The organism is Epilithonimonas hispanica (assembly GCF_003385395.1).
GTDB lineage: Bacteria > Bacteroidota > Bacteroidia > Flavobacteriales > Weeksellaceae > Epilithonimonas > Epilithonimonas hispanica.
This window is the reverse complement of sequence record NZ_QNUG01000026.1, coordinates 1-52083: the sequence shown is the minus strand read 5'-3', so window position 1 is coordinate 52083 and position 52083 is coordinate 1. Positions and strand designations below refer to the sequence as shown.

48 protein-coding genes are annotated in these 52083 nt (G+C 32.6%); 33 read left to right on the top strand and 15 right to left on the bottom strand.

Translation table 11 applies throughout. The annotated features are described in order from the left end of the window. Window positions 1-185: 185 nt before the first annotated feature. The 4 genes from DRF58_RS12265 to aroC all read right to left on the bottom strand — a co-directional run bounded on the left by DRF58_RS12265 (window position 186) and on the right by aroC (window position 2723). On the bottom strand, window positions 186-743 hold the full coding sequence (locus tag DRF58_RS12265) for a TlpA family protein disulfide reductase (protein WP_116035834.1): 558 nt from the start codon (window positions 741-743) through the stop codon (window positions 186-188). 61 nt (window positions 744-804) lie between these two features. Next, window positions 805-1371 carry a thioredoxin family protein gene (locus DRF58_RS12260; RefSeq protein ID WP_116035831.1) on the bottom strand — a complete coding sequence of 189 codons (567 nt, stop codon included), beginning with the start codon at window positions 1369-1371 and terminating at the stop codon, window positions 805-807. 8 nt (window positions 1372-1379) lie between these two features. After that, the gene (locus DRF58_RS12255) at window positions 1380-1655 is read right to left on the bottom strand and encodes a hypothetical protein (RefSeq protein WP_116035829.1); all 276 of its coding nucleotides are present in this window, start codon (window positions 1653-1655) and stop codon (window positions 1380-1382) included. A 6-nt stretch (window positions 1656-1661) separates the two neighbouring features. Next, the gene (aroC, locus tag DRF58_RS12250; RefSeq protein ID WP_116035828.1) at window positions 1662-2723 is read right to left on the bottom strand and encodes a chorismate synthase; all 1062 of its coding nucleotides are present in this window, start codon (window positions 2721-2723) and stop codon (window positions 1662-1664) included. Window positions 2724-2870: 147 nt separating this feature from the next. Here aroC and DRF58_RS12245 point away from each other — a divergent pair, with 147 nt between their 5' ends. Beyond that, window positions 2871-3599, top strand: a complete 729-nt coding sequence (locus tag DRF58_RS12245) for an SDR family NAD(P)-dependent oxidoreductase (protein ID WP_116035826.1) — start codon at window positions 2871-2873, stop codon at window positions 3597-3599. A 26-nt stretch (window positions 3600-3625) separates the two neighbouring features. Here DRF58_RS12245 and DRF58_RS12240 read toward each other — a convergent pair whose 3' ends face one another. Continuing rightward, window positions 3626-4585 carry a Fic family protein gene (locus tag DRF58_RS12240; RefSeq protein ID WP_116035825.1) on the bottom strand — a complete coding sequence of 320 codons (960 nt, stop codon included), beginning with the start codon at window positions 4583-4585 and terminating at the stop codon, window positions 3626-3628. Between the two features lie 78 nt (window positions 4586-4663). Beyond that, complete coding sequence (recQ, locus tag DRF58_RS12235) at window positions 4664-6838, bottom strand: DNA helicase RecQ (RefSeq protein WP_116035823.1); 2175 nt, start codon at window positions 6836-6838, stop codon at window positions 4664-4666. A 380-nt stretch (window positions 6839-7218) separates the two neighbouring features. On the opposite strand from recQ, the gene DRF58_RS12225 reads away from it, so the two are divergent. Genes DRF58_RS12225 through DRF58_RS12215 form a run of 3 tightly spaced genes read left to right on the top strand, consistent with a single transcriptional unit; the run spans window position 7219 to window position 9701 of the window. Continuing rightward, complete coding sequence (locus DRF58_RS12225; RefSeq protein WP_116035820.1) at window positions 7219-7884, top strand: hypothetical protein; 666 nt, start codon at window positions 7219-7221, stop codon at window positions 7882-7884. Next, window positions 7881-8720, top strand: a complete 840-nt coding sequence (locus DRF58_RS12220) for a WG repeat-containing protein (protein WP_116035818.1) — start codon at window positions 7881-7883, stop codon at window positions 8718-8720. The genes DRF58_RS12225 and DRF58_RS12220 overlap by 4 nt, the downstream gene beginning before the upstream one ends. 18 nt (window positions 8721-8738) lie before the next feature. Next, window positions 8739-9701 carry a helix-turn-helix transcriptional regulator gene (locus DRF58_RS12215; RefSeq protein ID WP_116035817.1) on the top strand — a complete coding sequence of 321 codons (963 nt, stop codon included), beginning with the start codon at window positions 8739-8741 and terminating at the stop codon, window positions 9699-9701. A 63-nt stretch (window positions 9702-9764) separates the two neighbouring features. Here the strand turns inward: DRF58_RS12215 and aspS are convergent, their stop codons facing one another. Next, entirely contained in the window at window positions 9765-11519 is a 1755-nt protein-coding gene (aspS, locus tag DRF58_RS12210) for an aspartate--tRNA ligase (RefSeq protein ID WP_116035815.1), read from the bottom strand. A 320-nt stretch (window positions 11520-11839) separates the two neighbouring features. On the opposite strand from aspS, the gene DRF58_RS12205 reads away from it, so the two are divergent. Beyond that, a complete protein-coding gene (locus tag DRF58_RS12205; protein WP_089770839.1) occupies window positions 11840-12025 on the top strand; it encodes a 30S ribosomal protein THX in 186 nt (61 codons plus the stop codon). 50 nt (window positions 12026-12075) lie between these two features. Here DRF58_RS12205 and DRF58_RS12200 read toward each other — a convergent pair whose 3' ends face one another. Together DRF58_RS12200 and DRF58_RS12195 are read right to left on the bottom strand one after the other, a co-directional pair. After that, window positions 12076-12729: a DUF937 domain-containing protein gene (locus DRF58_RS12200; protein ID WP_116035813.1), complete on the bottom strand. Its 654-nt coding sequence runs from the start codon at window positions 12727-12729 to the stop codon at window positions 12076-12078. Window positions 12730-12793: 64 nt separating this feature from the next. Continuing rightward, window positions 12794-13303, bottom strand: coding sequence for a DUF2480 family protein (locus DRF58_RS12195; RefSeq protein ID WP_116035812.1), 510 nt, complete (start codon window positions 13301-13303; stop codon window positions 12794-12796). A gap of 54 nt (window positions 13304-13357) precedes the next feature. Here DRF58_RS12195 and DRF58_RS12190 point away from each other — a divergent pair, with 54 nt between their 5' ends. The 5 genes from DRF58_RS12190 to DRF58_RS12170 all read left to right on the top strand — a co-directional run bounded on the left by DRF58_RS12190 (window position 13358) and on the right by DRF58_RS12170 (window position 17522). Beyond that, window positions 13358-13585, top strand: coding sequence for a hypothetical protein (locus DRF58_RS12190; protein WP_116035810.1), 228 nt, complete (start codon window positions 13358-13360; stop codon window positions 13583-13585). A gap of 259 nt (window positions 13586-13844) precedes the next feature. Then, on the top strand, window positions 13845-14039 hold the full coding sequence (locus DRF58_RS19140; protein ID WP_116035808.1) for a type II toxin-antitoxin system RelE/ParE family toxin: 195 nt from the start codon (window positions 13845-13847) through the stop codon (window positions 14037-14039). An 8-nt stretch (window positions 14040-14047) separates the two neighbouring features. Further along, window positions 14048-15163 carry a lipid-A-disaccharide synthase gene (gene lpxB / locus DRF58_RS12180; protein ID WP_116035806.1) on the top strand — a complete coding sequence of 372 codons (1116 nt, stop codon included), beginning with the start codon at window positions 14048-14050 and terminating at the stop codon, window positions 15161-15163. After that, window positions 15154-15609, top strand: a complete 456-nt coding sequence (locus tag DRF58_RS12175) for a DUF1569 domain-containing protein (protein ID WP_116035805.1) — start codon at window positions 15154-15156, stop codon at window positions 15607-15609. Before lpxB ends, DRF58_RS12175 begins: the two co-directional genes overlap by 10 nt. A gap of 116 nt (window positions 15610-15725) precedes the next feature. Continuing rightward, window positions 15726-17522, top strand: coding sequence for a ComEC/Rec2 family competence protein (locus tag DRF58_RS12170; protein ID WP_116035803.1), 1797 nt, complete (start codon window positions 15726-15728; stop codon window positions 17520-17522). A gap of 138 nt (window positions 17523-17660) precedes the next feature. Here the strand turns inward: DRF58_RS12170 and DRF58_RS12165 are convergent, their stop codons facing one another. The 3 genes from DRF58_RS12165 to ppk1 form a co-directional block, all read right to left on the bottom strand. Beyond that, the gene (locus DRF58_RS12165; protein WP_116035801.1) at window positions 17661-18680 is read right to left on the bottom strand and encodes an LLM class flavin-dependent oxidoreductase; all 1020 of its coding nucleotides are present in this window, start codon (window positions 18678-18680) and stop codon (window positions 17661-17663) included. 155 nt (window positions 18681-18835) lie between these two features. Further along, window positions 18836-19720, bottom strand: coding sequence for a Ppx/GppA phosphatase family protein (locus DRF58_RS12160; RefSeq protein ID WP_116035800.1), 885 nt, complete (start codon window positions 19718-19720; stop codon window positions 18836-18838). A gap of 84 nt (window positions 19721-19804) precedes the next feature. Then, window positions 19805-21874 carry a polyphosphate kinase 1 gene (ppk1, locus tag DRF58_RS12155; protein ID WP_116035838.1) on the bottom strand — a complete coding sequence of 690 codons (2070 nt, stop codon included), beginning with the start codon at window positions 21872-21874 and terminating at the stop codon, window positions 19805-19807. 213 nt (window positions 21875-22087) lie between these two features. On the opposite strand from ppk1, the gene dnaK reads away from it, so the two are divergent. The 13 genes from dnaK (at window position 22088) to DRF58_RS12090 (ending at window position 34557) form a co-directional block, all read left to right on the top strand. Next, a complete protein-coding gene (gene dnaK / locus DRF58_RS12150; RefSeq protein ID WP_116035798.1) occupies window positions 22088-23980 on the top strand; it encodes a molecular chaperone DnaK in 1893 nt (630 codons plus the stop codon). Between the two features lie 229 nt (window positions 23981-24209). Then, the gene (locus DRF58_RS12145) at window positions 24210-24779 is read left to right on the top strand and encodes a helix-turn-helix transcriptional regulator (protein WP_116035796.1); all 570 of its coding nucleotides are present in this window, start codon (window positions 24210-24212) and stop codon (window positions 24777-24779) included. Further along, window positions 24776-26017 carry a site-specific integrase gene (locus DRF58_RS12140; protein WP_116035795.1) on the top strand — a complete coding sequence of 414 codons (1242 nt, stop codon included), beginning with the start codon at window positions 24776-24778 and terminating at the stop codon, window positions 26015-26017. The genes DRF58_RS12145 and DRF58_RS12140 overlap by 4 nt, the downstream gene beginning before the upstream one ends. 1 nt (window position 26018) lies before the next feature. Beyond that, window positions 26019-26810 carry a DUF2214 family protein gene (locus DRF58_RS12135; RefSeq protein WP_116035793.1) on the top strand — a complete coding sequence of 264 codons (792 nt, stop codon included), beginning with the start codon at window positions 26019-26021 and terminating at the stop codon, window positions 26808-26810. 112 nt (window positions 26811-26922) lie between these two features. Next, window positions 26923-27300 carry a helix-turn-helix domain-containing protein gene (locus DRF58_RS12130; protein WP_116035791.1) on the top strand — a complete coding sequence of 126 codons (378 nt, stop codon included), beginning with the start codon at window positions 26923-26925 and terminating at the stop codon, window positions 27298-27300. Next, window positions 27297-28526 (top strand): primase-helicase family protein, encoded by a 1230-nt coding sequence (locus tag DRF58_RS12125; protein WP_116035790.1) that lies wholly within the window; start codon window positions 27297-27299, stop codon window positions 28524-28526. Before DRF58_RS12130 ends, DRF58_RS12125 begins: the two co-directional genes overlap by 4 nt. Before the next feature lie 221 nt (window positions 28527-28747). Further along, window positions 28748-29626: a toprim domain-containing protein gene (locus DRF58_RS12120; RefSeq protein ID WP_116035788.1), complete on the top strand. Its 879-nt coding sequence runs from the start codon at window positions 28748-28750 to the stop codon at window positions 29624-29626. A 147-nt stretch (window positions 29627-29773) separates the two neighbouring features. Then, a complete protein-coding gene (locus DRF58_RS12115; protein ID WP_116035786.1) occupies window positions 29774-30223 on the top strand; it encodes a plasmid mobilization protein in 450 nt (149 codons plus the stop codon). Further along, the gene (locus DRF58_RS12110; RefSeq protein WP_116035785.1) at window positions 30216-31367 is read left to right on the top strand and encodes a relaxase/mobilization nuclease domain-containing protein; all 1152 of its coding nucleotides are present in this window, start codon (window positions 30216-30218) and stop codon (window positions 31365-31367) included. The genes DRF58_RS12115 and DRF58_RS12110 overlap by 8 nt, the downstream gene beginning before the upstream one ends. Window positions 31368-31389: 22 nt before the next feature. Next, window positions 31390-32004 carry a hypothetical protein gene (locus tag DRF58_RS12105; RefSeq protein ID WP_116035783.1) on the top strand — a complete coding sequence of 205 codons (615 nt, stop codon included), beginning with the start codon at window positions 31390-31392 and terminating at the stop codon, window positions 32002-32004. A gap of 166 nt (window positions 32005-32170) precedes the next feature. Further along, window positions 32171-33010 (top strand): phosphoribosyltransferase-like protein, encoded by an 840-nt coding sequence (locus DRF58_RS12100; RefSeq protein ID WP_123902407.1) that lies wholly within the window; start codon window positions 32171-32173, stop codon window positions 33008-33010. A 5-nt stretch (window positions 33011-33015) separates the two neighbouring features. Beyond that, complete coding sequence (locus DRF58_RS12095; RefSeq protein ID WP_116035780.1) at window positions 33016-33342, top strand: hypothetical protein; 327 nt, start codon at window positions 33016-33018, stop codon at window positions 33340-33342. Between the two features lie 177 nt (window positions 33343-33519). Further along, window positions 33520-34557 carry a reverse transcriptase domain-containing protein gene (locus tag DRF58_RS12090; protein ID WP_116035778.1) on the top strand — a complete coding sequence of 346 codons (1038 nt, stop codon included), beginning with the start codon at window positions 33520-33522 and terminating at the stop codon, window positions 34555-34557. Between the two features lie 79 nt (window positions 34558-34636). Here DRF58_RS12090 and DRF58_RS12085 read toward each other — a convergent pair whose 3' ends face one another. Further along, window positions 34637-35041: a helix-turn-helix domain-containing protein gene (locus tag DRF58_RS12085; protein WP_116035777.1), complete on the bottom strand. Its 405-nt coding sequence runs from the start codon at window positions 35039-35041 to the stop codon at window positions 34637-34639. Window positions 35042-35309: 268 nt separating this feature from the next. Between DRF58_RS12085 and DRF58_RS12080 the strand changes: the two genes are divergently transcribed. From DRF58_RS12080 to DRF58_RS12050, 7 genes are all read left to right on the top strand, one after another. Next, window positions 35310-35774: a hypothetical protein gene (locus DRF58_RS12080; protein ID WP_116035775.1), complete on the top strand. Its 465-nt coding sequence runs from the start codon at window positions 35310-35312 to the stop codon at window positions 35772-35774. 66 nt (window positions 35775-35840) lie between these two features. Continuing rightward, on the top strand, window positions 35841-36485 hold the full coding sequence (locus DRF58_RS12075; protein ID WP_116035773.1) for a hypothetical protein: 645 nt from the start codon (window positions 35841-35843) through the stop codon (window positions 36483-36485). Window position 36486: 1 nt separating this feature from the next. Continuing rightward, window positions 36487-38100, top strand: a complete 1614-nt coding sequence (locus DRF58_RS12070; RefSeq protein WP_116035772.1) for a hypothetical protein — start codon at window positions 36487-36489, stop codon at window positions 38098-38100. A 246-nt stretch (window positions 38101-38346) separates the two neighbouring features. After that, on the top strand, window positions 38347-41421 hold the full coding sequence (locus DRF58_RS12065; RefSeq protein WP_116035770.1) for a type I restriction endonuclease: 3075 nt from the start codon (window positions 38347-38349) through the stop codon (window positions 41419-41421). Between the two features lie 6 nt (window positions 41422-41427). Further along, window positions 41428-43044: an HsdM family class I SAM-dependent methyltransferase gene (locus tag DRF58_RS12060; RefSeq protein WP_116035769.1), complete on the top strand. Its 1617-nt coding sequence runs from the start codon at window positions 41428-41430 to the stop codon at window positions 43042-43044. Next, entirely contained in the window at window positions 43037-44050 is a 1014-nt protein-coding gene (locus DRF58_RS12055) for a PDDEXK nuclease domain-containing protein (protein ID WP_116035767.1), read from the top strand. Before DRF58_RS12060 ends, DRF58_RS12055 begins: the two co-directional genes overlap by 8 nt. A gap of 31 nt (window positions 44051-44081) precedes the next feature. Then, window positions 44082-44708, top strand: a complete 627-nt coding sequence (locus DRF58_RS12050) for a restriction endonuclease subunit S (RefSeq protein WP_116035765.1) — start codon at window positions 44082-44084, stop codon at window positions 44706-44708. Here the strand turns inward: DRF58_RS12050 and DRF58_RS12045 are convergent. Next, window positions 44647-45348, bottom strand: coding sequence for a restriction endonuclease subunit S (locus tag DRF58_RS12045; RefSeq protein ID WP_116035764.1), 702 nt, complete (start codon window positions 45346-45348; stop codon window positions 44647-44649). The genes DRF58_RS12050 and DRF58_RS12045 overlap by 62 nt on opposite strands. A gap of 133 nt (window positions 45349-45481) precedes the next feature. Between DRF58_RS12045 and DRF58_RS12040 the strand changes: the two genes are divergently transcribed. Both DRF58_RS12040 and DRF58_RS12035 read left to right on the top strand, forming a co-directional pair. Then, a complete protein-coding gene (locus DRF58_RS12040) occupies window positions 45482-48019 on the top strand; it encodes an AAA family ATPase (protein ID WP_245955427.1) in 2538 nt (845 codons plus the stop codon). 12 nt (window positions 48020-48031) lie between these two features. Further along, on the top strand, window positions 48032-49399 hold the full coding sequence (locus DRF58_RS12035; protein ID WP_116035762.1) for a 5-methylcytosine restriction system specificity protein McrC: 1368 nt from the start codon (window positions 48032-48034) through the stop codon (window positions 49397-49399). Between the two features lie 16 nt (window positions 49400-49415). Here DRF58_RS12035 and DRF58_RS12030 read toward each other — a convergent pair whose 3' ends face one another. Further along, window positions 49416-50606 carry a hypothetical protein gene (locus DRF58_RS12030; RefSeq protein WP_116035760.1) on the bottom strand — a complete coding sequence of 397 codons (1191 nt, stop codon included), beginning with the start codon at window positions 50604-50606 and terminating at the stop codon, window positions 49416-49418. A gap of 386 nt (window positions 50607-50992) precedes the next feature. Here DRF58_RS12030 and DRF58_RS12025 point away from each other — a divergent pair, with 386 nt between their 5' ends. Then, on the top strand, window positions 50993-52003 hold the full coding sequence (locus DRF58_RS12025) for an RNA-dependent RNA polymerase family protein (protein ID WP_123902405.1): 1011 nt from the start codon (window positions 50993-50995) through the stop codon (window positions 52001-52003). The last annotated feature ends 80 nt before the right edge of the window (window positions 52004-52083 follow it).

Below are 52083 nucleotides of genomic sequence, written 5' to 3'. Positions count from 1 at the left end.
TCTTCTGTCCCAAAATGAGCCGTAAAACTAAATATATCCATATAATTACCTAAATTACAGTCAAATATAGTGAATTATTCCTAATTACGGATATTCATAATTTAATTTATTCTTAAACATAAAAAATCCCTGAATCAATTAATTCAGGGATTTTTATTTTTATTATCGAGTCAACAATTACTATTTTATTTCGTCACATTATCAATAAATTCCAAAACTGAATCCTTGCTCCAATCCATTGAGCTATCTTCTTTCTTCAGGATTCTTCCATCTTTTCCAATCAGATACGTTGTAGGAAAAGCAACCGGCAAAACTTTTGGGTCAAGTGGACTTTCTGCGATGTAAACCGGAGCTGTGTAATTATTTTCTTTCAAGAATTTTTTCACGTCTTCCTCTTGGTCTTGCATTGCAATCAATGCAAATTCCATTTTATCTTTTTTCAATTGATACAGTTTCTCAATCGTAGGCCATTCAGTTCTGCAAGGCGGACACCAAGTTCCCCAAAAATTAAGGAAAAGAACTTTTCCGCGTAGGTTTTTTAGGTTTGTGCTACTTGTGTTGATTCCTTTCAAATCGATGTTCAAAACTTCGTCAGAAAGTGTTGTTTCATCATTGATTTTTGCAACAGTCGGACTCATTGCAATCTGTTCCGAAACAAAATCACGAAGCGGTTTTATCAAAGCAAAAGCTGAAACAATCACAATGATAATAATGTAAATGATGTTTTTTTTAATGAAGTTCATACTTTTTATTTTTTTAGCGCTGTTAGAGCTTCAAGATCTAACAGCGCTTCTGGAATTAATTTTAAAGTAATTCTAAAAGTTCCTCTATCGTATCAAAACCTCTGTTTTTAGCATAATAAGTCTGCAATTCTACATAAAATTTTTCTTTAGGAAATTCTTCAGGATTGGCTTTATGTTTATTAAGAAGTTCGTTTCCGTGTTTTGGTCTTGGTCCCCAATGCGCAATTTCATTAAAATCCTCATCCAAGAAAATAACAATCGGAATAGATTTTCCGCCGTTGGTCAGATAATTTTCAATCAAACTTGGCTCCTGGTCACGATAAGAAATTTTAACTTCGAATTGCTCAAAAAACTTCACAACAACAGGAATTACCTGACTGGCGTCGCCACACCAAGCTTCCGAAATAATCAAAATTTTTCCATTGAATTTTTTCTTAGCCAAAGTTTCAACTTGTTCAGAATTCGGAAGATATTTTTCCCACATTCTGTTCATTCTTTGGATTCCCAGTCGGTAATATTCTGCATAATCAGCTTCTTGTGTATCTTTTGGATTTCCTAATCTTTCTCCGGCATCACGTAGATATTCTGTGTAAGAAACAGCGTTGTCCCAATATTGTTTGATGTCCATTCTTTATTTTATTTTATTGAATTATTGTAATACATTTCTTGCAATTCATCTGTGTCCCTATGATATTCGCTTAGTTTGTTATCGATCAAATGTTTGATAAAGCTTTTTAAATCCTGATGCTGAGAATCTTGGCTGAAGTAATAATGTTTTTCATAATGCCAAAATAATGCTTTAGGATTCAAAAAATTGAGTGGATTTTCATCTTTACCACAAAAAGGATTTTCCGATTCTCCATTGTAATATTTATAATGCTGAAAATCATCATAAACATCAAGTTCGCTCATTTGATATTATATTTTTCTAGTTTTATTAATTAAATACATATCTGCCAAAACAAATGCAGCTAAACTTTCCACGATAGGTACAGCTCTTGGAACTACGCAAGGGTCGTGTCTTCCTTTACCTTCTACAGTTACAGATTCTCCATCTTTGTTGATGCTTACCTGCGGACGAAGAATCGTTGCAACCGGTTTGAAAGCTGCTCGGAAATAGATATCCATTCCGTTCGAGATTCCGCCTTGGATTCCACCGGAAAGATTGGTTTTGGTTGTCCCATCTTGATTGAAAAGGTCGTTATGTTCTTTTCCGGTCATTTTTGCGCCACAGAAACCACTTCCATATTCAAAACCTTTGCAGGCATTGATATTCAACATTGCTTTTCCTAATTCCGCGTGCAGTTTGTTGAAAATAGGTTCGCCCAATCCAGTTGGGACATTTTGAATCACACAAGTCACCGTTCCACCAATTGTGTTGCCTTCTTTTTTGATTTCTTTGATTCTTTCAATCATCTTTCCGGCAGTTTCCTCATCTGGACAACGAACGATATTGCTTTCGGTCTTAGAAAAATCTAAATCTTGGTAAGGCTTCTCACAAAATATTTCGCCGACAGAAGAAACATAAGCATTGATTTCAATCTTGGGCAGAAATTGTTTTGCTAAAGCGCCTGCAACAACCCAGTTCAAAGTTTCACGAGCAGACGATTTTCCGCCTCCGCGATAATCTCGTATTCCGAATTTTTGGTCGTAAGTATAATCGGCGTGACTTGGGCGATAGGCTTGGGCAATATGATCGTAATCTTTGGAACGTTGGTTTTCATTTTCTACAATGAAGCCAATTGGAGTTCCTGTCGTTTTTCCATCAAAAATCCCTGATAAAAATCGAACTTTATCGCCTTCTTTTCTTTGTGTAACAATAGCAGATTGTCCTGGTTTTCTACGGTCAAGTTCCTGTTGAACTTTCTCAATATCGATTTCCAGACCCGCCGGAAAATTGGTAATGATTCCGCCGTAAGCTTCTCCGTGACTTTCGCCAAAGGAAGAAAGCGTCAAAAAGTTTCCTAAAACATTAAACATAGACAGAAGTTAGATGTTAGAAATCAGAAGTTAGACTTTAAACTAAAGATTTTTCTGAATTCAATAATTTCTTTAATACTTACAAATTTACGGATTTTAGAATGGACTAATATCTAAAATCTAACTTCTAATATCTATTTTTACAAAATGAATTCTAGTAAAACTGTTCTGATTCTTGGCGCCAATTCGGATGTTGCAAAACAATGCATAAAACTTTACATTAAAAAAGGGTCTTATGTGATTTCGGCTTCCAGAAATTTAAAATCTCTGGAGAATTTTGCTGATGAAAATCATCTGGATAAATCCAAAATGGAGATTAAATATTTTGATGCAACAGACTTTGCATCTCATCAAAAATTCTATGATGAATTATCTGTAAAACCTAATATTGTAGTTTACTCAGCAGGATTTTTGGTGGAAAATCAAAACGCTTTGAGAAATTTTAATGGAACTTTCGAAATGATGAAGACGAATTATATCGGCGCAGTTTCTATTCTGAATATTATTGCGATGGATCCATCGAATAAAAATCTGGAAAGAATTATCGGTTTGTCTTCACTTTCTGGAGTTCGTGGTCGGAAAAGTAATTTTGTTTATGGCAGTACAAAATCTGCTTTCACACAATATTTGGCTGGACTTCGACAAGAATTAGCTTCGAGAAAAATCATAGTAAATGTTCTAGTGATTGGTTACATTAATACAAAAATCAACGCCGGATTAGAACTTAATAAAAATCTGATTATGGAACCGGATTATGTTGCTAAATTTATCACCAATGCGGGAAAATCATTCGAGATTGTTCCCAACTGGAAATGGAAAATCATCTATTGGATTCTGAAATTATCACCAGAATTTTTGGTGGCTAAGTTGCCATAAAAAAGCAGAAAAATCAATTTCTGCTCCTATTTTAAAATCCGTTTTCTTTCTCGATTTTCGATATAATCCAAAATAGCTTCTTTCGTTGTAAGCCAATTTCTACCTTCTTTGAAAGCGTCAATTTTTCCTTTCCTAGCAAGTAAACTTACATATTCTTGTCCATAAGGTAGTTTTTCTTCTTCTACAATATCAGAAATCGGGCGGTAGTTATCATAAGTATTATTTAGCGAACTTAGATAGATGTCCAAACTCCTTTCTGAAGCTTGTAAAATGAGCAGAAGCAACTTAGAATAATCTCCATTATTGGCAGAGTTCAGAGCATCGTAATATTTTTTTCTATCGTTTTTCAAAATGATTGCAGGTGGAAAACCCTCTTTCATTAATAATAAATTAAATAACAATCGCACAGTTCTTCCATTGCCATCAAAAAACGGATGTATCCAAACAAAACGATGATGAAAAATAGCCGATTTTATTAGAAAATTTTCGTTGGAACTATTTACCCACTCAATTAATTCTGTTATGTAATCATCTATTTTCAGCGCATTTGGCGGAACAAAATTCGCTCCAGAAATTCTGACACCCGATGTTCTGAATCTTCCTGCAAAATCCTTTTCTATTTTATTTAAAACCAAATTATGAACATTCAAAATATCTTTTTCGTTCAAAATATAGCTATCCGATACTAAGCTTTCAATAAACTCAATGGCTTCCTGATGGTTAACAGCTTCAAAATGCTCCCGCAAAGATTTTCCTTTGATGGTAAAGCCTTCTTCGATCACCATTTTGGTTTCCTGCAAAGTCAAAGTATTACCCTCGATACTGTTAGAATTGTAGGTCCATTCGATAGTCATACTTTCTTTGATACTTTTTAAAGCGTACGTTGGAATGGGGCGCAACTTATCTAATTCAGCTTTTTTCTGCAAAATTCTTTCAAGTTGTTTTTCTAGCCCTTCAAAGTAATAAGGGTATTCTTGCCATTTCATCCCACAAATTTACAATTAATTTTTTAATATCGGATTATTTATAAATTACTTTATCCGATATTAAAGATATGTCTTGTTTTAATGTTGAGACTTGTAATAAGCAATGGCAATATTAATTTCAAAATAAGAATAATCTTCTCCCAATTCTTCCTTTATGGCTTTCAAAGATATGATGGGTTGACTTTTGGCAATTTCTAAAATAGGTTCGATTTTATTTGTATTCATCAATTCGCTGGGTTTAATTGTTCCAACAGTAACAAAGTTGACTAAATGATTTTGGATGGTATTAATCGCCAGATTTCTAATATTGGCAATTTCCTCGATGCTATTGCCAGCTTTAAACATTTGATAACTTGTGGTAAATGTTCCTGCTGGACTTTTATTGACTGTTTTTGGCTCTCGTTTTTTCTTCGGTTTTTTATTAAATATTAAACTGCTCAAATTATTCTGTTCACAAAATTCGACAATCACCGAAAGAAATAGTTCTCCATATTTTTCAATTTTAAAAGTTCCAAAACCACTTATTTCATTCAGTTCTTCTTTTGTTTGAGGAAGATAAGTGGCGAGTTCCATTAAGGTTGCATCAGAAAAAATAACGTAAGGTGGCACATTTTCCTTTTCGGCTTGTTCCCGTCTTATATTTCTAAGTTTATCAAATAATTCTGAATTATGACTCAGTTCAGTTTCTGGATATTGGGTTTCTATTTCTTTGACTGTGACGGCTTTTGCCAATTCTTTTACCTTTTGAAGTTCTACTTTTTTGTTTTTAAATAAAATAAGTTTACTCTCTTCGGTCAATTTTAAAACAGGAAATTCGTCTTTTGATTCCGCTAAATAATTATTGATAAATAATTGCTTTATCAAGTTTTGCCAATAATTTTTATCATTGTTGATTCCAATTCCGTAGGTTGGCAAACTTCGCATATCATCTGTGATTTTCACACTTTTTGAACCTCGTAGAAAATCGATAATTAAATTTTTTCCATACCGTTCTTTCAGCCGGAAAACTGCGCTCAGTAATTTTTGAGAATCCAAAGTGGCATCCCAAGTTTCGAAATTACTAAGACAATAATCGCAGGAATTGCAATTGCCATCGTGCTTTTCTCCAAAATATTCCATCAGATATTGTCGTCTGCATTTTTGCATCTCGGCAAAATCGGTCATTTGTTGCAATTTTTTCAGCATAAGGTCAGATTGTTCTTCATTGCCTTCTATCAAAGCAAATCTCTTCAACTTTATCACATCTGCATTGGAGTAAAATAAAATCGCTTCACTTGGCAAACCATCTCTTCCGGCTCTTCCTGTTTCCTGGTAATAACTTTCGATATTTTTTGGTAAATCTGCGTGCATCACAAAACGAACATTACTCTTGTCGATTCCCATTCCAAAAGCGATAGTAGCGACCATTACTCTTATTTTATCTTTAATGAAATCGTCCTGAACTTTTGCTCTTTCTATAGAAGAAAGTCCGGCGTGATAATAGGCGGAATTGATACCATTTTCTTTCAAATTATTCGCCATTTCTTCCGTTCCTTTTCTCGATAAACAGTAGATAATACCAGAATCATCGGGATGTTCATTAATGTATTGAATTATATTCTGAAGGACAGATTTTTTCGGCTGAACAAAATATTTGATATTCGCTCTGTCGAAAGATGAAACTAAGACAAGCGGTTCTTTAAGGTTCAGTTGTTTGATGATATCTTTCCTCGTAATTTCGTCTGCACTTGCTGTCAATGCAATAATTGGAGTTTTCGGAAACTGATTTTTTAATCCATTCAGAAACAAATATTCCGGACGGAAGTCGTGCCCCCAATGCGAAACACAATGCGCTTCATCTACCGCAAAAAGAGAAATATTAATAACATTAAGGAATTTCAAAAATGAACCATTATCGGCACTTAGTTTTTCCGGCGCAACATATAAAAGTTTGAGTTCTCCTTTTTTTAATTGATTTAAAGTTTCATTTTGTTCAAAACTAGACATCGAAGAATTGATATACGACGCAGAAATTCCGTTGACGCGCAAAGCATCAACTTGGTCTTTCATCAAGGCAATCAATGGAGAAATGACAATGGCAGTTCCTTCCAAAACCAATGCTGGAACCTGATAGCAAAGCGATTTTCCACCTCCAGTTGGCATCAAAACAAAGGTGTCTTTTTTGGAAATTACGTTTTCTACTGCGTTCGCTTGCTTGAGACGAAAGTTGTCGTAGCCAAAATATTGTTGTAAGATTTGGAGAGGAGATTTCATCGTTTTGGATTTGTGTTTTAGTAAAAATAATAAATTTTGGTTGAGTTTTAAAATTTCTTAATCTAATTAGTAAAAGGACGTATCTTGTCTATTGTGCATTTTATATTTGCATTATTATAAATGAAATATTGCTGTAAAATAAAATCAGTTGCAATATTCTCATTTTTTAATCGAAAAATATAGTTTAAATTGCGTTACAGATTCAGACAATTACACTTTTCTGTTGATGAAAACAGTAAGAAAATCACTACAAAAAATGCTCAAAATGATGTACTAGTTTATACAATTTCAAGTTTGTCAGATAAAGAGCTAATTTTGTTAAATACAGAAGGTGGTGATACAACGAAATATACGTTAACTAAAAGATTAAAAAAAATATTATGAATGATTTTGAATTAAAAAAAGATAAATGGCTAAAGGAAGTTGCAGAGCAATGTCACGAATTTGCTTTAAAGACAGACTTGGATTTTTATTGTTTTCAAACTCCAATTTTCTATAATCCAGATTTATTAATAATCGGAATAAATCCGGGAAATTCCGGAAAATACAGTAACTATTTACTAGAAAATAATATAGATAGGAGAAAGCCGGAAAGTTTGCATTATTCTCAAAATCTATTAATTGAAGAAGCGAAAGAATGGAGTGACGGAATGACGCAAGTAAGACGTAAATTTAGAGAGATATTTTTTACGGATTTACTTTTCTCTAAATTACAAAATTCGGTTATGACAAATATGATTTACTTTAACACTCAGTCAACAAAAGAATTAAAAAATCTAAATATCGAAATTGAAGAGTACTGCATAGGAAAAACTTTAGAATTAATTGAAATTTTGCAGCCTAAAAACATTATTATATTTTCTTCAGATACTTCTTTATTGAAAAAAATAGGAATAGAAAATATTCAACAGAAAGGAGAATATACCAAAGTAGGTTTTTTGAACAAGAGAAATGTTGTTGCAATACCACATTTTTCTGCACGAGGATACAATACCGAAAAAATTAGAAATAAGATTGGAGAAGAAATGATAAAATTTTTAAAATGAAAAATCTACAACCAAAAGACATAGACGAAGTTTTCACTTTTTACCGAGACGAAAACAATGGCGAAGAACCTACTGAATGGGAACAAGTAACGATTTTCAACAATCAAGGTTGTGGAATTATTTCTGTTGATGGATGTTTTGGTGCAATCAACAAAATCGGAGAAATTATTATTCCTGTGAAATATTCCAATCTGATTGATTTTGATGATGAATTAATTTTAGCTTGTAATGAAGAGGATTTTTGGGGATTTATCAATTGGAAAAATGAAATCGTAATTCCTTTTGAATATTCTTATGCTTCCATTTTTTTAGAGAAATATAATGTCTCAAAAGTTTGCAAAGATGGAAAACACGGATATATCGATAGAAAAAATCAAGAAATAATTGCGTTGGATTATGATTCGATTACAAATATTAATTTTAGCGAAATCGGGGTTTTAAGAAATGGAAAATGGGGAATTGTTAACATTCAGAATCAACAAATTATAGATTTCAAATACGATTTTGCAATTTGCATTGCAGAAAACATTTATTATGTGGGTAAAGAAGTTGAGGAGAAAATTGAAAATTACGATTTAGACCTAGATTTGCTGACTTTCAAAAATGGTAATTTGATTAAATTTGGTTTGATTGATAAGAATGAAAATCTTTTAATGGACTATGAAAGTTACACAATAACAGGTTTTTTTGGAAATAACAAAGTTCTAGCTTTCGATTATCATAAGAATGAAAATTATTTGTTTGATATTATTTCAAAAGAAAAAATATATGCGCCAACAGAAATTATTGAAGATGAAAAAACTGATTATCTGAAAAACATTTTGTTAACGAAATAATCTTTATCCAAAACAAATATGGCAAAACTAGAACAAATTCAACGTTTATTATACATTGCGGAACAATTAAAAAGTAAACCCAATGGAATTACCTACGAAGAAACCAAAAAATTTCTTGAAAAAAAGTTCGAAGAGAAAGGTTTTGAACTCAAATTCAGTGAAAAAACTTTTAATCGAGACCGAAATCTGATTGCTGAAATTTTGGGATTAGAAAGTAAATACCAAAAAACTTTAGGCACTTTTGCTTTAAACAAGGAAGAACTGAATCCCGAATCTACAAGTACTTTAGATGATATTTTAGTGATAGAAGCTTATCGAAAGTCAAAGAAAAACTCAAAAATTGTTTTATTTGAGAAAAGAGAGCCAAAAGGTTTACATCATTTTCACGACTTTATTGATGCTATTAAAAGTCATCGAGTGGTATCGTTTACCTATCAAAAATATATTGAAAATCAGCCTGAGAAAAGAGTTGTAGTTCCTTATGCTTTGAAAAAGTCACAAAACCGCTGGTATCTTTTGGCAACAGATTTTTCCCCTGAAAATAAAAAACCGCTTCGGATATTTCTCTCATCAGATGAAAAACCAGATTTTGAGAAACCAAAAATTAAAAGTTTTGGATTAGACCGAATCTCGGATGCAGAAGTTCATCATACAAGACAATTACGATTTGAAAAAGTTTTAGAAGATTCATTTAAACATTCATTTGGAGTTTCGTCTACATTAAACGAAACTCCGCAAGAAATAATTTTATCTTTTACTCCACGTCAGGGAAAATACGTCAAATCTTTGCCACTTCATCATTCTCAAGAAATTTTAAAAGAGGATGAAAGAGAATTGAGAATAAAATTAAAGCTTTTCCCAACTTTTGATTTTACTCAGGAAATTCTATCTCACGGAGCAAACGTTACAGTAATTTCTCCCGAATCTTTTCGAGATGAAATAGCAAAAGCAATTTCAGAAATGTACAAAAAATACAATTAAATTCTTGAATCTCACTTTTTTTGAATAAATAAAAAAAAGCGAGAAATAATTCTCGCTTCTAATTTATGATTTTAAATCTAATTTCAGTTCCAGCTCATTCATTTGCTCATCCGCAATCGGCGCCGGCGCATCAATCATAACATCACGTCCGGAATTATTTTTCGGGAATGCGATGTAATCTCTAATCACTTCGTTCCCGTCCAAGATGGCAACCAATCTATCGAATCCGAAAGCCAAGCCACCGTGAGGCGGAGCGCCATATTTAAAGGCGTTCATCAGGAATCCGAACTGCGCTTCTGCTTCTTCTTTTGAGAAACCAAGCAAGTCAAACATTTTGGATTGCAAATCTTTATCAAAAATTCTAATAGAACCACCACCAATTTCGTTTCCATTCAGAACTAAATCGTAAGCGTTGGCTCTGGTTTTTCCTGGGTCAGATTCCAATAGATGGAAATCTTCGGTTTTCGGAGAAGTGAATGGGTGGTGCATTGCGTGGTATCTTCCAGATTCTTCATCAAATTCTAATAATGGGAAATCTACAACCCAAAGTGGCGCAAATTCGTTGCCCTTTCTTAAACCAAGACGGTTTCCTAATTCCATTCTCAAAGCTGAAAGCTGCGTTCTCACTTTATCCGCATTTCCACTCATTAAGAACATCAAATCTCCCGCTTTAGCTCCGAATTTCTCAGCGATTTTCTTTAAATCTTCTTCAGAATAAAATTTGTTAACCGATGAAGTTACAACACCATCGTTCTGGAATTTAATCCAAACCATTCCTGTTGCACCGATTTGGGGTCTCTTGACCCATTCTATTAATTCGTCAATCTGCTTACGTGTATATTCAGCACAACCTTCAACATTAATTCCGACAACTAATTCCGACTCATCAAATATTTTAAAATCTTTTCCTTTTACTAAATCATTCAGTTCCACGAATTCCATTCCGAAACGGATGTCCGGTTTATCGTTCCCATATTTCTGCATTGCATCAGCAAACGTCATTCTTGGGAAAGTTTCGAAATCTTGTCCTGTAATATCTTTCAACAAAGTTTTGGTCATTCCTTCGAAAACATTCATAATATCTTCTTGTTCTACGAAAGCCATTTCACAATCGATTTGAGTGAATTCCGGTTGTCTGTCAGCACGTAAATCCTCGTCACGGAAACACTTCACAATTTGGAAATATCTATCCATTCCGCCAACCATCAACAATTGTTTGAAGGTTTGTGGCGATTGTGGCAAAGCGTAAAACTGTCCCGGATTCATTCTGCTTGGAACTACGAAATCTCTAGCACCTTCCGGTGTTGATTTGATCAAAACTGGCGTTTCAACTTCGATGAAGCCATTATCAGAAAGATAATTTCTCACTTTCTGCGCCATTTTGTGACGGAAAATCAGTTTATCTTTTACAGGATTTCTTCTGATATCCAGATATCTGTATTTCATTCTCAACTCTTCACCACCATCAGTTTCGTCTTCGATAGTGAAAGGAGGAAGTTCGGAAGCATTTAATATTTTTAAATCAGAAACCAAAATTTCGATGTCGCCGGTTGGGATTTTCGGGTTTTTGGAAGCACGCTCGATAACGGTTCCTTCTACCTGAATCACAAATTCACGACCTAATTTTTTAGCCGATTCCAACAATTCTTTTGAACTTCTTTCCTCGTCCAAAACCAATTGTGTAATTCCGTAACGATCTCGCAAATCGACCCAAATCATAAAACCTTTGTCACGGATGGTTTGAACCCAACCGGAAAGTGTTACTTTTTCATTCAGATTTGCCAGCGTCAGTTCGCCGTTTGTGTGTGTACGGAACATTTTTTTAGATGTTAGATGTTAGACTTTAGATATTAGGTTTTTAGTGGCCTAATTTCAGAGTGCAAAGATAGGGTTTTGTGAGAAATAATTTTGATTGATGATGAAAGGTTTTTTGATGTCAAAAGTTGAGTCTTGGCGCAGCGCGTAAGGGATAGTAGTGGATATCCTTTTTTGGCGGATGGAATTAGCGGATGGGAAAAAAGATAGTAACGGATAGCCCGACCCGAGCTGTGGGCTAAGCTTTGGAGAGGGATACGCCTAAAGTATTGGCTAATTAAAATTTAATTCATAAATTCGTAATAATCAAATACTTAATTATTATGGGAAAAGGTGACCAAAAATCTACCAGAGGAAAAAGAGTACGTGGAAGCTACGGCAAAACAAGACCGAGAAAAGCTTCTAAATCTGTACTAGTTGTAGAAAAACCTGTAAAAGCGAAAGCAGAACCAAAGCCAAAACCAGCGAAACCAAAAGCTGAAAAAGCGAAAAAATCTGCTGAAGAATAAAAAAAGCCGTCTCGTTAAAAATGAGACGGCTTTTATATTTTTAAAAGAATTTATTTTCCAAAAATGCTTCCCAGTAATCCGCCAAGTCCACCTTGTTGAGATTGTTGTTGCTGGTTTCCACCGCCCAGAACACTGCCCAAGATATCTCCCAAACCTCCGCCGGAAGATTGAGTCGCTCCTCCGATAACGCTTCCTAAAATATCACTCAAAGGATTGTTGGAAGCTTGAGCTTCCTGTGCAGAACCGCCAAGTATTCCACCTAACAAATCTCCAAGTCCGCCTCCGGAATTAACATTGCTGGCTTGCTTTTGCTGACCGATATAACCCATAATAACAGGCGCCAAAGTCGCCAAAACCGGTCCGATTTTGTCCATAGAAATCCCTGTGTTTGCAGATAATTGATTTTCTACATTAGCTTTGTTTCCTCCAAAAATATGGTCAAGAATTGAGTTTCCTTCAGATTCTCTTTCTAATGCTTGAGCTGGATTGTTCAGAATGCTTCCGTCGTGATGTTTGTCTAGCGTTGCATTCAGTTTGTCTGCTTCTTCTGTGTTTTCTGATTTCTTTTTCAAGTAACTGATGACCAAAGGCGCAGCCACAACTAATAATGCAATGATTTGATTTTTGCTGATTCCAAATTTGTTTTCAACTTGTTCAGCAACTTGATTACCAGTGCTTCCCGTGATAAGGTCTAATAGACTCATAATTTATATTTTATATTGTGATAGTTCAAATATATAAAAGATTTATGTAGTTTTAAAAAAAAAATTATTTTTTAAAAATCGGAACATTGCTACACGCTTCCCCAAACATCAGTGACTTTACAAGCGGTTTTAGTTGTTCCACCAATTCCACATAAGCATTATTAGGGATAAACTCGTCACTGCAGCCTTTAACCAGTACACGTTTGTCTCTCAGGTCGGAAAAATCATAAGTTTGGATCGCATTATGCATCAGCAAAACTTCCAGATCTTCACGGTTTCCAAAAACGATTTTCTTCGCAGCATCCGTGATTTTAGAAGTAATCAGAAAATAAGCCCAAAGCGGAATGATCACATCTTCAGAACAATAGATATAAACGTAAGCATCTTTATAGATTTCCTCGTCAATGTTTTTGATTTTCTCGCGGAAGTCTTTTTCCCTCAGAATCATTCCTTCCCAAAGAAAATCCTTGATATCAATACCCAAACGTTTCCCTTTCGGAACAAGGTCAGAAATATCAAAATTCACCAATCCGCTGTTTGCAACTTTATTTATAATTTCGAAATCTTCAGACATTTTTCATTAATTTTGAATAAACAAATTTAGTTTAAAAATTTTTAAATTTTAAAAATGATGACTACACTTGAACGCAAAAAAATCTTGAAAGAAAGAATCGATTTTTCTGATGAAGCTACTTTGGAAAAAATCGAGAAGCTTTTGGATGAAGAAGTTTTTATTTTATCTGATAAACAAATTATTCAAATAAAAGAAGCAAAAGCAGAATATCTGAAGGGAAATTTCTTAACAGAAGAGGAAGCGAATAAGGACATTGAAAAATGGATAGAAGAAGAAAATTAAATTGGCAATTCGAGGCTCAACAAGATAGAAAAGAAATCTATCAGTATTGGAACAAAAAAAATAAATCTAAAGAATATAGTAAGAGCCTGTTTAAAAATAATTAAAACCACATAGTCACATAGAAAAACTCAAGATTAATTGCACAAAAGAAAAAATAGAAGTACAATATTTACTATTTTTTCTCTTATTTTTCCAAAAACTATGTGTCTATGTGGTTATAAAATTATTTCTGATACAAATTTAAACAGGCTCTAAAAGACTGAATCAATTATTTAGAACAAAAACCGAAGCTTTGAAGGATTTTCCATACAATGGACATACAACCAATTTAGAGAATGTCAGGGTTCTTGTCATAGAAAAATATTTGATTGTCTATGAAATTTTTGAACAAGAAGTTCTGATTTCGAGAATCTGGGATGGTAGACGAAATCCCGAAATTTTGAAAATTAAATAATTAATCGATTGAAATATTACATCATAGCAGGCGAAGCTTCCGGCGATTTGCACGCTTCCAACTTAATGAAAGCCATCAAACAAAAAGACCAAAACGCAGATTTTCGTTTTTGGGGTGGCGACTTGATGCAGAAACAAGGAGGAACTCTCGTCAAACATTACCGTGATTTGGCTTTTATGGGATTTTTAGAAGTGGTTCAGAATCTGAAAACCATTCTGGGTAATATCAAATTTTGTAAAAAAGACATCTTAGAAAACAAACCCGATGTTTTGATTTTGGTTGATTATCCGGGATTCAATTTGAGGATTGCGAAGTTTGCGAAAGAATTGGGAATTAAAGTCGTTTATTATATTTCACCTCAGCTTTGGGCTTGGAAAGAAGGTCGTGTCGAAACCATCAAAAAATACGTTGATGAGATGCTCGTGATTCTTCCTTTCGAGAAAGATTTTTATAACAAACATCTGGTTGAAGCGCATTTTGTCGGACATCCACTTCTTGACGCCATTGAAGGTTTACCACCAATTGATATTCAGGAACTTAAAAAAGAGAATCATCTTAATGATAAAGAAATCATTGCATTGTTGCCGGGTTCCAGAAAACAGGAAGTTTCTAAAATGTTGGAAACAATGCTATCTGTAAGAAATGATTTTCCCGATTATCAATTTGTAATTGCTGGTGCGCCAAGTTTGGATAAAGATTTTTATGAGCAGTTTGTGGATGACGATGTGCATTTCGTTTCCAACAGAACTTATGATTTGCTGCGATGTTCCAAAGCTGCTTTGGTAACTTCGGGAACGGCAACTTTAGAAACAGCTTTGCTCAATATTCCGGAAGTGGTTTGCTATAAATCTAGCAGAATTTCTTATGAAATCGGGAAAAGGGTGGTCAAGAATATCAAATATATTTCGCTTGTCAACTTGATTATGGACAAAGAAGTCGTAACGGAATTGATCCAAAACGATTTGAATACTAAAAATCTCGCTATTGAACTTAACAAAATTCTCAACACCAAAAAAAGAGACGAGGTTTTAAACAATTACGAAATTCTAAGAACCAAACTCGGTGGAAGCGGCGCCAGCCAAAATGCCGCAGAATTGATTGTAAATCTAAAATCATGGAAATAAAAAATCAGCTTCAAAAAATAGAATCGCTTTTGCCAGAAATTGATACAGAGAATTCACAAGTTTCCAAAGCTTCTGTGGGTTGGCATCTGGAACATTCGCTTTTGATTATCAATAGCAGTCTGAAAGGTTTAACGATGACCAATCCGGAAGATTACAAACCGAAATTCAGCTTCAAAAAATTTGTTTTTCTTAATTTTGGACTCATTCCGAGAGGCAAAATCCAGGCGCCAAAACAATTTTTCCCGCTAGAAATTCCTACAAAAGAAAGTGTTGAAAAACTTTTGAATCTTGCCAAAGAAAGATTAGAAAGTGTAAAAAATCTGCCTTCGAAATCCTTTATTACACATCCTTTTTTAGGCGATTTTGATAAAAAAACTACACTTAGATTTTTAGGGCTTCATACCAATCATCATTTGAAAATTATTGATGATATTCTGAAAAAATAATACCAGTTAAAAATTATTTATTAACTTTATTCTCAGTATTTTACAATTCAATCTGGTTTTGTTTTATGAAGTGTAATGTTGTTTAGAATTCTAGCCAGAAAACACCCAAAGCGCAGATGACTAAACAACCTCTACTCATTTTACTTCTTTCTTTTATAGCGGGAATTCTTCTTCAGGAATTTCTTGTTTTGGACAGGTTGTTTGTTTGCCTGATTTTAATTTTTTCTGGGGTTTCATTAATTTCAATCTTTATAAAAACTGTTTTTTTTCAAAAAATCAAATATTATCTTTTAGGATTTTTCTTTTTCTCAATCGGAATTTTTGTTCATTTTCAAAATTCTGAACAACCGAAGCTTCCAATTTTAAAAGAAAAGGAAACCATTGTTTTTCAGCTTAATAAAAAACTCAATTCTAATGAGAAGAACAGGAAATATTACGTTGAAATTCTTGAGGTTTCTGATTTAAAACAAAAAGAAAATTTTTCTTTCAAAACTGTTATCAGCATTCCAAAAGATGTAGAGGCTTTAGATTTTATGCATTATTACAAGGCAGAAGTTTATATTCATCAGCCTGAAGAAACCAAAAATGATTTTCAGTTTGATTACAAAAAATATCTGGCAAGGCAAGATGTTTATTTTCAGGCCTACCTTCCGACTGATATTTTAAAAACCGAGAAGAATTCAATTCTTTTTGAAGATAAAATCAAGCAAAAGCGTCTGGATATTCTCAATCAAATCAATCATTCTTCTTTGTCTCCGAGGATTCAGGAATTTCTAAAAGGAATTATTCTCGCTGATAGAACCGAGATGGATGCTGAAACGGTCAAGGATTTTAATCAAACTGGCTTGGTGCATCTTTTAGCAATTTCTGGTTCACATATGGTTATTATTTTCTGGATAACATTGTTGATTTTTAATCAAATTCTTCCAGTGAAATTCAGAAAAGTTTCAATTGTTCTAAGTATTCTTTTGATTTGGACATTCGCCATTTTTATTGATTTTGGCAGTTCTGTAATGCGAAGTTGTCTGATGATTACATGTTATTATATGATGGTTTTGTTGCAGCGGAAATCAGACTTGTTGCACTCTTTGGCGTTGTCGGCTTTTATTCTTTTGATGGTCGATTCTAATCAATTGTTTGATGTCGGATTTCAGCTGAGTTACGTTGCGGTTTTGGGAATTTGGTGGCTCACAAATCCAATTAAAAATCTGTTCAGAAAGCCTAAATATCAAGCTGAAAAATTCTTTTACGAAATCTCTTCAATGACTTTTGCGGCGCAGATTGCGACTTTGCCTTTGGCCATTTATTATTTTCATCAGTTTTCTTTTGTATCCATTATTGCCAATCTTTTGATCATTCCATTGTCTGAATTGATTATTGTTTCTTCTCTTTTAATGGTGGTTTTAATTGCTTTTGGTTTTAGTAATATTCCGTTTTTGTATAAAGGATTTGATGTTTTTGTGGATTGTATTTTGAAAATCATTCATTGGTTTTCAGATTTTGAATCTTTAATGAATAAAAATATTCCGCTCAATATTTTAGAATTAAGTCTTTTGCTTTTAGCCATTTATTTTCTAAAGTTTTTAATCAAAAATATTCTCAATCCGAAGAACTTGCTGAGATTTGGATTTTGTCTTCTAGCGTTTTTTGCAGTTAGAACTACGATCAATATTTATCAATATAATAAGAAAGAAATGTTGGTTCACAGCTTCTACAAAGAAAAAATCGTGAGTGTAAAAGATAAAAACCAACTTGTTTTTTGGATGAAGGAGAATAAAAATGAAGACAAGATTCGGGATTTTGTCATCAATCCTTATTTGACTTCGAGACGGATTAAAGATTTTAAAATCAATTATATTCCAGCGGATTCAGAAGGTTTTGTTTATCAGGGAAATAAATTTGAGTTAAAATAGTCTAATGATGAATTTATTATTTCGGAATCCTCTTATCTGTCGAAATTTCCAAAGCACCAATACTTTGGTGAAAAACAATAAAAAACCCTTCCGGAATTTGAAATCCTGAAAGGGTTTTATTGAAAAAGTCATATTGTTTTATCTTACTATTGGAGCTACTTTCTCTCCGAACAACTCAATGGATTTCATCATTACATCGTGAGCAGGATCGCCCACGTCCATATGTCCAATGAATCTTGTTAAACCAAACAATTCTTTCATTTCAGCAATTTTGTCTGCCACTTCATTGGTGTTTCCGATAAAGAGTGCGCCGTCTTTGCTTCTTCCGCCTTCGTATTGGTCTTTGGTGTAGGGTGCCCAACCGCGGGTTCTGCCAATTCTGTCCATCTGAGATTTATAATTGAAGAAATATTGGTCAATCACATTTTGGTCATCACTCACAAAAGTGTGGGAATGGATAGCGATCTGCATTTTGCTTTCGTCGTGTCCGGCTTTCAAGTATTCTTGCTTATAAAACTCGATGAGGTTTTTGAACTGTCTTGGCATTCCGCCGATGATGGCTACAATTAATGGTAAACCTAATTTAGCAGCTCTCAAAACAGATTCCGGAGTTCCACCAACAGCAATCCAAATTGGTAAAACACCGTTTTTAAAAGCTCTTGGATAAACCGTTTGGTTTTCCATAGGTCTTCTAAGGATTCCGCTCCAGCTTACATTTTCTTCATTATTGATTTTCAATAATAAGTCTAATTTTTCTTCAAAAAGTTGATTGTAGTCTGACAAATCATAACCGTACAAAGGAAAAGATTCGATGAAGCTTCCTCTTCCAACAAATATTTCTGCACGACCTTTTGAAATCAAATCAATCATCGAGAAATCTTCATAAACTTTCACAGGTTCAGATGAACTTAGAACAGTTACACCACTTGCTAATTTGATATTATTAGTAATACTCGCAGCAGCAGCCAAAAGAATCTCGGGAGATGAAACGGCATAATCTGCGCGGTGATGTTCTCCCATTGCGAAAACATCCAGACCAACTTGATCCATCAATTTTACTTGATCCAGAATTTCGTTAAGTTTTATGCTGGCGTCTCTATATTTTCCGGTTTTTGTGTCTAGAGCAACATCTCCAAACATTCCAATTCCTAATTCCATAATAGTCTCAATTTTTTAATGAAACAAATTTACGACTTCAAGTTTTTAACTGCATTGATGTAGGATAATTATGAAATCATTATAAAAATTCAAACAAAATCATTTAAAATCAAAAAGCCTCAGAACTATCTGAAGCTAAAATTAATTTAAGGATATTATTTTTTAGAAATTACCTTGGTATAGATATTATGGATTAAACCATCTGCAACAGAGATTTTCGGGACATAGATATGTTTGATTTCTGCCCAGCTCATCACATTATTGAAGATTTGTAAAGCCGGAACCAGAACATCGGCGCGGTCTTCTCGGATTTGGTAAAGTTGCATTCTTTCTTCCACGGAAAGGTTTTGCATCTCTTTCAAGTATTTTTTGATAGCGGAAACAGGCATTGCTTTGCCGTCTTTGGTTTTGCTGAGAGAGAAGATTTTATTGATGTTACCACCGGAACCAATGGCTACGACCGGTTTTTTACTCTTGATTTTATTTTTGATTTCGTATTTCATTTCCTCCCAAACATTTGGGGTTACCAAACCATTGAGAAGTCTGATTGTTCCAATATTAAAGGAATGTTCGTACTTCATTTTATCATTTTCATAGAAAGTCAATTCGGTAGAACCGCCACCAACATCAACATACAGATAAGCGAAATTTTTATCAAGTCCTTCCGCAACGTGATTTTCATAGATAAGCGTTGCTTCTTCGTCTCCGGTAATGATTTCTATATTAATATCAGCTTCCTTTTTTACAATCTCGATGATTTCTTGTCCATTTTTGGCATCACGCATTGCACTGGTTGCACAAGCTCGGTAATGTTCCACTTTATACATTGCCATCAATTGACTGAAGATTTTCATTGTATTAATGACCATCTGTTTTCTTTCCGGACCGATTTCTCCTTTGCTAAAAACATCAAAACCCAGCCTGAGCGGGATTCTCAGAAGATTCAACTTTGTAAATTCTGTTTTTCCTCGGGTTTCTTTAACTTCATTAATTAGTAATCTTGCGGCATTACTGCCTATGTCTATAGCGGCAATTATCATTTTTCTTGAGACGAATTAAAGGATAAAAGTAAAATAAATTTTGCTCCCTTTAGGGTTGGGGGAAACAAAATTTAAAGTGAATTATTAATATTTCTGATTTTTGAGATAATTATAAGTTTCTATCTGCGACCTGTTTTCTTGTTTTTTGTCAGATTCCACATACTCGTTTCGCAGGTTTTTATCTAGGATCCTTGCTTTTAGATTGTCCTGAAGTTGAAGTTCCAGAAGTTCTTTCAGTTCTTTTTTAAGATTTTTCTGAAGAATAGGAACAGCGGCTTCTATTCTGTAATCCAAGTTTCTTGTCATCCAATCGGCGGAAGAGATGTACATATTTTCTGCACCTTTATTGTAGAAATACATTACTCTGGCGTGTTCCAGATATTCGTCAACGATACTGATAGCATGGATTTTTTTCTTGAAACTTTTTTGATTCACAGCACAATAGATTCCTCTTACAATCATTTTCGTGTCAACACCTGCATTGGCGGCTTCGTAAAGTTTTAGAATTAATGTTTTGTCACTTAAGGAATTGACTTTAATAATCATTTCAGCTTTTCTTCCGGCTTTGGCTTCTTCGATTTCTTTGTCAATATGAGCAATGATTCTTTCCCGCATAAACTGAGGGCAAACCATCAGACTTTTACAGGTTTTCAGAACCGTTGTCGGGTCAACTTTTGGTTTATTTAGAGCATTGAATACTTTATTAATGTCTGCCATTATTGCTCTGTTCGATGTCATTAATAAATGGTCTCCATAGATTTTGGCAGTTTTTTCATTGAAGTTTCCTGTGCTCACAAAACCGTACTGAATCGTTCTATTATTAACTCTTTTCTTGATGACACACAATTTGGCGTGTACTTTTTTATTCGGAATTCCGAGGAGAACTTTTACACCTTCCAATTCCAATCTGTCTTTCCAGCCAAGATTATTTTCTTCATCAAATCTAGCTCGCAATTCTAGCATTACCGTTACTTCTTTTCCGTTTCGAACAGCATTAATCAAAGTGTTCACGATTTTGGAACTGGAAGCTAATCTGTAAGCTGTAATTTGAATTGATTTCACATCTGGATCCATCGCAGATTCTCTTAGCAAATCAATCACCGAATCATAAGAATGGTAAGGGAAAGTCAACAAAACATCTTTTTTGACGATAACATCGGTAACTCTCTGTTTGTGGGCAAATTCCGGATGAATAAAAGATGTTCTCTCAACAGGTTTTTGATACGCTTTGAAAACATCAGGAAAATCCATAAAATGCCTGAAGTTATGAATCTTCTGTCCCGGAATAATACTGTCTTTTTTAGTAAGATTTAATTTTTTAATAAGGAATTCTAACAAGGCTTTGTCCATTTCTTTATCAAAGACAAAACGGGTTGGTTTTCCTTTTCGTCGGCTTTTGATTCCCTTTTCGATTTTGTCGGCTAAGGTAGTTTTGATGTCATTATCAAGGTCAAACTCAGCGTCTTTTGTTACTTTAAAACAATGTGCCGTAAAATCATCATAACCAAAATAAGAGAAAATATGCGGTAGATTATATATAATGACATCTTCCAAAAGCATCACATCTTTCTGCTCTTTATCTTCCGTCGGTAGCAGAACAAATCTTCCGTTTGCGGTTACAGGAACTTCGATAAAAGCATATTGACTTTCATACTGCCATTCTTTTCTGCGCATTGCAATGCCAATGAAAAGGCTTTTTTCACGAATATAAGGCAAAGGTTTGTTGTCGTGGAGCAAAATCGGAATCACATTGGATTCTACTTCTTCATCAAAATATTTGACAACGAATTCTTTTTGTTCCTCGGTAAGATGTTTGTGGTCTTTGATAAAAACCTTTTCTTTCGCCATTTCACGTTGAACATCTTTCCAAGTTTTGTCAAAATCCTCTTGTTGATGGATGACAAGCTTATTGATTTTCTGTAAAATTTTGGAAGGCGCATCATAAAAAGACTCGGCCAAAACTTTTTGTTTGAAGTCCATTGCACGTTTCAATCCTGCAACTCTTACTCGGAAAAACTCGTCCAGATTATTAGAAAAAATCCCCAGGAATCTGATTCTGAGATGTATAGGAACGCTTTTGTCCATTGCTTCTTGCAGAACTCTGGCGTTGAAACCTAACCAAGTGACGTCGCGTGGGTTAAACTGTTGTGGCATTGATGAAGTTTTGATAATCTCAAAATTAGTAAAATCCATTGGAATAATTTGTGTTGCGCAAACTACAAAGTTCCCAATCTGTCTTATGTTTCTGAATTATCAACTATTTTTTAATATTTATAAATGACAATTTGTCACTTTTTATGTCGTGGTATAAATATTGAGAATTGCTGAGTGTAAATAATTAATAATAACAAAAAATAACATATAAAAATGAGTAAAATAATCGGAATTGACTTAGGTACAACCAACTCTTGCGTTGCAGTAATGGAAGGTAAAGATGCTGTAGTTATCCCTAATGCAGAAGGTAAAAGAACAACGCCTTCTATTGTAGCGTTTACAGAAGATGGTGAAAGAAAAGTAGGTGATCCTGCAAAAAGACAAGCCGTAACTAATCCAAAGAAAACGGTTTATTCAATCAAAAGATTTATTGGAACTCACTTCAAAGAAGATGCTCAAGAAATTTCTAGAGTGCCTTACGAAGTAGTTGCAGGACCAAACGATACTGTAAAAGTAAAAATCGACGACAGAGAATATACACCACAAGAGATTTCTGCAATGACACTTCAGAAAATGAAGAAAACTGCTGAAGATTATCTTGGTCAAGAAGTAACAAGAGCGGTAATCACTGTTCCGGCTTACTTTAACGATGCTCAAAGACAAGCTACAAAAGAAGCCGGAGAAATCGCAGGTCTTAAAGTAGAAAGAATCATCAACGAGCCTACAGCAGCAGCTTTGGCTTATGGAATGGATAAATCTCACAAAGACCAAAAAATTGCAGTTTACGATTTAGGAGGTGGTACTTTTGATATTTCAATCCTTGATTTAGGAGATGGCGTTTTCGAAGTATTGTCAACAAATGGAGATACGCACTTAGGTGGTGATGATTTTGATGATGTAATTATCAACTGGATGGCTGATGAATTCAAAGCTGAAGAAGGTGTTGATTTAAAGTCTGATGCAATTGCATTACAAAGATTGAAAGAAGCAGCTGAAAAAGCAAAAATCGAGTTGTCTTCTTCTCCTCAAACTGAAATCAACCTTCCTTATATTACAGCTACGGCTTCAGGTCCTAAACACTTGGTGAAGACTTTAACTAAAGCTAAATTTGAGCAATTATCTGCAGATCTAGTAAGAAGATCTATGGAGCCAGTTGCAAAAGCATTGAAAGATGCAGGTTTATCAACTTCTGATATCGACGAGGTAATCTTGGTTGGAGGTTCTACAAGGATCCCAGTTATTCAGGAGGAAGTTGAGAAATTCTTTGGTAAAAAACCTTCAAAAGGAGTAAACCCAGACGAAGTAGTAGCAATTGGAGCTGCAATCCAAGGTGGAGTTTTAACAGGTGATGTAAAAGACGTTCTTTTATTAGATGTTACACCACTTTCTTTAGGTATCGAAACGATGGGTTCTGTTTTCACTAAATTAATTGAAGCAAACACAACCATCCCAACTAAAAAATCTGAGGTTTTCTCTACAGCGTCTGACAATCAGCCTGCAGTAAGCATTAGAGTTGGACAGGGAGAAAGACCAATGTTCAATGATAACAAAGAGATTGGTAAATTTGATTTAACAGATATTCCACCAGCTCCAAGAGGAGTTCCTCAAATCGAAGTAACTTTTGATATTGATGCGAACGGTATCTTGAGCGTTTCTGCTAAAGATAAAGGAACTGGGAAAGAGCAAACAATCAAAATCCAAGCTTCTTCTGGTCTTTCTGACGAAGAAATTGAAAGAATGAAAAAAGAAGCTCAGGAAAACTCTGCAGCCGATGCTAAGAGAAAAGAAGAGGTTGAAGTTTTCAACAAAGCTGACGGATTGATCTTCCAAACTGAAAAGCAATTGAAAGAGTTTGGTGACAAATTATCTGCTGATAAAAAAGCCGCAATCGAATCTGCTCATGCAAAATTGAAAACAGCTTTTGAAGCTAAAAATGCTGATGATGTAAAAGCTAAAACCGAAGCTCTAGATGCAGCTTGGATGGCAGCTTCTGAAGAATTGTATGCAGCAGGTCAACAGCCAGGTGCAGATGCAGGAGCACAATCTCAAGGTAATGCAGGCGGAGCAGATGATGTTCAGGATGCAGATTTTGAAGAAGTCAAGTAAGTAGCAATTATCATCGATTAATATCGAGTGAAATAAATTAGCAAATCGCTGTAAACGTAATGTTTACAGCGATTTTTTTTGTTTTTGTATTTTTTATTAATAGTTGATTTTAATCGATTTTTATTGTATTTTTGTATCTCATTTGTACCGCATCTTAATTACGGACAATGTGGTTCTTATTGTATCTTAAATGTGCTAATGCATATTTTTAAACTTAAAAAAATGAATTATGGGCTTCAGTAATCTTAAAATCCCGAAACTTTGTGAATTTTGTCAGAAGCCATTTGAGGCAAAAACAGTTGCCACCAGATTTTGCAGTAAGTATTGCTCGGAAAAGTTGGGAAAAAGGCAAAAGCAATTGGCAAAAGAAATCGAAGCAAAAAAAACTCTGTTAGAAAACTCAGTTTCCAAAATTGCTGAATTGCAAACACGACCTTATATCTCTGTGAGTGAAGCGGAAATGCTTTTTGGAATTTCAAAAAATACGATTCATAGATTAATTAAAAGTAAAAAAATACCTGCCATCAATTTGGGAGAGCGACTCACTCGTGTAAGTAAAATTGATATTGAACAAATGTTTACAACTATTGAAATACCGGAAGAAAAGCAAACAATAATTGAGAAACCCAATTTTGAAGTTGGTAATTGTTACACGATTTCCGAAATTAGTTCAAAATTCTATGCTGATCCAGGAACTGTAACAAATCTAATTAAAAGAAACAAAATTCCGACCAAGAAAGTTGGAAGTTTCGTGTATGTTCCTAAAAATTTAATTGATAAAATTTTTGACGGAAAATGAAAGAGCTATTAAAAACCAAAGTTACCGTACGATTGCGAAAATCCGAATTCCGAAAAGAATGGTTTATTTATTTGGAAAGTTATCCTGTGATGATTCCAGGTAAAGATAAAGTTCAAAGAATCCGGGAATATTTAAACCGAAGCGTGACAACCGTAGATTTTGATAAGAAAAGACCTGCAAGAACAACCCAAGAATCCGTTTCATATAAACCTAAAAGAGATGACAATGGTATAATCGTATGCAAAAGCGAAAACGACCGCGAGACAATGTTCTATGCAGATTCTATGCGTAAATTACGTCAGAGAGAATATGACAATATTGAACTTTACAGCGAACTCGACAAAATTCAAGTAGAGCAAAAAGAAAAATCGCAGGAGAATTTTGTGAAATATTTTGATTTGCTGGTTAATAAAAGACATAAAAACAATTCCGAATCTATTCAAGTAAATTGGTATCGCTCGATAGAATTTCTAAAAGATTTTGGAGGCGAAAAAATTATGTTTTCCCAGATCAACACAAAATTCTGTGAACACTTTAAATCATATTTGTTGACTGCGAAAAGTGGTAGTAACAAGGAAGAGATTATTTCTCAAAATACGGCTTCAACTTATTTTTCTGTATTCAAAGCTGCATTAAAACAAGCTTTTATTGATGGATATTTTACGACTGACATTTCTGCTAAAATAAAAGCGATTCCGCACGAGGAATCACGACGGGAATATTTAACACTTGATGAACTTAATACCTTAGTTGAAACGCCTTGCGAACTTGAAGTTCTTAAACGTGCAGCACTTTTTTCAGCTTTAACAGGTCTACGACATTCCGATATTCAGAAACTGACGTGGAACGAAATAAGTATTGAAAACGATCAGGCAAAAATAAATTTTACTCAAAAAAAGACAAAAGGTGTAGAATATATGCCGATGTCTAAACAAGCATTACAACTTTGTGGTGAAGTAGGTCTTCCAACTGATTTGATTTTTAAAAATCTGACTAATCCGGCTTGGATTTCCCGACCACTCAAGAAGTGGATTGAAAGTGCTGGAATTACTAAAAAAATAACTTTTCATAATTTCAGACACACTTTTGCAACACTTCAACTTTCGAGCGGAACTGATATTTACACAGTTAGTAAAATGCTTGGTCATACGAACGTAAAAACTACGCAGGTTTATGCAAAGGTTGTTGATGAAAAGAAAAATAAAGCTTCTACAGCTATTCAATTAAAAAACTTATAAAATGCACTTTAAATATTTCGAATATATTGTCATCTACCTTTCCGTTTTAGTAGTATGTGTAATAGGGGGAGCATTAGCAAGAATTTCTTTTCTTGGAAAAGGTGGTGACGATTATACCGCAAATATTGTATTTTGGGCAATCACAGCATTAAGTATATTATTTTATGCACTTATTATTTTATTTCTAGATGGTATAATAGTCTTGTTCAGAAAGATTTTCCCTAAAAAAGGCAGTTGTGAAAATTCTAATGAAGATTTTATTCCATCTGAAAATCATGAGAATGTAGGGGAGAAGCAAAAGCAAATAATTGATGAAAATACACCAATCTATTTAGTTGAAAATTCGGAGGAAAACAGTGTGAATCAAACTACTGAATCAGTAAATCTGGAATTTATAAGAAAAAATCAACTCCAGCAAAAGCAACAGAATGAAAGTGTAAAGCTCCAAGTCGCTCTGGATTATACTCGGAATCAATTTGCATTATATGTAACAGATGAAAATCTTAATGAACTTTGTAATGCCGTAAGTTTATACTCGAAAAAAGAAGAGATTCCTAACGGTATTTCTGTCCATACCAAAGAATTATCTAATCTAGACCTTTATCATTTTGGATGGAATATTTGGAATTATTTTAGACCAATAAAACAGGAAGAAATTTCAAGATTATTAAAAACTTTATTTGTTTCGCTTGATGATATTGATTTAGATAGTATCAAGTCACATTTGAAAGATGAACCTCAAAAAGGTAATATTAAAATTCAAGAAAACTTGACAGACTACCAAAAAACATAAAAAATCACAAAATCAAGTGTATGTTTAGTGATTCCTCTGTGATTGCGTGTTTATAGCGATCACAGACGAATCACTTTTTTTCTTTGCACCATAACAATCAAAAACGATACTTATGGACAGCAATGAAATTTCATTCGAAAACCTGCCGAGAGCAGTGGTACATTTGGCTAACGAAATAGCCGAAATTAAATTTCTTGTAGAAAGAAAAGAAACAACTACAATTCCTCCAAAAAGAATTCCAATCGACATTGAAGCTGCTTGCGAATTAATTGGAAAAGCTAAACCAACGGTTTACACTTTAGTAAGAACTCGAAAAATTCCGTGTTACAAAAATGGTAAAAAACTCTATTTTTTTGAAGATGAATTATTAGAGTGGATTTCCCAAGGAAAAAAGAAAACCTTACAAGAAATTCAATCTGAAGCCGACGCCAATTTCAAGAAAAATTTCAGGAAATCGAATGGTGAGTTTAATCAAAATTCACAACGATGAGCCAAAAAATCCCCTACATCCGAGTCGGCACAACCTATTACAAAATAATAGAAAAACCATTAATCTCTGGCGACACAACCACAGTTTTGGTTCGTTGGAATCGCGAAACAATCATTAGTGACCACGGCAAAGCTTTTCTTTCCTCGATTCCAAAATATGATGGTTTTTGTTGTATTCCGGAACATTTAGATTATCAACAAATCGTTAGAGGTTTCTATAATATTTACAATGAAATCCCATTTTCGCCTTCATCTGAAAACGAAAATTTCAAAAATGAAGTTCCTTTTTCTCTGAATTTTGTGAAGCATATTTTCGGCGAACAGTTCGAATTGGGTTTAGATTATTTGAAAATTCTATTGCAGTATCCCACCCAAATTTTACCGATTCTTTGTTTGGTAAGCAAAGAAAGAGCAACGGGAAAATCAACGTTCATCAAATGGTTGAAAGAAATTTTCGGGTTAAATATGACTTACATTAAAGGAGATTCATTCGGAAGTCAATTTAATTCTGATTGGGCAGCAATGTTGTTGGTGGCAATCGATGAAGTTTTCTTTGATAAAAAAGAAATTACAGAAAGATTGAAATATCTATCGACAACTAATAAAGATAAACTAGAAGCCAAAGGAAAAGACAGAGAAGAAATCGATTTTTTCGCCAAGTTTATTCTTTGTTCCAATAATGAGGAGAATTTTATTCAAATTGATGAAAACGAAATTCGATTTTGGATTCTGAAAATCAATCCGATCAAAACCGAAAACACTGAATTTTTGAATAACCTCATTTCCGAAATCCCCAACTTTCTTCGGTTTTTAATCGAAAGACCATTTTCAACGGAGAAGAAAACAAGAATGTGGTTTTCAGCCAATGAGATCAGAACGAAAGCACTTCAAAAATTAGTTTTCAAAAACAACAATAAACTCGAATCTAAAATAATAGAATTGCTTTATGAGTTTTTTGAAACCAATGACGATGAAGAAATTAATGTCGTTCCGCAAGATATTCTCAATATGATGAACAGGATGTTTCGACCAACTTATTGGACGAGAAACGATATTCGAAATATTTTAAAGGAAATGTGGAAACTAAATCCCCAAAATAACGGCTTAACCTACATTAGATACGACATTGATTTTGCAGGAACATTCTATCAAAACAATTCCGTTGGTCGCTATTTCACCATAAAAAAGGATTTTATTCTTAATAAACGTGTTGAAATGTTGAATTGATTGATAATGAATAGAAAATCAAACACTTTAAACTCAACAAAATCCTCAACAAACTTTTAAACTCAACTTTTTGTTGAATGTTTGTTGAGCGGAAAAACTCTAGTTTGTTGAATTGTTGAGCTTTTGTTGAGGATTTAAGATATTATCAATCAATACGTTAATATATTTTCTCAACAATTCAACAAAAAATTTCTCACTCAAAACACGGAAAATTTACAGCTATGAATTGCAAACAATTTAATACAATCCCGTTGGAAGAAGTCCTCCTTTCTCTCGGACACCTTCCCACGAAACAATCAGAAAAAGAAGCTTGGTATCTCAACCCTTTTGCCACCGAATCCCAAGCCTCTTTTAAAATCAATAAAAATCTAAACTATTGGTATTTATTTTCAGAAGGAATCGGTGGAACGAATACCGACTTTATGAAGAAGTATCTCAATACTTCAGTAAATGGAGTTTTAATTTGGGCAGAAAATCAGAACTTTTCTTCTTTTCAAAATCAAAATATTCCTGATCAGAAGTTCGAAAACCCAACTAAAAATTATGAGATACTTGACGTGAATGGAATCCACCATCCTGCGCTTTTGGAATATTTGAGAGAAAGAAAAGTTGGAAATCAAACTCAGTTCTTACACGAAATTCATTATCGAATGAACGATAAAAATTATTTCGGAATTGGTTTCAAGAACGATTCTGGCGGTTATGAAATTCGTAATAAATACTCCAAAATTTGTTTGGGCAAAAAAGATGTTTCTACCGTAAAAAATGGATCACAATCGCTTCGGGTCTTCGAAGGATTTTTCGATTTTCTTTCCTTTAAAAATGCAGAGAGTTTTTTAGAAAAAGAGCCTGCCGATTATCTCATTTTGAATTCCGTTTCGATGATTCACAATATTAAAAATTCACTTGGGAATTATGAACAGATAGAGCTTTATTTTGACAATGACGAAGCCGGAAATCGTGCCGTTGAAATCATTACAAGTCAAAACAAAAACGCAGAAGATTTCCGGAATTTTTATTCAGATTTTAAAGACTTAAATGATTGGATGATTCATAAAAATCCATCACCTGAAAGGCAAGTGAAGCAAAGGCGAAGGTGAGTAAAATAAATACAGGTAAAATATGGTGGTATGTTAGTGCAAAAAGTACCCAAAGTTTACGATAAGCGTGTCCGCTGATTGCAAAATTGGGATTTTTGATTTCTTCCTATCGTCAGAAATGTTTTTAAACACACTAAAATTAACGAAATGCAAAATGACTTTTTACAAAAATTTATAAGCCAAGCCAGCAAAGAAAATGAATTGAAGATTGCTCAGGAAAAAAGAAAAAAACACTTCCAGGAATTAGGTCGGAAAGGTGGTTTGAAGACAAAAGAAAATAAAAAATTGGACAAAGTTATTTCAATACGAATGACCAATTCCGAATACGAAACTCTCATTCAAAAACAAGAAAAATATCCATTAAAATTGTCCACTTATATTCGGAATGTTTTGTTCGAAAAAGAACTTAAAATCAATGAATTTCAAACTGATGAAGTCTTACTTCAGTATGGAAACCATTTCAAAAAAATAACCAATCTTTTGCGAAATCGGGAATGGAATGTTTTTGAAAATAAGAAAGAGATTATAGTAAGAATTGAAAATCTGATCGAATTGATTCATCAATATTTGTATTCAAAAATTCAGAAAAATGAATAATTCAGCAACCACAAGAGCTATCACAAAGATTGCTTTGCAATACAATGGCAATGATAAAGGAACAGCAGAAATGGTGGCTTCGAATTATCTTCTAAGGGATACTGCTGAAGGTCAGTTTAACGAAATGAAAACCGTAGCTGAAAGAAATACCAAAGTAAAGAAATGGGCATTGACTGGTTATATTTCTCAACCGGACGAGATCAGTAGAAAATTGAAGGATGAAGAATTCAAACAAATTGCGATAGAAGCTCTTGCAAAAGTAGGTTTGACAAACAAAAATCAATATCGACTGGATATTCACAACAGTACAAAACATAAGCATATTCATTTTGTTGTCAATAGAATTGATATTTCCGGAAAGTGTACCGTGAAAGCACACGATATCGGAAGAAGATTTGGTGAAGCTGTTAGAGAGGTTTGCAAAGAAAAAGGATTATTGACTGATATTGAAATTGGAATTCAGAAAAAAGCTGAAATGCTGAAAAGTTTGACTGAAGCTATTAGGTCAGAAAATAATTTTGATGATCTGATCTTAGCAATGAAGAGAAAAGGTTTTGAAGTTCAATTGTCTTCAAATGTCAAAGATGGGATTTCGGGAATGCGGATTGTGATGGAAAAAGACAAAAATCTTCAAACGGAAAGAGTTTATAAAGCTGGTTACAAATTGTCTGAAATCTCAAACCACTTGAAAATCTCTGAAATAAAATCTTTGTTTGAAGTGAAAAAAGTGGTTAGGGAAGCACAAAAAAACGCTGACAAGTTAAAGGAATTTCGGGAAAATCTTCAACAAAGAGGGTTTTCTGTAAAGATCCAGTATAACGGAGAATTTAAAGCTGGTCAAAAAAATGAAATTCAAGATTTATGGATAAATAAAGTTGATAGTAATGGTCAAGAGAAAAACGGATTCTTTTTTCGGAAAAATGTCGGATTCTCTCTGTCGGCAATAGATTCTGATCTTGGTGATTTAGGAAAATTATTAAACAAGAATAATGAAATTAATAATCAAAACACTCATAGCGACTCAGAAACAAATGAAAGCCTAATAGAAATTGCAGATGGATTATTAGGTGACTTTCTTAAACCAACCTATGTTTCTCAGGACGAAGATGAACTTTGGAAAAAGAAGCGAAAATTAAGACGATAGTCAAAAATTAAAAAAAATAAATATGGAAAATGAAAATAAAGAATCTAAAAGTAACGGAATGGAACTTTTAGAAAATGTGATCAAATCAAATATGGAAAATATTGAACAAAATGTCAAACTTCAGTCTGCTATCGAAGACCATACGACTCTGCTGAACGATGTACAAATGAGTTTGCAAGAGATGCATTCGATCTATGATGATGCAGTTAGATTTTCAAAATTAGAGGAAGCCAAGAGAACTGAATTCCTTGCTAGTATTCCTACTCAGGTAGAGACAGTTCTTTCAAAAGAAACCACTGATAATTTACAAAGTTTTGGAAAGGATATAAAATGGAAGAAGATATTTATTTGGAGCGGAATTGGAGTTTTTGTCTTTTCTGTTTTAGTGCTGATTGCCTCCATAAATTTCGCAACCAATTGGTACAGAGAAAGCATTAAATCCAAAAGTGAACTGCGCCAGGATATTTTAAATGAAATTGCTAGTGAAGGAAAAAATATCTACGATGAAAATGAGATTAAAATCTTGAGTCAAAACACTCAAGTGATGCAATTGTGGATTAAGAATAGTCCCAAAAAAGCGGAAGACTTTCTGAGGTTTAAAGATGGTTTTGAGGCGAATAAGGAAAATAAAAAATAAATGTAAAGGTTGTTTTTATTCGATGTTTTTTTAAGTTGAGCAATGTCAACAATAAATCAATTTCTTACGGATTTAAAATTAAAACTTTATGGAATTTAATTAAAAATTATATTGTTTGCAATGCGTATATTTGGATGTTATGGCGAATGCTAACATACAAAATAGAATGAAAAACAATTTAGAATTACTATTGAAATTCCAAAGCATTTTTGAGGAGAAATCCTGGTCTCTTATTGATGGTTATGATGAAAAATTAGACCGATTCGGGCTTCTGATTGATAATCTTGCAGAAGAAGAAATTAATTTGCTTTTAGAACTGACCCATTTATACGAATGGATGTCATACAATGACTATCACAATAATCTTAGAAGTCTTTTAAAGCAGGTTTTGGTTAAATCACTCCCTAACAAAAGCAGATTACTAATATTTCCTATTATAAAACCGACTGATGAAAGCGAAGTAAAAAGTGGGCACGTTGTAATGAAAATGATGGAAAGCATCAAACCTTCAATAAATGGATTTAAGGGTATTGAGATAAAGTTATTAAAAGAGTTCAGAGATCTCCGACCTGAAAGACTAGAAATGAGTGATAATGATTTTCTAATTCTAGTTGATGATTATATTGGAAGTGGTAAAACTTTAAACAAAACTCTTTTAGAATTGAATAAGAATCCAACTGTAGGATCAAAATTTGCGATAGTTTCAATGGTAATACAAGACCAAGCAAAACTACTTTTGGAAGAAAATAATATATCACATTATTATTCAGTACTTTTGAAAAAAGGAATTTCTGACAACAACAATTCACCCCATTTGGAAAAAAAATTGGAACTTATGAGAACAATAGAAAATAAAATTCCTAAGGTTTCAAGATATAGATTAGGATATGAAAAATCAGAAGCCTTGATAACACTTATGAGAACACCCAATAATACTTTTCCAATTTTTTGGAAAGGGATAATTACTAAAGGAGGTGAGATTGATGCACCTTTCCAAAGATATTAGATAAGATGAATGAAAAAGAAATATACTTATTGCTTAATTCAATAAAAAAGAATACCGATATAAATAGGCTCATTAGAGAGGGTTTATCATATACTAGTATTGCCAAACTCACCAAGGAAGCAATATTAAATGAATTCGTAAAATATGAAGATGAAAAAATAAGTCTTTCAGAAAAAGGAGAACAATATTACGACCTAATTAAAGATAATTACAAGAGGACAAATAAAAATGAATGGATTGAGAAAGATTTAAAAAGCCAAGTAACGCGTATTGATAAAAATTTTATATTTTTGCCAAGACAAGACGAATTGACTTTTACAGTTATTTCTTAAAATATTGTGATGGTTTCGACCACACCTGAGCCGTGATGTCATTGCTCAGTAATTGAATAGGCTTTCAAGCCTTCGTGTTTAAAAGGATTCCGCTGAAGCTCCACCCTTTTAAACCCGTATTCACTAATTTGAGTGGGAAGTGGTAATACTTCTCACTCGATTAACGATTTTAAGATAATGAAGTTTGAACAATACAAAGAAGCATTCGAAAAAAAAGCATCCATTTTTGGATACTCAGAGGACAATATTCAACTCTGTCTAATCTATGCTGAACTACTTTTCAAAAATAATGTACCAGTAATTTATAATACTTCCCATTTATCTGCACTAGTTGGATATAATAAAGAGTATTTAAAAAATGCAACCAAACATACTCCTTCTTTTTATCGAGATTTTCAGATAAAAAAAAAGAATGGTACCCTAAGAACAATTTCAGAACCATTACCCAGTTTAAAGGAGATCCACATTTGGATTCTTGAAAATATTCTGGCTAATGTAAAATTAAGCCCATTCGCTAAAGCATACAGAAAAAAAATACGAATTTTTGAAAATCTAAAGTTTCATAAGAATCAACCTATCGTCTATACAATAGACTTAAAAGATTTTTTCTGTTCTATAAATACTGATGCTGTTGAAGCTATTTTCAAATCTCTTGGTTATTCTTTACTTATTTCAAATCTATTGGCAAAGTTGTGTACAAAAGACAATTCTCTTCCTCAAGGTGCTCCTACAAGTCCTTGTTTGTCAAACATTTTTTTTAAAGAAACTGACAACTTGATTGCAAACTATTGTTTAGAGCAAAAAATAAAATATACGAGATATGCAGATGACCTAAGCTTCTCTGGCGAGTTTAATGAGAATGTTCTTCTGGAATTTGTAAAAAACAGTATTGAGAAAATTGGGCTAAAAATTAATGAAGATAAAATTAGATTAATGAGAACAGGTAGTCGCCAGACGGTGACTGGAATCGTCGTGAATGAGAAACCACAAGTTGTTTTTTATAAAAGAAACAAATTAAGACAAGACTTATTTTATATAAAGAAATTTGGCTTAGCAGGTCATATGTCACATAGGAAAATTGAAAAAACAAATTATTTAGAGCATTTACTCGGCCAAATAAACTTTGTGTTACAAATAAATCCTGACGACAAAGAATTTCAAGGATATATGACATATTTAATAGAATTAAAAAAGCTGTCGGAAATTAGAGATTAAAAAAGTCCTTCTAAAAAAAAGGCTCAACCTAAGTTGAGCCTTTCCCATGAAAAAGTAATTATCCCGAATTACTTATATTTTATTTATTGATAAGCTTTTCAAGCCTATCCATCATTTCATCTTTTTCTTTCAGCATCCTTTCGTATAAAGCAATCTTTTCTTCGTGAAGCTTCACAAATTGGTCGATTTGATTTACTGTAGAATTGTAAAATACAGATGCTGGTTGTTGACAATTATCAAATGTATTTGAAATAATATTGATTGCCTGCTCTTCATCAAAATTTTGGAAAGCTTCAACAGGAATCTTCAAAGCCTGAGATATTGCCTTGAGCAAATTTTCATCTATTTCTTCTTTTTGTTCAAGCAAAGAAATTTTCTTTTGGTTCCAATCATCACCTAAGTCAAAAGCTAATGCTTCCTGCTTTATCCCAAGCATTTCTCTAAAGCGTTTTACATTTCTACCTTGATGTATTTTCTGTTCCATAGCGGTTATCAAATTTTAAAGGCTTAAAGATAAAGCCATTTCTATTAAATTGTCTGAATTGTAAAGTTAAAAAATTATCCTGTAAAATATCCATTTCAGTAGATATAATATCCAATTTCTGTATTGATTATCCACTTGTGATAACGGTAATTCGTATCAAGATAAAATTTTAAATATTATGAAAAAGAAAAAAATAGATTTTGAAGCTGAGTTCTGGGACAGCCATTAAAAGCATTCTTGTCTGACACTGATAGATGTATTTTTTCAAATGGATTTTCTGTCCGCTGTAAGAGAAAGACTAAATGATGTGATAAACTATTCAACGAAATGCGAAGTATTGATGAAAGAAGACCCGTCTCTAATATTCCACCATTACCTCTGTATGCGCTCATTCATAAGAGCAAGTTATGTACTACAATTCAAAGCAAAAAGATGGAAAGTGAAACGTCCCCCAAAGTTTCCATCCAGATTACTTCAAGGTTCGCTTTCGGATGAAGAATACAGAAATCCATTTCTTGTTTTTGAGAAAGCTTTCAAAGAATTTACTTTGCAGGAATTCGAGTATTTCAATACGCAGATTGTTTACTTTTCATTAGGTGCATATTCTGATGAACCCGAAGCAAATATCGTTACTCTTTTCATCCATCTTAATAAAATGCTTGATTCAGCGCAAATCATTCGTGAAAGAGGCTTAAAGAAAATAAAAGATAAAAAACCCACGTCCTCAGAATAATTTATCCTTTGAAAGAATTAGATACCTGACAATTACTGAGCAACTTTATTTCAATAAGATTTTAATATGAGAAATAAAGGAAAAACGAACGGAAACATCATAAACTCGATGGAAAAGGTTGATGTCACTTTTAAATTGTTGTCAGACAAGAGGCAGATAGATGAACTTAATAAAGGCATTTATCTACTTATGGATAAATTAGGAAGTGAAGATATAAATGTACTCTTTGACCAATATCCTAGATTGATACAAAAGTATAGTATCAAAGAAATGTTTTCAGGAAACGTTGAAATTCCAAATATTGATCCACATAGCTTAAAGATTGCTGGAATACTAACCTGCCTGCAATTTTTGGTGTCAAGCTTTACTGATTTTATAGATGAATTTGGCAATATCCTTCCTTTGAAAGAAACTGAAAATAGTAATTCCTACCAAGCAGAAAGCTATATCATTAATTCGATCCCCTTGGATGATTATTTAAAAGAGCTTTTTCTAAGTATTCTTTCTGTTATTGGCGAAGAATACTACCAAAAATTCCTTGAGAAGATTGGAAATCCAGATTTTACTATCGATGATATTCTGAAACTTGAGAAAGATAAAGAATTGCAAGAGCATATTGATTTAATGATGTGGTTCTCCTTAATCCGTGTGTTTCTTGAGGCTATTTACTTCTACTTTAATATCGAAAATCACAACCCAAAAATTAACTAATATGAAAACTTCAGAACAATTTTTATTCTCAAAACTCGAAAACGAATTTTTAGAAGATTCTATCAAACAGCTTAACCAAGATTACATTGTCATTCAGATCTTTTATAATAAAAGTATATATTCTCAGGATTCCCATTTAATTATACATTTAGAACACAAGACGGATATTGATAAGCTAAAACAAAAACTATGGATTAGAAATGCCTACGCTGAGCATAAAGTACACATCCATTTATTTTACAATACTCAACTCCATCACAAGTTTGATTCAGGACATCCTTTTGTTGAATTATACTGCAAGCCATCTGCCTTGATCTATCAAAATGAGCATTATGGAAATCATCTTTTGATTGACAGAAATTGGAAAAAGTTTAATAAAAAGTTTGAAAATTACAAGGAAAGATTTTATCACGATTGCAATTTACTGCTGTCTCAAACCCGTGAATTTATTAATGCAGGTTCATTCGTCAGTGTTTTTCTCAGCTATGAAAAGGTGATCAGGTATGACTTGGAATTTCTGGAAAACCTATATACAGGATCTTCCTTTGATACAAAAAACCTGCACGAGCGCATTTATCGTTTAATACCCTACGCTCCTGAGATCCAAAAATATTTTTTAAAACAAAATGCCAAGGAGTATTATCTGATCAGTTTATTTGACAAAGCAAGAAGATCAGCTCGTGAGGATGAACTTATGTATGACAACGAATTCTTTGAAGCCATCGGTATTGCAGAAGAAGGTCTTTGCAGTATGATAGAACAACGCTTAGACCAATTAAAAAAACAGATCAAAAAATCACCTCGTGACATTATAATACCTAATGAAACACCTGATGTTTTGGCGGATCACAATGATAAAATTGTTGATAAAGCAGTCAAAATCATTATAAAGTTGGAAAATACAGAAGAGATCTATCTGTTTCATAAAGCCATCTATGGAAACAATATCACCTATTATCTGCTTATAATTGCTCATAACGTGAGCAATGAAAAACTGAAAGAGAAACAATATTATCTTAAAAGTAAAGCTGGGAAACAATATGACTTTGTGCTTATCAGCCACGACCGCAATTGGATTCAGCAACACTTATACAAGTATCAAAATTTCTTTGCGAACATTATACAGGGTAAAAACAAGGTTTACGCCTCAAATCCTTATCATCCCAAGCCTCATTGGGAGTTTCCCCATCATTTGCATCAAGACCTAGACTGTTATTACAAATCAGCAAAGGGCAATGCCTTGCAGTTTTTGAGTATGGTTGGGAATGAAAACGAAAACCATCAGGGAATACCATATCTTTTCGCTTTATTCTTTCTTTCGTTTTGCAGAACCTACATTTTTGTGAAGCTATGCTATATGCCCAATTATTTGTCCTTTCAATCATTGTGGCAACTATGTTTATATGGCAATCCGGATCTGATACATTATCAACATTTATATGATGGATTCCTGCACAAACTTATTCCCACTTTGGAATACCATAAAATTCTGCGCCATAAGTTTACCTGCCTTGATAAGGAAGTAATAGATCAAATGAAAGTTCTTGTGGAAAAGCTGATGAATGAGCTTGAAGAATTGGTCAAAAAAGAAGGATTTATCGATAAAATAGAATAGCATTTTTGAGAAATTGAGGTTTTATATTATTAATTAAAAAATTAAGTAGGATGTCAATTAAATATTAAAGATAAGCTTGTGCAAAGTTATATTTTATATTATCAAAGTTGGTTTGATGCGGAAAAAGAACTGGGTATATAGTAATAGTACCTGAAATAAAGATAAATTTTTGAATGAGAAGTTGATTGTCATTTTATCTAAGTTTCTTTTGGTATATTTAACGGTTTAAAACTATAAAACCTAATAATGAAATTCAACGAAGATTCCAGAGTGAAAATACCTGCATTGTTGCATTTGATGCGCTTAGGTTATCAATATATTCCATTAAACCAACAAAATAGAATTGAAGAAAATAATATTTTCTCCAATATTTTCGTCTCTCAGATTTCAAAAATTAATGAGATAACAGAAGTGGGTGCAAAACGTATTTTGGACGATATAAATCTTGAATTGGATTATGAAGATTTAGGAAAGAAGTTTTATGAAAGATTAGTGGCTACTTCGGGGGTTAAATTGATAGATTTTGAAAACTTTGACAATAATAGTTTTCATATTACCACAGAATTAACTTGTAAGGCAGGCGATGAAGAATTCCGACCAGATATTACAGTTCTGATAAATGGTTTGCCGTTAGCGTTTATAGAAGTTAAAAAACCACACAATAAAGAAGGTGTCATTACCGAACGAAACCGAATCAATACTCGTTTCAAAAATAAGCAATTTCGTCGTTTTGTAAATATTTCTCAACTATTGGTTTTTTCCAATAATATGGAATATGAAGATGGAATTGTAGAGCCAATTTTTGGAGCATTTTATGCAACACCATCCTATGAACAAGTTAACTTTAATTATTTTCGAGAGGATTTAGACTATCCTGTAAAACAAATTCTAAGAGTTGTTGACGAAAAAACTGAGAATGATTTGCTGAAAGATAATAATTTGGTTGTCATTAAGAACAGTCCAGAATACATTACCAACAAACAAGATAATACACCGACCAACCGAATTTTAAGTTCTTTGTTTAGTAAAGAACGTTTGCAATTTATTTTACGATATTCAATTACTTATGTTGAAGAAGAAAACTTAGGGAAAATTTTTTATCAGAAACATATCATGCGTTATCCGCAAATATTTGCAACGCAAGCTATAGCAACAAAATTGGAAGCTGGACAAAATAAAGGGATCATTTGGCACACACAAGGGTCTGGAAAAACAGCTTTAGCATATTATAATGTAAAACATCTCACCGATTTCTATGCCCAGAAAGGAATCATACCAAAGTTCTATTTTATCGTTGATCGCTTAGATTTATTAATTCAAGCTTCAAGTGAATTTAATAATCGTGGACTAAAAGTAAATTCTGTAAATTCTAAACAGGATTTCATCAAGGATTTGCAAGTAATCGGAGCGTTGCATAATGACAGCGGAGTTCCAGAAATTACTGTTGTCAATATTCAAAAATTTTCGGAAGATGCAACGGCTTTATTGAATGTCGAATATGATATCAATGTGCAGCGTGTTTATTTTCTAGATGAAGCACACCGCAGCTACAATCCAAAAGGAAATTATTTAGCAAATCTGATAAATTCCGATAGAAAAGCCGTTATCATTGCTCTGACAGGAACTCCACTTTTGAAAGAAGTTGCGAAAGAGTATGATTCTAAAATGCTTTTTGGTAATTATTTTCATAAATATTATTACAATATGTCCATTGCAGATGGATATACTTTGCGTCTAATTCGTGAACAGATTGAGGGTAACTTCAAGATGGAAATGAAAGAGGTGATGGATCAAATTAAAGTATTACAAGGTGATATCACTACCCGAAATATTTATGCACATCCTAAGTTTGCTGAGCCTTTGTTAGATTATATTACCAAAGATTTAATCAAATTTAGAAGGGATTTACAAGACACTTCTTTGGGTGGATTGGTGGTTTGCGATTCTGCAGATCAAGCAAAAGAATTGTTCCGTTTGTTTCAGGAGAAATATGGTGAGCAAGAAACGGATGCAAGTCTATTAATGGTTGCTGAACCGAAAACAAAATATGGATTAAATGAAGAGGTTCAATTGACTTCTGCTTTAATTCTTCACGATGAAAATGATAAATCTGTTCGGAAGGAATTAATCAATGCTTACAAAAAAGCAAAAGTGGATATTCTCTTTGTTTACAATATGTTGTTGACTGGATTTGATGCGAAACGTTTGAAAAAATTATATTTGGCTCGTGTAATTCAAGATCACAACTTGTTGCAAACGCTCACAAGAGTAAACCGCCCTTATAAGAAATACCAATATGGTTACGTTGTTGATTTTGCCGATATTTCTAAAGCATTTGATCGCACCAATAAATTGTATTTTGATGAATTGCAAGATCAACTTGGTGATGAAATGGAGATGTATTCTTACTTATTCAAAACAGAAGAAGAAATCAAGCAAGAAATAAAAGAAATAAAAGAAACGTTATTTCATTATGATACGCAAAATAGAGAGCTTTTCTCTCAACAAATTGCGCAAATAACTGATAAGAGTAAGCTTACACAATTAATTAAAGCTTTAAGAACTGCAAAAGAATTAAAAAATATCATTGCCGTAAATGGTTATGAAGCTTTGGATGGAATTGCAGATTTTGAAATTTGGAATCGATTATTAATAGAGGCTCAAGGTAGATTGGATAATCTAAATTTTGTAGAAAGTATTGGCAACGAAGAAGCTTCTAAAAATTTGCTTAATACAGCACTTGAAGATATTATTTTTCAATTTATCAAAGTAGATGAGAGTGAATTAGTCTTAGCTGATGAATTTAAAAATATTCTACGCAAAGCAAGAGAGTCTCTTCAAAATAATTTCGATCAATTTGATCCTCAGTTTATTAGTCTTAGAGAAGAGTTGGAAAGGATTTTTAAAAAGAAAAACCTAAGCGAAATCAATCAAACCGATATGGTTGAAAATATGCATCTTCTACAAAAATTATACGATCAGGCGAAAGAGCTTAATCGTAAAAATGCTTTACTAAAAGCCAAATACGAAAACGACGAAAAATACTCTCGAATCCATAAAAGATTAAGCGAAAAAGGAAATCTTAATACCAAAGAAATGCAGTTGCATAAAGCATTGATGCAAGTGAAGCAACAGGTTGATGACAAACTTGAAGGACAAGAAGATTTGATAAAGAACGAAGCTTTTTTCAAACGGTATCTGTTGCAATTGGTTGTACAGGAATTTAAGAAAAAAGAGCAGATCGAGATGGACCAAACAATGAAAAACAACATTAGTAATTTAATAGCAAATGAATATTTGCAACAATTTCAATACAGATAAATAAAAATGACGCAGGACATTAATTTTATGACCAAGACCAAATCGTTGATTGACAACCTGAAAAGTGTTTGTGCCAACTATGGTTTAGGAAATGATGGAAACGAATTTAAAATCATAACGCAGGTATTTCTTTATAAATTTTTAAACGATAAATTTCGTTACGCAGTTAAAAAAGAAATGCCGAAATTGGCAGAAGCCGAGAATTTTTCTATTGCCTTGAAATCACTTTCTGAAGATGATTATTCAGATTTAATCGATGCTTTAGATCCAAATATTCCAAGATTACAACCAGAGCATTTAATTTCTCATCTGTTTGTAAAACAAAATGATAGTGATTTTGCTAAATTATTTGATGATACCTTACGCCAGGTTTCGATTGAAAATGCCGATGTTTTTTCGGTAAAATCTTTCACAGGAGCAAAAGATACTTTATTTGATGAACTTACGCAGTTTATTTCGGATTCTTCTCAACGTGATGCTTTTGCAAAAGCATTAATCAATAAATTATTTGAGTTTTCTTTCGAAGAAATGTTTGAGCAGAAATACGATTTCTTTGCTACAATTTTTGAATATTTAATTAAAGATTACAATACCGATTCTGGAGGAAAATATGCCGAATATTATACGCCACATTCAGTTGCTCGTATAATGGCGCAGATCTTAGTTCCAGAACCAGTAAAAGGTGTGAAATGTTATGATCCAAGTGCTGGATCGGGAACTTTACTTATGAGTTTAGCACACGAAATTGGCGAAGAAAACTGTACCATTTATTCCGAAGACATTTCGCAAAAGTCGAGTAATATGTTGCGTTTGAATTTGGTGTTGAATAACCTGACACATTCTATTCCGAATATCATCAAGACCAACACTATTGCATTGCCTTCTTATTTAGATACAAAATTTGAATACATTGTTTCAAATCCACCATTTAAATTGGATTTTTCTGATTTTCACGCAGATTTGGATAAGGATGCTTTCAAAAAAAGATTCTTTGCCGGAATTCCCAATATTCCAAAAAGCAAAAAGGAATCGATGGCAATTTACCTATTGTTCATACAACATATTATGCACAGTTTAAGTGATAGTGGGAAAGCTGCAATTGTAGTTCCAACAGGTTTTATTACTGCACAAAGTGGTATAGAGAAAAAGATTAGGGAACGTTTGATAGAAAACGGATGGCTTCGTGGCGTGGTGAGTATGCCGAGCAATATTTTTGCAAGTACCGGAACCAATGTTTCTGTTATATTGTTGGATAAAAAGGCAGACAATCAGCACATTGTATTGATGGATGCTTCTAAATTAGGAGAAACCGTAAAAGAAGGTAAAAACCAACGCACTGTTTTAAAGCCAGAAGAGGAAGCTAAAATCATTGAAACCTTTAACAATAAAGAAGCGGTTGAAGATTTATCTGTTGTCGTAAGCAAGGAAGATATTGCAGCAAAAAATTATTCTTTTTCTGCAGGACAATATTTTGAAGTGAAAATTGAATATCTCGATATTACCGCAGAAGAATTTGCAGAAAAGATGAATGATTTTGAAACAAACTTACAATCTCTTTTTGCAGAGGGAAATGCTTTAAATCTAGAAATTCAGAAGCAATTAAAAGGATTGAAGTATGAATAAATTTTTAGAAAAACAGGATAATGAAAACTTATTTAATGAGCTTTCCGCTTTAATTGAGCAAAGTAAAAAGCAAGTCTCCACTGTTGCCAATAGTGCGCTAACTTTATTGTTTTGGCAAGTTGGAAAACGAATTAATGAAGAAATACTCAATAACCAACGTGCAGAATATGCAAAAGCAATTGTTTCTACCGTAGCTGCTCAATTAGAAGATAAATATGGACGAAGTTTTACAGAAAGAAATGTAAGACGAATGATGCAATTTTCAAATGATTTTTCTGATTTATCAATTGTGTCGCCACTGGCTACACAATTGAGTTGGTCTCATTTTATAGAGTTATTACCCTTAAAATCTAAAGAATCGAAACTTTTTTATGCTCAAAAATCAATCGAAGAGCAGTGGGGAAAACGCGAACTCCGCAACCAAATAAGTCGAAAAGCTTTTGAACGACGAGAAATTGCCGATACACAACTATCACAATTTCCATCAGATTTACAAAATTCCTTCAAAGATCCTTACCTATTAGATTTTCTAAATTTGAAAAACACTTATTTAGAGAATGATTTAGAGCGTGCTATTCTACAGGAACTGGAAAGTTTTATTTTGGAATTAGGTAAAGGTTTTGCCTTTATGGAGCGCCAAAAACGAATGATTATCGATGGCGACGATTTTTACTTAGATCTTCTATTTTACAATAGAAAATTAAAGCGATTGGTTGCTATTGAATTAAAACTAGGAAAATTTGAAGCGTCTCACAAAGGTCAAATGGAACTTTATCTAAAATGGCTCAGCAAATATGAAAAGCAAGAAGGCGAAAACGAACCTATTGGCTTAATCTTATGTGCGGAAAGTAACAAAGAACAAGTGGAATTATTAGAAATGCACAAAGACGGAATTATGGTAGCCGAATATTGGACAACATTGCCATCAAAAGCTGAGCTGGAAGCAAAAATACATCAACTACTAATAGAAGCCAAAGAACGAATTGAACGCAATAAAATTTACTAAATGATTGTAGAACGAAAAAAAGGATTGAAGGATGAATAATGAGATACTACTTTCTACATTAATTGATGAAATTTCAATGGGGCCATTTGGTTCAGATATCAAGATTGATAATTTTATTAATATTGGAGTACCAGTTTTAAATGGTTCAAATTTAACGGGATATAAATTATCGGAAAATTCCTTCAAATATGTGAGTGAGGAAAAGGCAAATACATTTAGAAAAGCAATTGCAAAAAGAGGTGACATTGTGATAACACATCGAGGTACACTTGGTCAAATTTCTTTTATTCCGGAAAATTCTAAATATGATAAATATGTTATTTCACAAAGTCAATTTCGAGTTAGGTTTAATGATTCTAAAATTAGTACGGCTTTTATGGTTTATTTGTTTCATTCAGAATATGGTCAGAAAAAACTCTTGTCTTTCAAAAATCACGTTGGCGTTCCTGCGTTAGCTCAAGCAACGACTAATTTTAAACGGCTAGAATTAATTTTACCAGATTTACCAACCCAACAAAAAATAGCTTCTATACTTTCTACATTAGATGATAAAATTGAGCTCAATAATAAGATAAATGATAATTTATTTTACAAAATCACTCCACTTTTACCTGTCCGTTCATTAGCATTGGCAAAAGCCAATCTCGTAAGTTGCTAAGTTGTTGGTTTTGTATTAAATTGTTTTCAATTTTTTTATAATACAATGTGGTTTGGATAGAAAATTGTCTAAGAATTTCCTCTTCTGGAATGATCAGATTTAAATTTTTTATTTTGTCTTGTGAAAGATTATCTCTTGCCGATCCAGTACTTAAATTGATTAAATATTGATACATATCATCAAGAACGAATTTGGTATAATGAAGTAAATTATTTGATTTAGGAATTACAGCACAAACAGCTTGATTGGTTGTCGATTCAAATGAAATAATACTTGTTTTACCAGCAGTTGCGCCATACATCGCCATTAGAATAGTATTTATTGGAAAGAGTTTTGCACTAGAATTTTTCATTCCAAAATCAGTAATGAAGTTTTTGGTTGCAATTATAAAAGGATTATTTAACTCTCCGCTATTTATCCAAGGTATTTTCCCATTTTCATAATATTCTTTTATTGTAGATTTTGGAGTTCCTCCAGATCCTGTATCTGCAATTTGATATAAACTTTTCACTTCCCAATCTGCAGGAATCTCTCTTTTCAAAACTTCATTAAAAACCATTTCCCTAGCGCTTGATTTATAAGGTTTTCCGTCTGGGAAGTCAAACTGTACAAACCAATAATCGTAGAGCGTTTTTGCCATATGCTCTAAATTATCATTTAGCTGATTGAGATTAAGTTTTTACGGAATCCCGTACTTTTTGTTAAATGCAAAAATGTATTTTTGTGAAACTTATGAATTTGGTAGGATTCAAGAATTTAAAATAAAAGTAAGAATGACAGTTCAAGACTATTTAGAATTACACAATAAATCTTTTCAAGTTATAACAGAAAATTATTTTTCCGATTTTAATGACATATTTGAAAGTGAAAAAAATAAAAATTGGCTTGTTCCTATTGAAAATAAACTAGATAAGCTAAATAGCGCCCGAAGTCTTCAAGATATTCAATATGTGATAGATGTGTTGAAGTCTCATGAGGATTTTAAAGAAAGCGACACGGATAAATTAGGTTTTTTTACTTCTAAAATTAATTCCATCGTTAAAGTTGCAGATCGAATAAACAATTTTAAAGAAAATACAACTCTTGAAGATGGAACTCAATTAAGACTCTTCAATTTATTTAATACTATAAAATCTACAACAACTTTAAGTGATTTCAATTACGTTTTGAATAAGAATCTTAATTCATTTAAGTCACATATATTTTCTGTAATTAAGCATTGTCAGAATCCATTAATGTATCCGGTTTATTATCCATTCTGGCAAAATTTAAATAAGCACGTCTTGAAGAGGAGTACTAATTATGATGCTATGTGTGTTTTTTACAGCACATTTCCACAAGAGAATAGAACTTTAGCTTTTGGTAGCTATTTTGGTACTTTAGCTAAGTTGTTAATTAAAGGAATAAAAGAAGAAAAAGAGATAAACAAGAATCAAGTTATAGTCTACCTAAAGGAAAAAGTAATTAATCTAAAGGAATATGCTGATTTATTAGACGAAATAAATTTTGAAACAAATCATATGAAAAAATATTGGATCTATTCACCTGGTGAAAACGCTTACAAATGGGATGGTCTTTATGCGGAAGGAATAATGGCATTAGGTTGGGATGATTTAGGCAACTTAACCGGATATAGTAATAAAAGTGAGATTCAACAAAAGCTACTTTCAATTTATGACAGTAAGACAAATCGGAATAATGATGCAACTGCTAATTACGATTTTGCTAATACTATAAATGTTGGAGACGTAATAATTGTAAAAAAAGGGAGATATGAACTTTTAGGTTATGGTGAGGTTATTTCTGATTATTATTTTGATGAGGAAAAAGATGATTATAAGCATTGTAGAAAAGTTAAATGGAGAGCAAAAGGTAGCTGGAGTGTAGATCACACTTTAGTATTGAAGACCTTGACGGACATAACAACATACAACTCCGAAAAACTAATTGGTAAGAAATATTATGAAGAACTTTTATCAATTATTGATGGAAACTTAATTTTACCAACCGTGTATGTAAGTAAAGTTTCAAAAGTTCTTCAATACAAAAAACAAATCATCCTCCAAGGTCCTCCTGGAACTGGTAAGACAAGATTAGCAAAAAACATAGCATTAACAATGTTGGGTCATTATAATGTGAATGAACTACAAGAAAACGAACAATTTAAACTTATACAATTCCATCCAAGTTACACATATGAAGATTTTGTAAGAGGAATTGTTGCAAAACCAAATCTTAATGGTGAAGGGATTTTTTTTGAAGCTGAGAACAAAATATTGGGATTGATTGCAGAAGCTTCAGTAAAGAATTTTAATGAAAGTAAAAAAGACAGTTACACATTGTCAAAGGAAAATAAATTGCACCAATATTTTGACTCATTTAAGGAATTTCTGAATGATGAAATGGAAAAAAATGAAGGACGTTTTTCATTAACAAAAAATGTTTCACTTTTTTCTTCAGATGATGAAAATGCCTTCCGCTACAAAGGAGATAATGATGGGTGGTCAAGAAATGGAAATAGAATGTTGTATTCAGATATTTTACAAGCATATTTAGATGGAAATATTGAAAGAAAAGATATAAAACAAAATAAACTTATTTCTGGATTGGCAAGACAGCATGCAAGCTATTTTGTTAGGGTTTTAAATTTGTTTCAAGATTATCTTGAGAAGAATAATTTAAAGGTAGAAGCAGAAATAAGTGTTGCGAAAGTAGAACTCAAAAACTACGTCCTAATAATCGATGAAATCAACCGAGCCAATGTTTCATCTGTTTTAGGAGAGCTCATTTATGCATTGGAGTACCGTGGCGAAAATGTAGAATCGATATATAAAATAGGAGATTCAAACCAACTGATTCTCCCGCCAAATCTATACATTATTGGTACAATGAATACCGCAGACAGAAGTGTCGGTCATATCGATTATGCTATTAGAAGACGTTTTGCTTTCGTAGATGTATTACCAAAAAATTTAGAATCAGAATTAAAAGATGATTTTAAAGATGATGTTTTTGCTAAAGTTGCTTCATTATTTATTGAAAATTATGATTCATCTATCGATTATTCGGATGATAATGTGGTGATGAAAAAGTCAGAATATATGACTGCAGATTTCGATCCTAAAGATGTTTGGTTAGGACATTCTTATTTTATTCAGCATTATGAAAAAAATGAGATTGGTGAAGATATTAAAGAAAAACCTGTTGATTTCAATTTTAGAATTAGGTATGAAATAAAACCTATACTAGAGGAGTATATAAAAGATGGCATTTTGAAAGAATCGGCAAGAAGTATAATTAATTCTCTTTAATCATACATTAGAATGCTAAGGATTTCAGAACATTTTGAATATTATAATAAAGACCATATTTCTATTTTTCAAAAAATTGAAAATTGGGAGCACTATTTTGATTTATCAACTTTAGAAGATAAAATAAATTTTGAAAATGATAAAGAAAAAAACTGTGTTTCCATTTCATTAAATAGAAATTCTGAGGAAAATCAATACTCCTGCAGTATTTCTTCGTCTTATTATTATATTGGTTTAGATTGTTTTCCAAATTTAGGAGCTAACATCTATATTGAGCCAAAGATTAATAATGAAGAAAAACAAGTAAATTATGTTCAAATGCTTTTGGAATCATTGAAAGAACCAGAAAACTTTGAACATTTAGATGGCTTGATCTCTACAAAATTCGATGAAGATTGGATTGAAATTGACAATCAATTACAACCACTTTTAACACCTTTTTTAATTGCCCAGTTTTTATCTGTTGTAAAAGATTTAGTAAAGAAGGGTTTGAAAAAATCATATTACGAAAAGGTTGAAAATTTAAACAATAAAGTTAAAGGAAAAGTATTGGTAGGACAACAAATCAAACAAAATATACTTAAAAATCGTTACACAAAAACAATTTGTAAATTTCAGGAATTTGGCTTTGACATTGAATTAAACCAATTTTTGAAATTTGTTTTATCTTGTGTTTCAATTCATTTGGAAGATTATTCGAACAATTCAGACATATATAAAAACTTAGTAGAAATTCAAAGATACTGCAATGGTGGTTTCCATCAGGTAAGCGACAATACTTTCAGTAAATTGGATTTTAAAGAGAGTAATCCGTTTTTTAAAAACTATAATCGTGCAATTCAATTAGGAAATCAAATTTTGGCGTTAAATGACTACAATATTTCTAAAAACTCCAACAAAGCAAAAACATTGCATCCGCCATTTTGGATAGATATGAGTAAGTTATTTGAATTGTTTGTATTTGGAAAACTTCGTGACAGATACTCTTTGGAAGGAGAAGTGCAATATCATAAAAAATTCAATAAACAAGAACCAGATTTTATTATAAATACAAATTCTGGAATAAAAGCTGTTGTAGATGCGAAGTACAAACCACGTTATTCAAACGGAAATCCCACGATGGAAGATGCACGACAATTGGCTGGCTATACCAGGTTAAATAGTGTTTACAGAGAATTGGGAATCGAGAATGATGACGTGATTTCTACATATTTCATTTATCCCGGAAACTTAAATTTCACAGAAAAAGATCAGCACACTCAAGAAGATTTCAAAGTAAAAGAAGAAACTGAAGAAATTCCCCTTTTCGAAAGTTCATTCAGAGTTTCTTCTTCATATAAAAAAATGTATTTACAAGAAATTAATTTACTTGTGAATTAAACTGTTCAGTTTAAAGTTACATTATTAAGTTTTCGAAATCTTTAGTTAAAGTCGATCGTTCAATAATGTTTTTTAAACGAAAATGACGAATGTCTCCTTTTCTTAATAAGCAATTCGCAATGATAAAAGTTTCTTCAATTTCATCTTCGTTTTCAAATGTGCTAGTAGAGCAATTGGTTATTATTCTTTGTGTAAATCTTCCTTTTCTGTCGGTATAGTTGATTTCATAAAACTTATCTTGCTCCCAAGATAATTTTTTTATATCATTAAAGACGCTCGACGAATAATCTGGAAATTTATTTTTAGCTAAATCTGTAATTTTAAACTTCGTTGATTCAAAATCGAAATCTTGTAAATAAGATGATTTCACTTTTTTTGAAAAATAGTCAGAATATACGATCCGTACTTTATGATTTAAAAGAATTATGTTGATGATTTCAACTAACGTATTATTAATTTGACTTTTAGGATGTCCTTCAAATGGAGTGATTTTTGGAATTTTAAATAATTTACTTCCACTCATACCCAATTGTATAATATCAATTTTTTCTTGATCAAAGATAACTTCCTCTACAATGTTAAAAGGGATAAAATCCTCGGAAAATGATTGTTTAGAAGGGTTAAACCATTTGCATTTTAATAAGAATTTGCAAGAATCCTTTTTCAACGTACCATCTTTTGGATCTCTTCTATCTTTTAAAAATTTAGAATTTTCAACAACGTCAATTACGGTCATTACTGGCGGTAAGAAATCCATATAGGACTCAGTACGAAATTTTTCTTTATCACCTTCTTCACTCCAACTGATTTTCTTTTTCCCCAATTCTGCATCAGCAGTATTTAAAATCACTTGTTTTCCTTTATATTCTTTTTTTACAGCAGTTAATTCGGTTGGAACTGTTTTTTTACCCGCAATGTTCTCTTCTATATTCTCTTTTTCTGCATTAGTAATAGGAATTATTTCGTCAATATTAAACCAAAATTTTTCGTAATTACAATTTTTAGAGTTATAGAAAGTGCCCAAAACTTGTCCTAAAAGTTTTTCTTCATTCTCAGAATCTGGATTGAATTTATTTTGCTTTAATATTTCGGTAACTACCATAAGTGGTGGGGTCATTAAAGCATTTGCTCCAATTTTCGTCTTTTGATTTAAAGAATAAGGGTGGTTTTTTAAAGAAATAAGATCACCAATTTGAAAGTTACTCATAGTAGTTATTTAGTTTTTTATTTTCCTATATTTGATGTACTCGTAGGAAGTTGATTTTTTACATCTAGTCAGGACTACAGGACTTCGGTCTTACTGCTTTTGCAGGATAAAAGTTTGCAATGCGATATTCCCGTTACAAGGAGCATCACGCATTCAAGCCACAAGATAAGTAATTTAATTATTAGTTCCAAATTCATTAATTCTGTTATTAAATAGGGTTTAACTGGAGCAACATCAATTAGTTGCAGTACATCTTTACGAACATTACAATGACTCAGTTAATGGGTACTAGTCCACTCTTCGGAGGTATGTAAATTTAATAATCATTATTGCTAGAACTTTCTACGGGGTTTTTTATGACAAATGATACAGTCAAACCAAATTGGATGAAAACCAAGGGATATTTACATTTATCCCCGAGTTTACGCATCAATGAAAATTGGAAAAGTTATCAAAAGAAAATCCAAGATCCTTCTTTCATACAGAAATATGCTTTTTATCCTTTAATGCATTCGATCATTAAAGAAAGGAAATATAAAAAAGTAAATTCGGAAAAACATTTAAATGAAAAAGAGAGGACGCATAATTTCAAACTCAATGATTTCAAATTTGAAAAAACAGCAAAAAAAAGACCTCTTCATTATGCTACACATTTTGACGCTTTAATTTATGGATATTACGCCTCAATACTAAATGAATTGTATGAAACGGCATTAAAAAAAGATCTTGGACTCGACGATTGCGTTAATGCTTACAGGAAAATTATTTTAGACGAAACTGGAAAAGGAAAGAGTACGATTCATTTTGCTAAAGAAGTTTTTGATGAGATTAGAGATCGTAGCGATTGCCAAGAGGAAGTAGGGGTACTAACTTTTGATATAGAAAGTTTTTTTTCAAGCTTAGACCATCAGTTGTTAGAAAAAAAGTGGAGCGATCTATTAGGTGAGGAAGAATTACCTCCAGATCACAAAAACGTTTTCAAATCTTGTACAAATTTCAGTTATGTATTAAGAGATGATTTGCGAATTAGAATACAAAAAAGTGGTAAACAATCTGGTTTTGATGAAAAAAAATTAGCAAAAATAAGAAGAGAAAAAGGTTTTAAAAGTTTCTTTGAGTCAAATGCAGATTTTCGAAATACTATAAAACAAGGGAAATTAAGAATTTATAAAAACTCATTTTACAATAAAGAAAAAATTCAAGTAGGTATTCCTCAAGGATTACCTATAAGTGCAGTTCTTGCAAATTTATATTTGTTGGATTTTGATAAAAACATTCTAGATATAGTCGTAAAGGGTAAGGGTGGATTTTATAGAAGATATTCTGATGATATTATCATAATAGCAAATGTGGATGATCTAGGAGAAATAAAAAATTTTATGAATATCCGTAATTAGGAATAATTCACTATATTTGACTGTAATTTAGGTAATTATATGGATATATTTAGTTTTACGGCTCATTTTGGGACAGAAGA

Bases quoted from the DNA above. Each gene is read 5' to 3' on its own strand.
- DRF58_RS12245 (WP_116035826.1), top strand. From the start codon at position 2,871: ATGAATTCTAGTAAAACTGTTCTGATTCTTGGCGCCAATTCGGATGTT.
- DRF58_RS12160 (WP_116035800.1), bottom strand. From the start codon at position 19,720: ATGATAATTGCCGCTATAGACATAGGCAGTAATGCCGCAAGATTACTA.
- DRF58_RS12080 (WP_116035775.1), top strand. From the start codon at position 35,310: ATGGATTTTCTGTCCGCTGTAAGAGAAAGACTAAATGATGTGATAAAC.
- DRF58_RS12200 (WP_116035813.1), bottom strand. From the start codon at position 12,729: ATGAGTCTATTAGACCTTATCACGGGAAGCACTGGTAATCAAGTTGCT.
- DRF58_RS12110 (WP_116035785.1), top strand. From the start codon at position 30,216: ATGAATAATTCAGCAACCACAAGAGCTATCACAAAGATTGCTTTGCAA.
- DRF58_RS12040 (WP_245955427.1), top strand. From the start codon at position 45,482: ATGACAGTTCAAGACTATTTAGAATTACACAATAAATCTTTTCAAGTT.
- DRF58_RS12030 (WP_116035760.1), bottom strand. From the start codon at position 50,606: ATGAGTAACTTTCAAATTGGTGATCTTATTTCTTTAAAAAACCACCCT.
- DRF58_RS12125 (WP_116035790.1), top strand. From the start codon at position 27,297: ATGAGCCAAAAAATCCCCTACATCCGAGTCGGCACAACCTATTACAAA.
- DRF58_RS12050 (WP_116035765.1), top strand. From the start codon at position 44,082: ATGAATAATGAGATACTACTTTCTACATTAATTGATGAAATTTCAATG.
- DRF58_RS12215 (WP_116035817.1), top strand. From the start codon at position 8,739: ATGGCAAAACTAGAACAAATTCAACGTTTATTATACATTGCGGAACAA.
- DRF58_RS12105 (WP_116035783.1), top strand. From the start codon at position 31,390: ATGGAAAATGAAAATAAAGAATCTAAAAGTAACGGAATGGAACTTTTA.
- DRF58_RS12240 (WP_116035825.1), bottom strand. From the start codon at position 4,585: ATGAAATGGCAAGAATACCCTTATTACTTTGAAGGGCTAGAAAAACAA.
- DRF58_RS12100 (WP_123902407.1), top strand. From the start codon at position 32,171: ATGAAAAACAATTTAGAATTACTATTGAAATTCCAAAGCATTTTTGAG.
- DRF58_RS12145 (WP_116035796.1), top strand. From the start codon at position 24,210: ATGGGCTTCAGTAATCTTAAAATCCCGAAACTTTGTGAATTTTGTCAG.
- DRF58_RS12205 (WP_089770839.1), top strand. From the start codon at position 11,840: ATGGGAAAAGGTGACCAAAAATCTACCAGAGGAAAAAGAGTACGTGGA.
- DRF58_RS12130 (WP_116035791.1), top strand. From the start codon at position 26,923: ATGGACAGCAATGAAATTTCATTCGAAAACCTGCCGAGAGCAGTGGTA.
- DRF58_RS12135 (WP_116035793.1), top strand. From the start codon at position 26,019: ATGCACTTTAAATATTTCGAATATATTGTCATCTACCTTTCCGTTTTA.
- DRF58_RS12225 (WP_116035820.1), top strand. From the start codon at position 7,219: ATGAATGATTTTGAATTAAAAAAAGATAAATGGCTAAAGGAAGTTGCA.
- DRF58_RS12085 (WP_116035777.1), bottom strand. From the start codon at position 35,041: ATGGAACAGAAAATACATCAAGGTAGAAATGTAAAACGCTTTAGAGAA.
- DRF58_RS12055 (WP_116035767.1), top strand. From the start codon at position 43,037: ATGAATAAATTTTTAGAAAAACAGGATAATGAAAACTTATTTAATGAG.
- DRF58_RS12175 (WP_116035805.1), top strand. From the start codon at position 15,154: ATGGAAATAAAAAATCAGCTTCAAAAAATAGAATCGCTTTTGCCAGAA.
- DRF58_RS12090 (WP_116035778.1), top strand. From the start codon at position 33,520: ATGAAGTTTGAACAATACAAAGAAGCATTCGAAAAAAAAGCATCCATT.
- DRF58_RS12255 (WP_116035829.1), bottom strand. From the start codon at position 1,655: ATGAGCGAACTTGATGTTTATGATGATTTTCAGCATTATAAATATTAC.
- DRF58_RS12025 (WP_123902405.1), top strand. From the start codon at position 50,993: ATGAAAACCAAGGGATATTTACATTTATCCCCGAGTTTACGCATCAAT.
- DRF58_RS12195 (WP_116035812.1), bottom strand. From the start codon at position 13,303: ATGTCTGAAGATTTCGAAATTATAAATAAAGTTGCAAACAGCGGATTG.
- DRF58_RS12120 (WP_116035788.1), top strand. From the start codon at position 28,748: ATGAATTGCAAACAATTTAATACAATCCCGTTGGAAGAAGTCCTCCTT.
- DRF58_RS12140 (WP_116035795.1), top strand. From the start codon at position 24,776: ATGAAAGAGCTATTAAAAACCAAAGTTACCGTACGATTGCGAAAATCC.
- ppk1 (WP_116035838.1), bottom strand. From the start codon at position 21,874: ATGCCACAACAGTTTAACCCACGCGACGTCACTTGGTTAGGTTTCAAC.
- recQ (WP_116035823.1), bottom strand. From the start codon at position 6,838: ATGAAATCTCCTCTCCAAATCTTACAACAATATTTTGGCTACGACAAC.
- DRF58_RS12045 (WP_116035764.1), bottom strand. From the start codon at position 45,348: ATGGCAAAAACGCTCTACGATTATTGGTTTGTACAGTTTGACTTCCCA.
- DRF58_RS12115 (WP_116035786.1), top strand. From the start codon at position 29,774: ATGCAAAATGACTTTTTACAAAAATTTATAAGCCAAGCCAGCAAAGAA.
- DRF58_RS12065 (WP_116035770.1), top strand. From the start codon at position 38,347: ATGAAATTCAACGAAGATTCCAGAGTGAAAATACCTGCATTGTTGCAT.
- aspS (WP_116035815.1), bottom strand. From the start codon at position 11,519: ATGTTCCGTACACACACAAACGGCGAACTGACGCTGGCAAATCTGAAT.
- DRF58_RS12265 (WP_116035834.1), bottom strand. From the start codon at position 743: ATGAACTTCATTAAAAAAAACATCATTTACATTATTATCATTGTGATT.
- DRF58_RS12165 (WP_116035801.1), bottom strand. From the start codon at position 18,680: ATGGAATTAGGAATTGGAATGTTTGGAGATGTTGCTCTAGACACAAAA.
- DRF58_RS12095 (WP_116035780.1), top strand. From the start codon at position 33,016: ATGAATGAAAAAGAAATATACTTATTGCTTAATTCAATAAAAAAGAAT.
- DRF58_RS12170 (WP_116035803.1), top strand. From the start codon at position 15,726: ATGACTAAACAACCTCTACTCATTTTACTTCTTTCTTTTATAGCGGGA.
- dnaK (WP_116035798.1), top strand. From the start codon at position 22,088: ATGAGTAAAATAATCGGAATTGACTTAGGTACAACCAACTCTTGCGTT.
- DRF58_RS12220 (WP_116035818.1), top strand. From the start codon at position 7,881: ATGAAAAATCTACAACCAAAAGACATAGACGAAGTTTTCACTTTTTAC.
- DRF58_RS12070 (WP_116035772.1), top strand. From the start codon at position 36,487: ATGAAAACTTCAGAACAATTTTTATTCTCAAAACTCGAAAACGAATTT.
- DRF58_RS12035 (WP_116035762.1), top strand. From the start codon at position 48,032: ATGCTAAGGATTTCAGAACATTTTGAATATTATAATAAAGACCATATT.
- aroC (WP_116035828.1), bottom strand. From the start codon at position 2,723: ATGTTTAATGTTTTAGGAAACTTTTTGACGCTTTCTTCCTTTGGCGAA.
- DRF58_RS12075 (WP_116035773.1), top strand. From the start codon at position 35,841: ATGAGAAATAAAGGAAAAACGAACGGAAACATCATAAACTCGATGGAA.
- DRF58_RS12260 (WP_116035831.1), bottom strand. From the start codon at position 1,371: ATGGACATCAAACAATATTGGGACAACGCTGTTTCTTACACAGAATAT.
- DRF58_RS12190 (WP_116035810.1), top strand. From the start codon at position 13,358: ATGATGACTACACTTGAACGCAAAAAAATCTTGAAAGAAAGAATCGAT.
- DRF58_RS12060 (WP_116035769.1), top strand. From the start codon at position 41,428: ATGACGCAGGACATTAATTTTATGACCAAGACCAAATCGTTGATTGAC.